This is a genomic window from Paenibacillus sp. T2-29 (genome assembly GCF_052921365.1).
In genome coordinates this window covers 57672-115342 of sequence record NZ_JBREVE010000011.1, presented here as the reverse complement: position 1 = coordinate 115342, position 57671 = coordinate 57672, and the positions used below count along the sequence as shown (strand labels likewise).

Below are 57671 nucleotides of genomic sequence, written 5' to 3'. Positions count from 1 at the left end.
GTGGCGAAGCTACGGTTTCCGTTGATGGTGTCCATGTCGAACTGGCAGCCAATATTGGTACGCCTAACGATGTAGCTGGTGTTCTGGACAACGGTGGAGAAGGCGTTGGCTTGTACCGTACGGAATTCTTGTACATGGGACGCGACAAGCTCCCATCCGAAGATGTACAGTACACAGCTTACAAAACGGTTCTGGAAAGAATGGAAGGCAAACCGGTTGTAGTCCGTACTTTGGACATCGGTGGAGATAAAGAACTTCCTTATCTCGATCTGCCGAAAGAAATGAATCCGTTCCTCGGATTCCGTGCTATTCGTCTGTGTCTGGATCGCCAGGATATCTTCCGCACTCAATTGCGTGCTTTGTTGCGTGCAAGTGTACACGGTAACCTGCGCATTATGTTCCCAATGATTGCTACGCTGAACGAATTCCGTGAAGCTAAAGCTGTTTTGTTGGAGGAAAAAGAAAAGTTGGTAGCCGAGGGTGTATCCGTATCTGAAGAAATTCAGCTGGGCATCATGGTAGAAATTCCTTCCACAGCGGTATTGGCTGACCAATTCGCAAAAGAAGTGGATTTCTTTAGTATCGGTACTAACGATCTGATTCAATACACCATGGCAGCAGATCGTATGAACGAACGAGTTTCTTACCTGTATCAACCATATAACCCATCTATTTTGCGTCTGGTGAAAATGGTTATTGATGCTGCTCACCGTGAAGGACGTTGGGTTGGTATGTGTGGTGAAATGGCAGGAGACACCACAGCAATTCCGTTGCTGCTGGGTCTGGGACTTGATGAGTTCAGCATGAGCGCAACTTCCATTCTGCCAGCACGTAGTCAAATCTCTAAGTTGTCCCGTGCGGACATGGAGAAATTGGCTGCAAAAGCTCTGGATATGCAAACAGCTGAGCAGGTTGTTGAATTGGTTCAAAGCATCGAAGCATAAGGAAGGGTATCACATTTTTCAAAGGTTATATCTTTTTCCAACAAAAATTGCTGTATACATACAGCAGCCGGTATCTCAACAGATACCGGCTTTTTTGTATGCTTTGGATTGTTGGGTTGAATTTATTCTTAACTACATGCGCAATTCAGCACAGGTTTACGAGCTGCAGTGGTTTCATCCAGGCGCGTGACTGGAGTGGTATAGGGGGCATTGAGCACCAGCTCAGGGTTCTCCTCGGCTTCGCGCGCAATATGAATCATAGTGTCGACAAAAGCATCAAGCGTCTCTTTACTTTCTGTTTCCGTCGGCTCGATCATGATGCATTCCTCTACATTCAGCGGAAAATAAATGGTAGGTGGATGGTAACCGAAATCAAGCAACCGTTTGGCTACATCAAGCGTGCGCACTCCAAACTTCTTCAAGCCTCGTCCCGACATGACAAATTCGTGTTTACAATGTCCAGGATAAGGCAGGTCAAAATGCGGAGCCAGCCGATGCATCATGTAGTTGGCATTGAGTACAGCACATTCGGACACTCGCTTCAAGCCATCAGGACCGTAGCTGCGGATATAGGCATAGGCACGAACGAGAATGCCGAAGTTGCCATAAAAGGCTTTGACCCGCCCAATAGAATCTCCCTGCTCCCGATCCCAGCGGTACATACCCTGCGGATCACGTACGACAAGCGGCTTGGGCAGAAAGGAAATCAGTCGCTGCTTTACGCCGACAGGTCCAGCGCCCGGGCCCCCTCCACCGTGCGGAGTACTCATCGTTTTGTGCAAATTGAGATGCACCACATCAAAGCCCATATCCCCAGGGCGGGTAATCCCCATGATAGCATTGGAATTTGCGCCGTCATAGTAGAGCAGGCCACCTGCGTCATGTACAATCGCAGCAATATCAGTGATTTGCTTCTCGAACAGACCGAGCGTGTTCGGATTGGTCAGCATGAGCGCAGCGGTGTCGTTGCCTACGGCTTGACGGAGCGCATCCAGATCCACCAGCCCCTCAGGGGTGGAGGGAAGGGTGACTGTTTCGAAACCCGCGACGGTTGCACTGGCGGGGTTCGTTCCATGCGAGGAATCCGGCACGAGCACCTTGGTACGTCGCTCGCCACGTGCTTCGTGGTACGAGCGGATCATCATCAGCCCGGTCCATTCGCCATGGGCGCCAGCAGCGGGCTGAAGCGTAACGGCATCCATGCCGGTCAACGCAGCCAGATCATTTTGGAGCGTATGCAGCAGTTCCATAGCCCCCTGGATGCTATCCTCCGGCTGATATGGGTGAATTTTAGCAAAGCCTGCGTAACGGGCAACATCCTCATTCACCTTCGGATTGTATTTCATCGTACACGAGCCAAGCGGATAAAATCCGTTGTCGACGCCGAAATTGCGCTGGGACAGGGCGGTATAATGGCGAATAACATCTACTTCGTATACCTCGGGTAATGCCGCAGGTTCGCTGCGCAGCGCATAATCCGGCAAAAGCTCTGCCACCGGGCGACGGGGAACGTCGCAATCGGGAAGGGAATAAGCGATGCGACCCGGACGGCTCAATTCAAAAATGAGCGTTTGATCGTGTTCCTTTAACAGTTCTTGTTTCTGATCCTGTCCGGTGTGTGTCATAGCAATCCCCCCAAGGTGTGTACAAATTGGTCAATCTCTTCTTTGGTTCTTTGCTCCGTCACGGCAATCAGCATGTGACCAGCAAGTTCCTCATAGTCCCGGCCCAAATCGTAGCCAGCGATAAATCCGGCAGCTAGCAGCTCGGCCTGGAGTTTGCTCATATCTGTACCCTCAGGCAGTTTAAGGGCAAACTCATTAAAGGTTGGTGCGTTAAACGAGGTAGATACGCCCTTCAAGCTCATCAATTGCTCTAACGCATAACGGCTTTTATGCAAATTTAGCTCGGCTACTTCCTTGATCCCCTGTCTACCCATGACAGACAAATATACAGATGCAGATAAAGCGAGCAACGCTTGATTGGAGCAAATGTTAGACGTGGCCTTTTCGCGGCGGATATGCTGTTCCCGCGCTTGCAAGGTCAGTACGAAGCCGCGTTTGCCGTTACGGTCTGTAGTTTGGCCTACGATACGTCCAGGGATACGGCGCATATGCGCCTGGGAAACGGCAAAGTAACCGCAGGTCGGACCACCGAGGGAGGATGAGATCCCAAGTGGCTGCGCGTCTCCTACAACAATATCCGCGCCTTGCTTACCAGGGGTCTCTAGCAAGCCTAGTGCCAGTGGATTGGCACTAACAACCATAAGCCCTTGATGCGCATGGATGAGGTCAGCCATCGGCTTCAGATTTTCCACGGCTCCGAAAAAGTTGGGATTTTGGATCAAAACAGCCGCCGTCTGTTCCGATACGGCCGTGGCTAGCGCATCGACATCCGTTACGCCATCCGAACAGCCGATTTCCACAATGTCCAAATCCAATCCGCGTGCATAGGCTGCCAATACCTGACGTGCCTCTGGATGGACAGACCTTGATACGATAAGCTGTTTACGACGCGTGGCGGAAGCGGCCAATGAGCCCGCTTCCGCCAGAGCTGTAGCCCCATCGTACATGCTGGCATTAGCTACCGCCATACCTGTCAATTCGCAAATATACGACTGGAATTCAAAAATGGCTTGCAGCTCGCCCTGGCTTACTTCCGGCTGATAGGGGGTGTAGGCTGTGTAAAATTCGGAACGTGAGGTGATGTGTTGGATAACGGATGGAATATGATGATCATAAATACCTGCACCAAGAAAGCTAGCATGGGTATCTGTATTGGCGTTTCGTCCGGCCAGCTCGGTCATGTGGCGGGTTAAGGCTCTTTCGTCGAGCCGAGAGGAAAGAGGGAGTTCCCCTTGGTATCGAATAGCCTCTGGAATGTCACTGAATAAATCATCAATGGATGATACGCCCACCACACGCAGCATTTCAGTTTGGTCTTGTTCGGTCATGGGGAGATAGCGATGTTGCTTCATAGGTTCTGGCTCCTTTCGAAAAGCAAAATTTAGATAGTAAATTAGCTAATACATAGTCGTAATTGGAAAATCCAGAATTTTACATCTGACATGATCGCTTTTTTAGAATGAAGAGGATTAAGATCAGCGTAGCCGTTTATAAAAGGGGGCTGGGACCACTTCCGCACGCAGGCGTTTACCACGAATTTCGACCTCCAGCGGTGTCGATAGGGTGCTAAAACGACTGTCCACCAGGGCCAGCCCCAGATTACGCTTCAAGGTGGGCGATTGAGTACCCGTTGTGACCTCACCGATGTGTTGACCTTCAGCGAACACTGGATAATGAGCGCGCGGGATACCGCGGTCAATCATTTCCAGCCCGATTAACTTGCGAGGAATTCCTTGTTCTTTTTGACGTTGCAGTGCTTCCCTGCCGATAAAATCTCCTTTATTCAGCTTGACGAAGAAACCTAACCCAGCCTCAAGCGGTGAAATTGTGGCAGATAACTCCTGTCCGTACAACGGTAGCCGTGCCTCGAAGCGCAGCGTATCGCGAGCACCAAGTCCAGCGGGAATCAGTCCATACGATCCACCGCAACGAAGCAAACCATCCCACACGGCGGGTGCTTCCTCAGCAGGGATATAAAATTCAAAACCGTCTTCGCCGGTATATCCAGTTCGCGAGACAAGTGCTTTTGCTCCGAACAATTGCACGTTCTCATGGAATCGGAAAGATACCAGATTCGTAATATCTGTATCTGTCACGGCTGCGGCAATACGTGCTGCTTCCGGTCCTTGTAATGCCAGCAATGCTATCGCATCAGACACATTCTCCAGATGAACCGATGCTGGTACGTGGCGTATGAGCCAATCCCAATCTTTGTCGATGTTGGAGGCATTCACAACGAGCATGTAGCGCTCTGGTCCTTTGCAATATACAAGCAAGTCATCCACTACGCCTCCATCGGGGTAACACAGGAGTGAATATTGTGCTTGGCCCGGTTCCAACTGGCTGACATCATTCGTAGTTACCTGTTGCAAAAAAGCCTCAGCTTCTTTGCCTTCAACCAAGAACTCGCCCATATGCGATACATCGAATAAACCTGCACGTTGTCGGACGGCCTCATGCTCCTTTTGAATGCCGCTAAACTGAACGGGGAGTTCCCACCCGCCAAAGTCAATACAACGAACCCCGGGCTGCATCCCGTAGGACGAATATAGTGGTGTTCTTCGCAAATTAGACATTTTTTCACTCCTATCCAGTGTAATCGGCTAAACAAAAAAGACAGGCTAAAAGAAACGTATAGACGGCAGTCCATACTCTTCTTTCAGCTCTGTCCTTGATACCAGAAAGTTACCCCGGTGTGAACCAGGTTTCCCCTTGGGTGATCCGCTCTTTTCACGGATGCTCTCCAGAGATGCGTCCGGCAGAGGTCCTTTTGCCTGAGAGATTCACCTGCAATGCAAGTTTACTCCTTCGGCGCTACCTTTTGGATCAACGGTATGTTACCCGGTTTTGCAGATAACAACTTGATCCGATTCGCGTGCCCAACTGTCTCACAAACGACAACAGCGATGCGAATATTTTTGGTAGTCTCTCCCTCCGCGTTCATCCGCGTTTGCAGTTGTCGAGGTATTTTCAAAAGCAATTACTATAACCCATTAATACGCAAATTCATTCAAAATGTCAATAAAAATGTCATATGAAACAATATGAAAAACATTTAATGTATAAATAAGGATATGTAAGCGTTTGTTACAAGTTATTATTTTTGATAGACTATGCTATATAGGTTGGTATGAAGTATTTTTGTTAGTATTATTGACATGGATGTTCTTGTTGTCATAATCTTAACTTGTCTAATACAGGTGATCAAAAGCATTTTATTCATGTGGAAGTGAGGCGAAGCAGGATGAGTGAAGTGAAACAGCAACTTTGGTATACAGACGAACATGAGTGGGTTCAGCGCACAGTGGATGGGACGTTGCGGATCGGCATTACAGACTTTGCACAGCATCAATTGGGTGATATTGTTTTTGTGGAATTACCTGGGGCGGGAACAACGATTGGACAGGGGACGGAGATTGGTACAATTGAATCGGTGAAGACCGTATCCGATCTTTTTGCTCCGGTGACGGGAACCGTTTTGAAAGTAAATGAAGCTCTGGAAAGTACACCTGAGCTGGTGAATGAATCACCCTATGAAGAGGGTTGGATGATCGAAGTAGAGATGAGCAATGGTGTCGAGGAAGCTCTGGGCAAGTTGCTGTCTGCGGAGCAGTACGAGCAGTTGATTTCGGATGAGCAATAATGAGCAATACAGCATGAAATAATAGCGCTTTATTCTGATTTTTTATATGGATATTGAATTAAATAAGAGCATCGTTAGTCCGCTCAGTTTTTGTATAAAATAGTCGCTATGACCTGACATAGCGGCTATTTTTTGTTGTCTTTTAGAAGACGTATTTACGTTGTTTGCTCAGACTTAGAAGAGAGCATCACTATAAAATTGTGTAGATTTACAACAGTGTTTTTTCGACTAATTTCTATTGTTATCGGCCATATTAAGAAGAATTATGCAGGTATAATGCCTTGTCGTTACTTTAAATTTAAATGTTGTCATCAACGTTCATGACGAAAGTACGTTTTCATTTCGTTGATGAAGATAGCGCTGTCATTTAGTATGAATTTTAAGAAAAGGTAGTGATGCTATTTACTCACAAGGAGGATATGAATATGAGCACAGTGGACACAAAGTCCAGTTCAAACGGTGGCGCTCGTGTCGCCGTACAGCGTTTTGGCCGCTTTCTCAGCGGTATGGTTATGCCCAATATGGGAGCCTTTATCGCATGGGGATTAATTACGGCCCTTTTTATTCCGACCGGGTGGTTCCCGAATGAGGGTTTTGCACAACTGGTTGATCCGATGAAAAATTATTTGCTGCCACTGCTGATCGGTTACACGGGAGGCACGATGATTCACGGACAGCGTGGAGGTGTGATCGGTGCCATTATGACGATGGGGGTCATTGTGGGGGCCGATATCCCGATGTTCCTGGGCGCGATGGTAGCTGGTCCGCTGGCTGCATGGATATTGAAGAAGTTCGATAAGGCCATTGAGGGCAAAGTCAAATCAGGTTTTGAAATGCTGGTCAATAATTTCTCGGCTGGGATTATCGGTGCCATTCTAGCATTACTAGCGCATGTGGCGATCGGCCCGGTCGTGCAAACCATCAGTCAAGTGTTGTCGACAGGGGTACAGTTCCTCGTGAACGCAGGGCTACTGCCGCTTGTCAATCTCATTATTGAGCCCGGAAAAGTATTATTTCTCAACAACGCACTGAATCATGGAGTATTGAGTCCGATTGCGCTGGAGGAAGCTGCAAGAACAGGAAAATCCGTTTTGTTCATGCTTGAATCCAATCCTGGCCCGGGACTCGGTATTTTGCTGGCCTATTGCCTGTTCGGTAAAGGCTCTGCGAAGTCGTCTGCTCCTGGTGCAGTCATTATTCATTTTTTCGGCGGGATTCATGAAATTTATTTCCCTTATATTTTGATGAAGCCGATTCTGATTCTCGCTGCTATAGCAGGGGGCGTTGTTGGAACCTTCTGTTTTATGTTGACAGATGCCGGACTGGTTGCTGCTCCTTCACCAGGCAGTATCATTGCTTACTTCCTGATGACACCCAAAGGCGGATATTTGCCGATGCTGAGCGGTGTGATCGCAGCTGCGGTCGTATCCTTTGCGGTTGCCGCAGTATTACTCAAAACTGGTAAGCAAAAGGAAGAGGGGCTGGAGGAAGCTGCATCCCGCCTGAAAGATATGAAAAATCAAAGCAAGGGTGCAAGCGCTAACGCCACTGTAATGGAAGATAACCGCGCATCCGATCGTGCTGCCGAGATTGCCGCGGATCGAACGCTTAAGGATAAATCCGAGGTGAATAAAATTGTCTTTTCCTGTGATGCAGGTATGGGTTCAAGCGCCATGGGAGCCTCAATTTTGCGCAAAAAAATGAAACAGGCGGGCTTGGGCGTTACGGTAACGAATACGGCAATCAGTGAAATTCCACAGGATGCGGATATTGTCATTACACAAAAAACGTTGACAGACCGGGCTAAAACGGTAGCCCCAAATGCTGAGCACATTTCCATTGACAATTTCCTGAAGAGCCCTGAATACGAAGCGCTGGTTGAACGGCTGAAATCCGAATCTTAATCCCCATAAAGTCAGGCCGGCTGTATACAGTTTGTATTTCCTGCTGGAAGGGATGAGAGCTTGGGAAGGAACGGTATGCGCTTATGAATATTACGAAACGACAATCTGACATCGTAGAGTATCTTTTGGAGCAGCCCCAAGAGGTTACGGCCGGGGAAATTGCTGAGAAGATCAATGTCAGCACAAGGACGGTTCATCGGGAACTTGGCGCAGTTGAGTGTTGGTTGGCGGCTCATGAGGTAAAGCTGGAGAAAAAATCAGGGATCGGTATCTATGTGGATGCCGGCCCGACTCAGCTTGCAAGTCTGCGGGAGCAATTACTGCATACGAAGTCAGACGAATACTCGGCTGAGGAGAGAAAAATTGTAGTTCTGTGCATGCTGCTGGATACACAGGAGCCGATCAAGCTGCTGGCGCTAGCATCGGATTTGAGAGTCACAGTAACTACGGTCAGTCATGATCTGGACGAATTACAAGGCTGGATCGCAGATCGAGGGCTCGTGCTTGTGCGCAGACGGGGATACGGTGTCGAGATTACAGGCCGGGAGATAGACAAAAGACGGGCGATTTCTGAACTTGCTCTCGAATATTTGGATGAATCGGATCTGTTTTCCGGCCGAGAGGAGCTTCGTCCCGTAACACATGTCACAGAAAAATTGCTGGAGATGATTAGCAGAGAGAATCTGCTAACCGTGGAGAATGCCCTCTGGCAGCCTCATGATCAATGGCTGAAAAACATGGTGGAAAGCAAATATATGGAACTGCTGATTCAAATTTGCGTTTCTCTGGCACGTCTGCGCCTTGGGTACGTTGTGGATCATCGTCTCTCGTATTCGAAAACAGATTCAGAGGAGAATATCATGCTGCGCACAGCTATGGTGGAGCGTATATGCGCAGAGTTGTCAGCGGCGCTGGATATTGAATTTCCAGAACCGGAACGATGTTATTTCGGGTTGCTGTTCCGTGATGCTGAGGATCATTCCACCCGCTTGCTGCCACTGGATGATCTTGTACTGCTGGAGTCGGTTCATGAGTTGATTCGTCGTGTAGAGGCAGAGACAGGCACACCATTAGCAGAGGATCGTGTCCTGCGTGAAGGGCTGATTGCCCATATGGCTCCAGTATTCAAACGTTTGAGGGAAGGGAGAGCGATCCGCAACCCTCTCCTTCAGCAAATTCGCAAGGATTACGGCAGCTTGTTCGACTCGGTCAAAAAGGCTGCGGCGGATATGACGGAAATGGAAGTACCAGATGAAGAGATCGGATTTCTGGTCATGCATTTTGGCGCTTCGTTGGAGCGGCTGCGACAATTGCAGCGGGAGGTTCGAGCAATCGTAGTCTGCACGAGCGGAATTGGGTCTTCCAGACTTCTGGCAACAAGACTGGCCAAGGAGCTGCCACAGATCAAAATCGTGGATAGGTCCTCATGGTACGAGGCAACGCGGATTCCCAAGGAGGATTATGATCTGATCATTTCGACAGTGGAGCTACCGCTTGAGCCTGATCGGTATCTCAAAATCAGCCCGCTGCTGACGCAAGAGGAGAGTGACCGCCTGCGTCATTTCATCCAGCATATTACACTCAATCAACTCAGTGATCATCGTCAGGAACAGGCTGTTCTGCCCGGCCAGGGCATGGAGTGGCTTACAGGACTACGGAAAAGTCTTGAGGAGATTGTGCACATTGTACAGCAATTTCAAGTGTATCCACTGGAAAATCGAGGGATGGATATGCCAGCTACCATAGAGGCTATATGCATGTTGGAGGCAGGGCGGGGAAATGTCACAGAGCCTTCTGTTGTTGCTGAACAGCTTATGGAAAGAGAGCGCCAAGGTAGTCAGGTGATTGCTGATACCTCCGTTGCTTTAATTCATACACGCAGTCCCTATATTCGCCAGCCTTCGCTGGCCTTGTATAGGCTGGCTGAGCCGCTGTTGGCGGATGTAGACGAACAAGTGGAATGCGTTCTGCTGATGTTGGGACCTCGTGAGTTACCGAAAGAAAGTTTGGAGGTATTGAGCGAGATTAGTGCATTACTGCTGCAGGAAGACATGATTACACTACTGGAACACGGTAGTAGAGATCAGATTGCCAATTATATATCGACTGAGCTGGCTGAATTTTTTCACAGTAAATTAGGGACAGGGAGGAACCTACCGTGAGTATTATGACGATAGACAAAATAAAAATGAACGCAACCGCCAAAGACAAATATGAGGCGATTCGTATGGCAGGACAAATCCTGCTGGATGCAGGACATATTACAACTGAGTACATTGACAAGATGCTTGAACGCGAGGAGATTGTATCCACCTATATCGGGAACGGGCTGGCTATTCCACATGGTACCAAGGAATCTAAGACACTTGTTCAATCCACTGGCATCTCCATCGTTCAGTTCCCGCAAGGCGTAGATTTCGGGGAAGAAAAAGCATACATGGTGATCGGCATTGCAGCCCAAGGCGGCGATCATATGGAGATTTTGACAAGTATCGCTGTGGTATGTGCGGAGGAAGAAAACATGGACAAACTTCGCAACGCGGTGATCCCACAGGAAATTATAGATCTGTTCGAAAGTGAGCTGGAGCTATGAGAGCCGTCCACTTTGGAGCAGGAAATATCGGTCGCGGCTTTATTGGGCTGATTCTGTCGCGTGCAGGCTATGAGGTTGTTTTTTCAGATGTCAACGAGACACTTGTATCTGAGTTACGACGCCGCAAGCAATATACTGTTGAGTTGGCGAATGATACGAAGGATACGGAGACGGTAACGAATGTAACCGCGATTGACGGCAGAGATGCATCCGCTGTAGCGGATGCAGTAAACCATGCTGATCTGGTAACGACCGCAGTCGGGGTTAGCATCCTCAGGCATATTGCAGCAGGTATTGCCGAGGGGATAGCACGGCGGGTAGAGCGTGGAGCAGGCCCGCTGCATGTGATTGCTTGCGAAAATGCAATTGGAGGCAGCGCCCAACTGAAAGAGCATGTTTTTGCGCTACTGGATGAGGCGACTCGTGCCAAGGCAGAGGCTTCGGTATATTTCCCTAATGCTGCTGTAGACCGGATTGTGCCGATCCAGCATCATGAGGATCCATTGCATGTGCAGGTAGAGCCTTTTTACGAGTGGGTGGTGGATCGCTCGCAGATGGCAGCTGACCATGAAGAAATCGAAGGCATTCTTTACGTGCAGGATCTGGAGCCTTACATTGAACGCAAGTTGTTTACGGTGAATACGGGGCATTGCGTGGCGGCCTATATTGGTTATACCGCAGGTTATGCCACGATCCAGGAGGCCATGAAGGATACCAAGGTGGTAGATTCAATCCAAGGGGCGCTGGAGGAAACAGGAGCGGTGCTTGTAAAGCGATTCGGCTTGAATCAAGGGGAGCATAAGAAGTACATCTCTAAGATTCTGGATCGCTTCCGCAATCCTCATCTGACAGACGAGGTTACTCGGGTCGGACGTTCACCGCTTCGCAAGCTGTCTCCCAATGACCGTCTTGTACGTCCCGCGCTGCAAGCACAGGAGTATGGTATCCGGACCGATCATCTGGCGTTAGGAATGGCTGCTGCCTGCAAATTTGATATTACGGAAGACCCCGAAGCAGTTGAGCTTCAGCAGGTGATTCGCAGCCAAGGGGTGAGTGTAGCGCTGACACGTTATACGTCCATACCTGCAGATGACCCGTTACATCGGCAGGTATTGGAGCAATATGATATTATAAGTTCGTAAAACAACGTAATAACACGCACTTATTTCAATCATCCTCTTGAAGACCAAACATCTACATGAGCACAAAAATGTTCTGTGGAGTTGAGCTTCAAGAGGATTTTTATATGCGTGATTTACATCACATAACAACCTGATTAAATTATATATATTGATAATGATTATCATTATCCATAAAATATCATTAACAATATATATATTAGGGGGATTATAGTGAAACCGATTTATATTACCTTAGGGTTTTTATTTTTGGCACTTGGAGTTATTGGCGTAGTGGTGCCGTTGCTGCCGACTACACCGTTTCTGCTGCTGGCAACCTTTTTCTTTATGCGGGGGTCTGAAAGGATTCATCGGTGGTTTTCAAATACGTCTCTGTATCAAAAATATCTGGAAAGTTTTGTTCAAACCAGGTCGTTGAAGCTGTCCACAAAAATTACGTCATTGGGCTTAGCGTCAGCTATGCTGATTACAGGATTTATCTTCACACCCATTATGTGGGGGAAGTTACTCATCGTTTTGGTCATCCTGTTCAAATATTATTACTTTATATTCCGAGTCGGAACTGTGAGAGAAGCTGAGGCGGAAACTCTGACTTCAACTGAAGCCGTTCCTACTCCAAAAAAAAGATCTAAAATGGTCGACAGTCGTCTGTTAGGCCTGGTGGAGCATTCTCGAAAATATATCATCTTGGGTGTGCTTGTACAGTGGATCGGTCTTTTAGGGAGTATAGCCGCTGTTTTGTCTATGACCTTTGGGATACAGCAAGCATGGGAGGGACAAGTGACTCGCAAGCTGATTCTATTCATGACGGTCATTGTTATGGCTGCCATTGCAGTTCGCTTTCTGAGTAATTATGCAGCCAGTATGTTGTCCTATCGGGCTTCAATCAATGCTAAAAAAACGCTGCGCTCACAGATTTACGGCAAGCTGCTAAAGCTGGGGCCCTCTTATACAGATCATACTTCCACTTCGGGGGTTATTCAGGTTGCTGTAGAAGGGGTGGAGCAGCTTGAGACCTATTTTGGAAGATATATGCCTCAGCTATTCTATAGTCTGCTTGCGCCCGTAACGTTGTTCATTACCCTCTCTTTTGTCAGCTTCAAAGCGGCTATTATTCTATTAATCTGTGTTCCCTTAATTCCAGTGTCCATTATTGTCATTATGAGGATGGCTAAAAAGCTGTTTCGGAAATATTGGGGCAGCTATGTCAATTTGGGTCACAGCTTTTTGGAAAATGTACAAGGTCTGACCACGCTCAAAATTTACGGGACAGACCAGGATAAACATCAGGAGATGAACACAGCGGCTGAGGATTTTCGCAAAATGACGATGAAAGTCCTGACTATGCAGTTAAACTCCGTGGCTGTCATGGATCTTATCGCATTTGGTGGTGCCGCCGCAGGTGTGCTGGTCGCGGTAAGCGAATATTCCTCAGGTCATATTGGCTTGGCGGGAGCGCTCATCATTGTTTTGCTGTCGGCAGAGTTTTTCATTCCGCTGCGTCTGCTCGGTTCCTACTTTCATATCGCCATGAACGGAATGGCAGCAAGTGACAAAATATTCCAAATGTTGAGTACAGAGGATTTTATACAAGGACAACAAAGCATAGAAGCCACAGACATTCAACTGGAACGGGTAAATTTTGCTTACGATGAAAGAGATACCTTACGAAATATATCCATGAATATCCCTCAAGGGAGCTTTGTTTCCATTGTTGGAGAATCAGGTTCAGGTAAAAGTACGGTAGCCGGATTGATCGTTGGACATCATGAGGGCTATCAAGGAAGCCTGAAGATCGGAGGAACCGAACTGACCTCCATTACGGAAGAAAGCCGCATGCGTCATATGACCTGGATCGGTTTTAACAGCTACATTTTTAAAGGCACTGTAGAAGCGAATTTGAGAATGGGGAATGAGCACGCGGATGAGCAACAAATGCTGGAAGCGTTGCGGCAAGTGAAGCTGTATGATTTTATTCTCTCCGAAGGGGGACTGGAAGCAGAGATAGAGGAGCAGGGAGCGAATCTGTCAGGAGGACAGCGCCAACGGCTAGCACTGGCCAGAGCGTTGCTGCACGATAGTCATGTGTATATTTTTGATGAGGCTACCTCTAACATTGACGTTGAGAGTGAGGAAGGCATCATGGAAGTCATACATGCACTGGCAGGTCAAAAAACAGTGATTCTCATCTCTCACAGACTGGAAAACGTGATCCAATCTGACTGCATTTATGTGCTGCAAAATGGCTTAGTGGCAGAATCCGGAACGCATCAGGAGCTGTTGAGCCAGCAGGGACATTATGCGGAGATGTATCTCAGTCAGCATAGGATGGAACAGTTTGTGAAAGGAGGTGCTGTATATGCGTAGACACGGTTTACGGATTATGGGTCAATTGTTGGTCTTGGCAGGGCCTCTTTTACCTGTGCTGCTCATAACGATTGTTACAGGAGTGCTTGGTTTTGTATGTGCTATTGGCATTATTGTGTATGGGGCCCTTGCCCTACTGACAGCAACGGGCATCACGACAGGCTACAGCATGACATTTTTGCTGACTGCCATCGTGCTATGTGCTGTATTACGCGGCGTATTTCGTTATGGCGAGCAAATGAGCGGTCATTATCTCGCCTTCAAGCTGCTGGCCGTGCTGCGTGACAAGATGCTTCTAGCCTTGCGCAGATTGGCTCCAGCCAAGCTTGAAGGCAAAGACAAAGGGAATCTGATTTCGCTGATTACAAGTGATATTGAGCTATTGGAAGTATTTTATGCGCATACGATATCGCCTGTTATGATCGGCATTATTACTTCACTGATTATGGTGTTTTTTATAGGCTCTTATGAGCCTTTACTAGGCGGGATCGCTGCGCTTGCTTACATAACCGTCGGTTTATTCATTCCTCTGCTTACGTCACGTATGGGCAAGCGCCAAGGGATGGAATACCGGAGCAGCTTCGGCCAGCTGAGTAGTTATTTTTTGGACAGCTTACGCGGGATGAAGGAAATTGTTCAATATGGGCAAGGGGAACAGCGATTAAATGAAATTAACCGTCGTACGGATCAGTTGGATGCCAAGCAGAAGGACTTGAAGCATCACGAAGGCATCACAAGAGCGGTCACAGATGCGGCTGTAGTCGGATTTTCATTCTTGATGCTACTAGCTGGATTGTATGGCATGTCTAAGGGGCAGATGGATTTTACAAGTATGCTGATTTCAGTCATTGCCCTGTTTAGTTCATTTGGTCCGGTGGTCGCGCTGAGCAATTTGTCCAACAATTTGCTTCAAACGCTGGCAAGCGGGGAACGAGTGCTGAGTCTGCTGGAGGAGACCCCGGAGGTAGAAGAAAATATGGATGGAATGACTGTTGGCTTTACTGGAGCGCAGATAGATAAGGTGACTTTTGCATACGATGGTCAAACGGTGCTGAAGGACGTAAGTCTCACGATACCGCCCAAGCGAATTATAGGTATTCAGGGTAAAAGCGGCTCCGGCAAGTCAACGTTGTTGAAGTTGCTGATGCGATTCAGGGACCCGCAACAAGGTGGAATTTTGCTATCTGAACACGATTTAAAGGACATTGAGACCCGACATTTGAGAAGCTTGCAAAGCTACGTCGATCAGCATACGTTCCTGTTTGATGATTCCATTGCAGCTAATATCAAAATTGGAAAGCCTGATGCTACACATCAACAGGTTGTAGAAGCAGCCCGTAAGGCATCAGTGCACGATTTTATTATGACATTGCCTCAAGGATATGACAGCCGAGTTGGAGAGTTGGGGGACAGGCTGTCTGGTGGAGAACGTCAGCGCTTGGGACTGGCCAGAGCCTTTGTTCATGATGCGCCCCTCTTACTGCTGGACGAACCAACTAGCAATTTGGACAGTTTGAACGAAGCGATTATTTTAAAATCGTTAAAAGAACAGCAGCAAGATAAAACAATTATCCTTGTATCGCATCGAAGCTCTACCATGCGAATGGCTGACGAAATTTTTCAAATGGATAACCGCCGACTCTCCTGAAAATGGTACATGGTTTAGCATGCTTTTTTCAGTCTAGTCTATAAGTGATAAAAGCTAGAAAATAAATGTGATGCTTTGGAGGCGAAAGCTGTAGCCTGTTCATCGTTTTGTCATAAAATGGAGTGTGCGTGTTGAAATGAGAGTGTCATCCTTATTTAATTCATCCAGCTTTTCAAGCTTGTCTTATTTTGATAGCCTATGAGGTGAGGATTTTGCAAATCCTGAGGTATATTGACAAGTCATAAACATCATAAATGATGGATGAACAGAGGCTATAAGCCGATGTATAAAAATGGGTGGTGAACAGGAATGTCTGATTTCAATCAGCTCAAGGGACTTGAGCACACAGCATATCCCATATATGAAGGCTATGATTTGGGTCTTACTTATACGCCTGCGGGCAGCAAATTTAAGGTATGGGCACCGACTGCACAGCAGGTTCATATAGCGTTGTATAGCGACGCAGGGGTGTACGATCAGGAAGGAATCGTTCAGGAGCACGGTGGTGGTCAGGAATTTCTAATGAGCCGTGATGATCAAGGTGTATGGTCTATCGAACTGGAAGGCGACTGGAACAGATATTATTACATGTACAGGCTGGAGTGGGTGGACCACACCATTCATTATGCTGCCGATCCATATGCCAGAGCGGTATCAGCCAATGGGCAACGTACGGCTATCATTGATTTGGATCGAACCAACCCGGATGGATGGGAACAGGATGAGGGGCCTGTACTTGAGCGTGCGACAGATGCCATTATCTATGAGCTTCATGTGCGTGATTTTTCGATGGACCCCCATTTTAATACGGGTATAAAAGATTTATCTGCCGCTCAGGGGCGGTTTGCAGCCTTTACGCATACGGGATTAACGGATTCCGAGGGTAACCGTATCGGACTGGATCATTTGCTGGAGCTGGGCATTACACATGTTCATTTGCTTCCCGTGGCTGACTTTCATACGGTGAATGACTTTTCGGAATTAGGAACTGAATATAACTGGGGCTATGATCCGCAGCACTATAATGTGCCGGAGGGGTCCTACTCTTCCAATCCAGCTGATCCGGAGGCTCGTATACGCGAGTTGAAATTGCTGGTACAGTCTCTGCATGCGGCCGGCATCGGTGTCATTATGGACGTCGTGTACAATCATACGTATTCGGTGGAAAAGGGTCCGTTTGAGCCAGTTGTACCAGGATATTATTATCGTACAGATGAGCAAGGGAAGCTCACCAATGGATCAGGTGTAGGTAATGAGATGGCAACCGAACGTCCGATGGTGCGCAAGTATATCAAGGATTCACTGCGCTATTGGGCAGAGGAATATCACATAGATGGCTTCCGGTTTGATTTGATGGCGTTGATTGATACACCGACTGTAGAGCAGCTTACCCGAGAACTTCGCTCTGAGATACGTCCCGATCTGCTGATCTATGGTGAGCCTTGGACAGGAGGAGAGTCCCCTCAGCCTTTGCTTACATTAAAAGGAACGCAGCGGGATAAGGGTTTTGCCGTTTTTAACGACAATTACCGTTCTGCCATTAAGGGAGATAGCGACGGTACAGGAAGCGGGTTTGCTACGGGGGCGGAAAATCAGGAGGAACGGGTACTTCAAGGTGCTTTTGGAGCTATTTATGATTTCACAGCTCAGCCATCAGAGACCGTCAATTATGTAACGGCCCACGATAATCTCAATTTGTGGGATAAAATTTTGACGGTGAGACATTTGCGGGAGCATTGTCGTTTTCCGCAATGGGAGCAGGGGAACCCCAAAGATGGAAGGACAGCCGAACAAGCCGTAGCCGAAGCAGACCCGTATCAGGAGATGGATGAAAGTAACCTACTTGAAAACGAAACTGTACGTAAGTCCCTGCTGGCTAACGGTATGGTTCTGACATCGCAAGGCATTCCTTTTATCCATGCAGGGGATGAGCTGCTGCGTTCCAAATATGGAGACCATAACAGCTACCGAAGCTCTGATGTGGTGAACGCCATCCGTTGGAATAACAAGGCGAGGTTTCGACCTGTGTTTGATTACTACCAGGGCTTAATTGCTTTGCGACGCAGTCACCCGGCATTCCGTATGGATCAGCGTGAGCTGGTGGAGCAGCATATGGAAGTCCTGCAAAGCAATGGGCATGTGGTCGCTTTTGCTTTGAGGCATCATGCTAACGGCGATGCCTGGAATCATATTGTAGTGATTTATAACGGTTCGGATACAGAGCAGACCATATCATTGCCTGCGGAATCGGACCGTTGGCATGTGGTCGTGGATGCACACGGGGCCGGGAATGAGATACGGTATGAAGTGGTAGGTCATCGTGTGACGGTATCGCGCTGGTCGATGATGGTGTTGTATGATCAGGATGGACCTCCCAAAGCCTCCTTTTTGACAGAGCATGATCATCAAGCTAACGAGCAAGTGGATAACAAAACGAAAGGCTTGGATGAGGGGACAAATCAAGAGATTGCAGGTACAGCAATGACAGATGCCCAGCTAGGAAACGATAGAGAGGTTATTCCATTCCGCACAATTGAATTGATCTACGAGCGTGCAGACCGGCAATACTCTGGCTGGAATGTGTGGGTATGGGGCACTGGGTACCGTGACGGACATGTTGAATTTCAAGATTTAGATGACGGCCGGGCAATAGCCCGCATTCGGGTGGCTCCTGATGTACAGCGAATTGGCTACATTGTCCGCCTGAATCACTGGGATGCCAAGGATGTGGAGGCAGATCGTTATATTGTTGTAGATCTGACCCGGTCTGTGATGCAGGTATTGATTCATAGTGGCAGAGAGGAATATTTATTACTGGTTAACGATAACCGAGCGGGATAGACTTGTATGCCTGGTTGCCATATATACACGAGAAAATAGCATTTTTCGATCATTTCGAGAAATGCTATTTTTTTATGCAAGTGTGCGTCACTTTCAGAAAAAAGGGGTAAAATAGAATTATGGACTTGTTTAGTTTTGCCAGCTTGCTGGCTCATATTCTGTAGTACGACTGGTAAACAAGCAAGATTCTTGGAGGAAAATCATTTGTAAGGTAACCTGAAGGAGGTTGTATATCATGAGTTCTAATGGAGGAAGTATTCAACTAACCGCCCAGCCGAGAACAGAGAAGAAGGGTTCGGCCATTCGTGGATTAAGGTTAAAAGGACGGATTCCAGCTGTGGTTTACGGCTCTGAAATCGAGGGAACCCCTGTACATGTCGATGCCAAGGAATTTAATAAAGTAGTCAGAACCGGACGTTCAGAGGTTTTTAACCTCACAGTAGAAGGCGGAGAAACGATCCCAGTAATTATTAAAGATTATCAACAGCGTGACAACCAATGGTTACATGCCGATTTCTTAAAAATTTCCAAAAACAAACCGCTTCGCGTGCGTGTTTCTATTGATTATCAGGGAACCCCTGTAGGTACAAAAACAGGCGGTATCCTGCAAATTCAAGAAACAGAAGTCGAAGTTGAAGGTTTGCCTTCTGACTTGCCGTCCACAATTGAAGTGGATGTATCCGCACTGGATATTGGCGACAAGTTGAGCGCAAGCGACTTAAAGCTTCCTAAAGGTGTGACGCTGCATGTCTCTGAAGAGGAGCTGCTGGCATCCGTGATCGTGCCGCGTGCAGTCGAGGTAGAGAATGCTGCTGTGGAAGGTGATGCAGCGGCAACTGAAGGCGCTGAAGAGGCTTCCGAAAACAAGGAATCTTAATGAGGTCAGCAGGCATATTGAACGTTGGCTGATTAAAGAAGATGAAAAACCGTGAGCTAAAAACCGTTCCCTGTTAGGGGGCGGTTTTTCTCTTTAAAGCACGACCATCATTCAATACGCGTTCTGATATGACGATATATATAGTATGGCATTTACATTTTTATTTTATAAATACCTAATATATATCTAAGGAGCGCGTACGCAATCATGGACAGAACGAATGAATTGTTGTGGCAAAGAAACAAATTGGTGATCATTATTTTTTGGATTATGACTTTGAGCAGCATCATCCCGGCAGTATCTAATCCCTCGATGTGGGTATCTAGTGGTGTAGGATTTGTAGTCGCGGCAGTTTTGACAATTCTGAATATGAAAAAGAAAGGAATCCGTCTTATTCCTTGGATTATTACATTTTATAGTGCATTAATATGTATATTTGTGAACTTGTCTAGCGTGGATGTAGTAATTTCGATCTTTATCTGCTCGTTGTTGTTGCTCTACCCATCTTACCGATATTTTCTGGTAACCATGACCTTAAATCTGTGTAATATTTTTGTACAAATTACGATCGGTACGCCCGCAACTCCCCAGGCTACCGGTTCTTTGCGTTATGTGCATGAGTTTATCATTGTTTTACTGATTGGTTTGCTACTGTTAGTGGTATCGGTGTTAAATCAAAAGCAGTTTCAGAAAACGGAAGAGCAAAATAAAGATATGGAGGCAACAAGGCAACGGATTGAATTCTTGTTTGAGCAAGTTAGACAAGCTGTAGCTGGATTGCATAGCTTTACAGAACGATTCAGGAATCAAGTGGATGCTACAGGCAACGTGACGAATGAAGTTGCTATCGGGTTTCAGGAGGTCGCTAAAGGCGTAGAAATGCAAGCTTCGAATATCACTGAGGTAACCGATAACTTGGCTCAGTCTGATCAGCACGTGCGCGAGGTTGCCGATCATTCCCGAGAACTGAAGCAGCTCTCCGAAGATACGAAAAATGCCGGGGGTAGAGGGAGCAGTCAACTACTTGCACTAACATCTCAAATTAAGGATTTGGGTCGGGTGATGAGTCGTACCAAAGAAGAATTAGATGAGTTTAAAGTGCAGAGTGACAATATGTCTTCCATGCTTAAAGATATTACTCAAATCTCAAAGCAAACCAATTTGCTGTCCTTGAATGCATCCATTGAGGCTGCCAGAGCGGGAGAGCATGGAAAAGGATTTGCGATTGTGGCTGGAGAAGTGCGTAATTTGGCTGAAATGGTTGGAAACACCTCAGTGGCGATGGAAGGTATTTTGGAGCAGCTGAGAACTCAGATGGATTCTGTTGTAAGTCAATTTGACATGGGACAGGAAAGATTACAGCAAAGTATGGAGTCGGCACATTCGACCGAAATTGTACTGGAGGATATCCTGCAAAATGCCAATAAAGTATTGGTGCAGGCCGTGGAGGTAGAGTCCAGTACGAATAGTATGCAGCAATTTTCGTCTCAGGTCGTTCAAGAGATGATGGAATTTTCCAGTGTGACAGAACAAGCAAGTGCAGCGTCAGAGCAAATTTTGGCTGGAGTAGAGGAGCAGCAAAATATAACCTCCAATATGGTGGCGGGATTTAGTGAGCTGGAGGCATTGATTATTCAGTTGAAAGAGCTGGTGCATGATCAGAATGAGGGCGGCAGTTCTAGCAAAATCAGCAAAAGTAAATAACCGAAAAGCTTCATCAGCGGACTAGAGATCCGGGGCTTATCGCTAACAAGCGGTATCTCCGGTTTTTTACTGTGTTTAAGAAGAAGGGAAATGAGGTGGGAAGTTTTAGAAGCTATAATTAGATGGAAGTTGATGGTATAATTTGTGGCAGTTTAAATGCTTTGTAACAAGGGGGAGTGGCTATGATGATGGGAAAGCAAGCACCTAAATTAAAAGCTGGAGACGAGATACGCATTCTTTCGCCATCCAGAAGCTTGTCTATTGTTTCTGAGGAAAATCGCCTGATTGCCCAGCATAGGCTGGAGGCGCTTGGGTTTAAAGTGAGCTTTTCACAGCATGTGCTGGAAAACGATGATTTTGTATCTTCTTCGATAGAGTCTAGAGTAGCTGACTTGCACGAAGCTTTTATCGATCCGAAGGTAAAGGGCATCCTGACCTCAATTGGGGGCTATAATGCCAATCAGCTCCTTGCCCATCTGGATTATGATCTTATTAGCGCTCATCCTAAACGATTATGTGGTTATTCGGATATAACGGCGTTAAGCCATGCGATTTATGCCAGGACAGGGCTTATCACGTATGCAGGGCCTCATTTTTCGAGCTTCGCCATGTTACGAGGAAATGATTACACAACGACTTATTTCCAAAGGATAATGTTGGGAGAGGGTAGTATTCAAATCCAAGATTCATCGGAGTGGAGTGACGACGCTTGGTATCTGGATCAGGATCAGAGAAGCTTCCATCGCAATGCGGGTATGTATGTGATCCATGAAGGAGAAGCAGAGGGTACGATTGTGGGCGGAAACTTGTGTACTCTAAATTTGTTACAGGGAACCCCGTACATGCCAAGTCTAAAAGGAACCATAGTGTTTGTTGAGGATGATTACGAAAGCTCTCCCGCTACATTTGACCGGGATTTGCAATCATTGTTGCACCAGCCCGGATTTGATCAGGTTAAAGGAATCATCATAGGACGATTTCAGAAGGCATCGCATATGACAGAAGAATTGCTGCGGCAAATCATTCGCTCGAAAAGAGAATTGGCCTCTATACCGGTGATTGCAGATGCCGATTTTGGCCACACCACGCCGCAGTTTACATATCCGATTGGCGGAAAGGCGCTTATTCGTGCCCGTAATGGCAGGGTGAGGATTGAAATATGTGAATAATGATAGAGTGATAGAATTTATCGAACTGGGGGAGAAATTCCTATGGAGCTTAAATATTTGTTAATCGGCGTGTTAAGCCTATTGGGTAGTGGAGTGATATATACGATGGAGCGCTTTATATCCGTCATTCAATGGGCTGCGAATTCCGTCCCTGTTAAATTGAATAGTTCAGGTATATCTAATTCAGAACCTGATATGCCGAGTTTTATTGACAATATATTTGTTATTATTTTATTCGTATGTGGCTTGATGATACTCGGGTATGGTGTGTACGAACGACGTACACGATAACACAACCTATGTAGGCATATCCGTTTTTATTTGGGAGGAACGCATGTGAACGCCTTGTTGGAAATGCTGATGCAGCTATTTGAGCGCGCGGCATTGTTGCTGATTTGTTTGTTTTTTATTACACGTATCCCCCGGTTTAAGGAAACCTTGCAGAAGAACAGTCATTCTCCGGCAGAGCTGACGTTACTAACATTGATTTTCTGTATGTTTGCACTGTTTGGTACCTACACCGGGATTGAAGTTGAAGGCTCGCTGGTTAACGTTCGGATTATCGCAATTATGGCGGGCGGAATTTTATTTGGACCTTGGGTTGGGATCATTACAGGTATTGTATCTGGGATTCATCGTTATCTGATTGATATCGGGGGAATCACCTCGATTCCGTGTCTGATTACAAGTATTCTGGCAGGTGTGGTGTCAGGATATATCGGTCGCCGGGTCAATCGTTCCAAGAGATGGCTGGTCGGTATCGCCGCAGGTATGGTCTGTGAAGCGTTGACGATGCTGCTCATTCTGGTGATGGCCCAACCTCATGGTCTTGGTGTGGACATCGTTTCCAAGATCGGTCTACCGATGATTATCGGGGAAGTCAGTATCGGTTTAATCGTTCTATTAATCCAGAGTGTGGAGGGGGAAAAGGAGAATATCGCGGCCAGACAGGCCAAGCTGGCATTGGATATTGCCAACAAAACGTTGCCTTATTTTCGTTCCATTAATGCGGAATCCTTGCATACGATTTGCTCAATTATAAAAGAAGACATCAAGGCAGATGCGGTGGCGATTACGGATACCCGAGATGTGCTGGCTTACGTCGGTTTTGGCGAAGAACGCTATCATATCGGGGATGAAATCATTAGCGATGTGACTAAATCGACGATCCGTAGCGGTAAAATCACGATCCGCAACCATATCGCTGACGACAAAACGCCCCAAATCCAGTCTCTGCTCATTATCCCGTTAGAGGAGCGGGGAGAAGTAACCGGAACCCTAAAGATTTACTACCGAAAAGCTTATAAAATCACGTATCCGTTGCAGACGATGGCGATTGGCTTGTCTCAGATCATTTCCACGTTAATGGAAGTGTCGCGTGTGGAGCAAATTAAGGAAGCGGCGAATAAGGCCGAGTTAAAGGCACTCCAGACGAAGATCAACCCTCATTTTCTGTTCAACGCGTTGAATGCCATTGCCTCGACGACGCGCACCAAACCGGATAAGGCGCGAGAGCTGATCATCAATTTGTCAGGCTATCTGCGTTATAATTTGGAGCTGAATGATGATTTGATCGAAATTCACAAGGAGCTTCAGCAGGTGTCGGATTACGTAGAAATTGAAAAAGCTCGCTTCGGCAATCGGCTTCAGGTGGAGTATGTAATGGATGAGGTGTCCGTGCGTATTCCGAGCCTAATTATCCAGCCCCTAGTTGAGAATGCGATTAATCATGGAATCCTCAAGAAAAAGGGACCAGGTACAGTAACCATTTCTGTAAAAGACCGTGGCGAAAAGGTGCGTATTTCTGTAGCTGATACCGGGGTGGGTATACGGGACGATGTAGTGGATAACCTATATCATGATCAAGTTCCGGCTAAACAGATCGGCTTGTACAATGTGCACAGAAGACTCAAGCTTATGTACGGTGAAGGAGTTATTACTCTTAAACATGATCCGGGCACCGAAGTATATTTTGACATACCAAAGGAGAAGTCATGAAGGCCATAATTGTAGAAGACGAACTTCCAGCGCGTGAAGAGCTGGAGTATCTTATTCAGACTCATAGCAGCATTGAGGTGACCGATAGTTTCGAGGATGGGCTGGATGTGTTCCGGTTTCTGCAAGATCAGGAGACGGATGCGATCTTTCTGGACATTAACATTCCTTCATTGGACGGGATGCTATTGGCACAGAACATTAGCAAATTTGCTAAAAAGCCCTATATTATTTTTACGACCGCCTATAAAGAACATGCGGCGCAGGCTTTTGAACTAGAGGCGTTCGACTACATTCTCAAGCCATATGATGAAAAACGGATCGCATCCATGCTGCATAAGCTCGAAAATGCTTATGAGCAGCGAAACGCTCAGATACAGGAACCTGTCCAGGCTGGGCAACCCCGAGCTGCTGAAACCAGTACCGTTGCTGCTCCGGGGCGTATTAATCTGCTGAAAAATGACAAAATTATCGTAACGGATGCAAACGATATTTACTATGCGTGTGCGCAGGAAAAGGTAACTCGTGTCTTTACAAGGCACGAAGAATATACGATGCCGATGAGCATTTCGGAATTTCATGCCCGCCTGCCGCAGCAGGACTTCTTTCGCTGTCACCGATCGTATACGGTTAATCTGTCGCAAATCCGTGAAATTGTACCTTGGTTCAATCATACGTATCTCCTGCGCTTGCGTGGACTAGAAGCAGAAATTCCGGTGAGTCGCAGTAAGGCCAAGGAATTCCGGCAAATTATGCGACTTTAAAGGCATTTCATTCCGCTATATGTGCATTTCATTCCTCAAACGATTTCTGGCTGACATGCAGGGTTATAATAACCGTGTAGACAGGATCCTTACAGACTTGCTCTTTCACAGACGCAAAGCGTACTGGATTCACGGTTATCATCATAACAAATGGATGCTGTAGAGCCGGAATGAAAAGAGGAGATCAATATGAAATCAAACAGCGGAAATCGCCTGCTGGTCGTACTTGGAACGATTATTGTCCAGATGGGCTTAGGTACCATTTACACATGGAGTTTATTTAATCAACCATTGGTGGACCGCTTTGGCTGGAACCTCAGTTCGGTCGCTATTACATTTTCAATTACCAGTTTTGCACTGGCGTTTGCTACGTTATTTGCAGGCAAGCTACAGGATAAATGGGGACTACGTCGTCTGATTTTGTGTGCAGGTGTCGTGTTAGGGGCAGGGCTCATGCTCAGTTCACAGGTAACTTCGTTATCCTTACTGTACATTTTGGCGGGTATTATCGTAGGTTTTGCGGATGGAACGGCATATATTACATCACTGTCGAATCTGATTAAATGGTTTCCTGAGAAAAAAGGACTTATTTCCGGTATTTCAGTTGGGGCCTACGGAACAGGCAGTCTGATATTCAAGTATATTAATGGTTCGCTGATTCAGTCTGTTGGCGTATCGCAAGCGTTTCTGTATTGGGGAATGATCGTGCTGATCATGATCGTCGGGGGTTCTTTCCTGGTGAAAGAAGCAGTAGTCATGAATAAGCCTTCGGTACAAAATGGGGCTGTACAGCGGGACTACACCGTTAAAGAAATGCTGCGCACCAAGCAGGCATACCTACTGTTCGTCATGTTCTTTACCGCTTGTATGAGTGGTCTCTACTTGATCGGAGTGGTCAAAGATATCGGCGTACGGATGGCTGGTTTGGATGTAGCAACAGCCGCTAATGCGGTCGCTATGGTCGCTATTTTTAACACGGCGGGTCGGATTATATTAGGTGCGCTATCCGATAAGGTGGGTCGTCTGAAAGTGGTAGCAGGTGCACTTTTAACAACAGCAATTGCAGTTACAGTACTGAGTGTGATACCCCTGAATTTTGGTTTGTTCTTTGCCTGTGTAGCAGGGATTGCTTTTTGCTTCGGCGGCAATATTACAGTCTTTCCTGCCATCGTAGCTGATTTCTTTGGTCTGAAGAACCAAAGCAAAAACTATGGTATTGTGTATCAGGGCTTTGGCCTTGGTGCGCTGGCGGGGTCATTTATCGCTGCCTTGCTCGGCGGATTTATCCCAACATTTACCACAATTGCTGTGCTATGCGTCGTATCGTTCCTGATTGCCCTCACCATTCGCACCCCAGAACAAGGTAAAGGCAAACTGCGCAGTGAACGGAAGAAAAATGCCAACGGTGTACGCAGCATGAAGCCAGGTACAAAATTAGGTTAAACGATTTGAGAAAATAGGACCAGATGAATGCCAAAAGACCTGTCATCATTCTCTAAGGGAGATTATGGCAGGTTATTTGTTTTTCCAATAACCTATTTTACGCTATAATAAAAAGATGTGTAATAAGCCGATATATACAAAAGACATAAGCTAAGAACCTGACAGGAGGACGAGTCATGATCGTGGATACAAGCGGGAATCTGCTTGCCCGCAATACGAAGCTGCGAAATACATATCAAATTCGAAGCGCCTTGTCCCGCAGTGAGCTGGCCATCGTGTATACGGCAAGGCTGTTGGATAACCGAGAAAAGGTCATTGTGAAGGAATTTTTTCCGAATGCACTGGCTTTACGGGGGACAGATCGAAAAACGGTCACTTGTAGCGCTACGATGCAATACAAATACGTGGAATTTATGCATTATTTTTTGCGTGAAGGGCAAATGTTAAAGGAGTTAAGTCATCCGGGAATTGTCGGTTATATAGATCATTTTGAGGAAAATGGAACTGCTTATCTGGTCATGGAATACTGTGCAGGCAAAACGCTGGATCGAATGATGCAAGAAGAGGCTGTGCCAACGTCTGATCCTGCTTTTCTGTACCAAACGTTGCTGCCTTTAATTGATGCCTTGGAGTATATTCACAACAAAGGAATTATTCATCGGGACATTAAGCCAGGCAATATTATGATTGGGGAACATGGCAACATCAAGCTGATTGATTTTGGCTCTGCTGTGCATTTTGAAGGCAAGGAGCATCCGATCTTCACCACGGCAGGCTATTCTCCGCTGGAATTTTACTCTAACCGTTCGCGGCAGGGGCCTGTGTCGGATATTTATAGCTTGGCCGCCACGCTGTATTATTGCCAAAAAGGATCACCTCCACCGGATGTGCCAGGCAGATTATTTGCAGATCGGACCGAACGGATTCGGATCGAAAATGCAGGGATTTCACTACTGCCGTATGTTATTAGGCGCGGTCTGGAAGTACAGGCTACCAAGCGTTGCCGCTCACTTCGATGGTTTAAAGCCGCCCTACGTGCGGAATATTGGATAAAAAAAGGGAAGCGCCCTACTCTTACGGTTCGTTAACCGTAAGAGACGGCGCTTCTCTTTTTTTATTCCGACGATGTTATCCTGTCGGAGCTTGGATATGGTCGGTGTAGACTGAAGTATTCGGCTTAATCGCTTTATAGCGCAGCTCAATTTCAGTGACACCATCCTCAAATGTGATATACAGTTTGTCACCATACGCCATGACCGCTTTTTTGTTGCGGGTCAATCTGACTTTTCCATGCTGCAGGGCGCAGCGTGTATCATGTTTCACGATCAGAGTCCCTTTTTTACCTGCGGAAAATAGGATTCGTTCCGCTTCTGGTAACGGTTCGTGAACGTCAAGCGTACGGAATAACTCCTGCAAGCTGACCTTATGGCCCGGAAAGGAGGTAAGCGGCCAAGATTTTACCGGAATCTCCTGCCCACTCGCTGTAGCGAGAAAATATCCTTCGATTCTTCCAGCAAACTGAGGCTTCGGTCGCAAGAACCAATACAGAAGAGCAGCTATCACAATACTGATGGCTACCGTCCATTTAATGGCTGTATACCGGGATTGGACTGAAACGGTCAGTGTAGCGCTGCTGGATGCACCTTCTGGGTCGGTAGCGGTAATCTTTAGCTTCGTGTCACCTGTGTGAAGCTCGGATAGCAGCAGATCATTACCGTTAATCTCGGCATTAATCGTATCGTCAGAAGCTCCTGAATCCAGCTTATAGTTCAGCTTGTCATGATTGGGATCAACAATAAAGTCTGATAAACTTCGACGGGAATCACCGTCTTCTTTAACCAGGCGAATCGTCAGGTCTTTTAAAGCTTGTGGTGCTGCATTGGTGGCGTGAACCTTATGTACAGTTCCCTTACGGTACCACTGCGGACTATCCAGATATAGCTGCCATGTATAATCACCCGTTTGGGGGAACGCATATTCGGTATAAAAGGCTCCTGACTTATAGGTCATAGGCACCTTTTTAGCTGTACCGCCCTTTACAGGGGTAACTATAATATGGGCTTGGAGAGATGTGTATACAGCTTCATCTGTAAGCTTTTGGCCATCCGGTAACACGAGCTGAGCTTGAAACGGTGTCGCTTGACCCTTCAGCAATTGCATAGGCTTGTCGCCATGAGTTGCTGTTGTTTGCGTTCCCCCTATAGTAGCTTCAGCTTCCAGTCGATAGCTGCCAAGTAGATTGATTTTAACCAAATCTCCGCGTATGCCTCGTAATTTCAACTTCACTTTACCTGCTTGGGGATGCTCAATTTTCAAGATCGCATATCGGCTTGACTTGTATCTGCGGACATTTTCTGAATTGGAGTATAGCTGGGTTTCCAGCAGGGGATGCTCCGACAAAAGCACCAGATTGGCTTCCTCCATACTAGAGTCCGGTAGGGTCACAGTTAATTCTTGCATCTCGCCAGTGGTTGTAATTGCAGCAACTGGAACGAGCTTGGAACGAATTTGACTGGCAAAAATACGGTTCAGAATTTCGGGCAGATCCTCAGCACTACTGGTAATAAAAGAAGCTCCTCCCGTTTGAGAAGCGATCCGTTCGAGTTCTTGCCGGTTTACCGTGCCATCATGATTCAGACCAATCGTATACACCGGGTATCCCTTGGTCTGTGCAGATTTGATGACAGAGGATACATCGTTGTTCGAGTCACCCTTGGACCGAGAGCCAGAAGAGGCACCAAAATCAGTCTCTCCATCTGACAATAAAATCATAAAAGGCTGACGCCCTTGGGATGCTCCTGCGGCTAGCAGTTCTGAGCCTTTACGCAGTCCAAGTCCCAAATCTGTATAGCCAGAACGGTTCAACATTCTGATTTCCTGCTGGATTTGCGATTTTTGCGCTGCCACGCCAATCGAAGTCAGTGGTTTTGAGGCGACAACGTGATGGTTGTAGGCGACGAAACCCACACGTGTACGGTCTGCATCACTCAAGTCCATAAACATACTGATGACTTCGGCGGCAATACCCTCGGGATCCGTGTCTCTCATGGAATAGCTGGTATCCAGTACAAAAACAGCATCGTAACCCTCGATCGAAGCAGTCCCCAAAGATGCTGCATTAGCCTGATTTACAGTGCAAATGACCCCGTTTAAGCCCGTTTGAAAAAATAGTACAAAAGTCATGAAAGTGATAATTCCTAGTTTCCTTATTCTGAACATAAGCTCCTCCATCGGCGAGACCAATGTGGGCGTACCAACTCTCCTAATCCTTGGGATATAAGGGATAAAGGATCAAAACAGCTGAAAAACCTCACATTAGCCATGAATTTGATACTTTTACGCTTCTCAGAAATATCCAATGAACTTCTATCGGTCATTGGATTCCATTTGTGAATATTTCCCTGAAGAAACAGGTCTAACATATCATAAAAATTACATACTTACGCATAAAATGAGTCAAAATACCCTGTTTCAATCTGAGACTACAGAAATTGACAAAACTGAAGGGTGCTTTGTATGATAGCTTTCGTATCAACGGCAAAAATTGGGATTGAAGTTAGGAATACGAAATCATAAATTTGAAATTTCTGTGTTATATGACTTTTGATTTTGAATTTTCTCTCATTTGAATGCCTTGCCGTTAAAAGCCGAATAGCGCTTCGGACCGATTTTCGAGGTTATATGCCTGTACCGTAAATGTGGTATATGCTCAATCCTTTGACGAATTTAAATGTTAAGTAGGGGGGAGGAGGCAAATGAACTAAAAATGAATATTCGTCCGTTTCAATTGGACATCCCGTGTCCGTATATGGAGCAATGGACCTATAACTCATACTTTATTCATTTGCCGACAACGATGGAAATCATTTATCAAACCAACCGGACAATGCTTTTTGAAGAGATTAACCCGGAAAAGCTGGATCTGATCACCATTGTAGGTGATGTGAAGGGTATCGACAGCTTGAGCGATGAGAAGATCAAGGAAATTAATCAGCACCTTCTGGTGCGTAGCTTTGACGAATTTTTGGATAAGTTTTCACCGACCGTATATTCATTTTTTAACGCGGCCAATCAAAAGGTCGTCTACACCCTTAAAAAGCCTGAGGGAATTGATGAGGATAGCATTTCTGAAATTCGTATCAATCAAAGTAATGATTTTCTGAAAATGTTGTTTACGCTCATTGATACTAAGCGCAGTCAAGGAATCACCAATGTAGATTTCAAATTTGAAAATCTGCTGGATATGATTTCACCGAAAAAGGTTATGGACGATATTCGTCAAGTCCGCAAAGAAATTCACTATATGTACGGTGAATACGACAAGCTGGATGATGGCGATCCGAAGAAACTCGACATGGGTGACAAGCTGAATGCCATGTTCGAGGAAGCGAGCCAGAACTATAACAACGTTATGGCTATGCTGCCGCTGGCAATTGAGGACATCAAAACCCGTCTTCTACTCGGTGGCGCCCAAGAGGAAAACGCCGGTGAGTTGATCCAGGTGGGTATGCTCTCCATTGGGGAAAGCGGCGAACTGAAAATTATTGAAGCGCCGAAGAGCGAAAGTACTGAGCTGATGCTGTTGGATGAGAACAGCACTGGTGATCTCTCCCAAGTATTCGAAGAAGATTATAACTCTATCACAGATACGCCTTCTGACTATGTGAAGGACTTGGTGGTTCGCACGTTTGTGCCACTTCCAGCTGTTCAGACCAAGGTTGACACAGCGGTTGAAGTTCAGAACTACAATACGTATCTGGAGTTCTATAAAAATGCCAAGGATGATTTCGTAAAGGCGGTTAAGCCGCTGGTAGAAAAAATCCTCGGTGTCAAAATGTTCTTCGACCAATATGCGACGAAGAGCAAAGGAATGCTGCCGACAATGCTGGTGGCGAATAACAAGCTGGACATGCTGGTGAAAAGCAGCAATATTCCACGTCTGGAAACGTACCTGAATACCGTAAATGCCAAAAATGAATTCAGCGACACCATCTGGTTCGGGATCGTTCCATCTATTGAGCTGGAAGCAGCCGGTAAGGTGAAGGTGTCTCGTGAACGCTTTAAGGGCAACGAGAAGGTCGTAAAACAGGGCGGAAATTCAATGGAATCGCTCTCGATGCTGCTGCAAGTCGTGAAGGATTACAAAATTCAAATGTTCTTTAACTTTGAATCCGGTGAAGAGACGACCTTCAACAGTATGGCGACAGCAGGCATCGACAAGTATGTCGATAAATGCGCCAGTCTTGTGCGCAGAGAATATAGCGAATTTGCAATTCCTTGTGTACCGAACTTTACCATTATTCCGAAGGATAAATCGGGTGTCATTATTGATAGCAAAATGCTACAGACCGAAGACGGTGTGCAACTTTCCAAGGAAAAAGAAGATATTCTCAAGCTGTGGATCGAGGGCGTATATGTAGGCGCTGCCTATGTGGCTGCTGGCTTGGTCGCTTCTTATCAATGTCCTGAATACCTGCGTGAGACGTTCAAAACGGTCAATAAAAACTTCCCTGGTGTACGCTTCGACATTGAAGCTGGGGACAACAGTCTGCGCACGGTGACGACGATGGCCAAGGAAATCACTGGGTTCACCAACACGATCAAGGATGCCATCAACCGTAAAAACTTTGGCTTTGTATTCTCGTCCGAGAATGCTCAGATTCAGGATAAGGATATCCGCCGGATTACTGTCTACAAGGCAAGAAGCATGGCGATGTCCGAGGACGGCTTTGACTCCATCTACAAAACGCTGGTCAGCACGTACATTGAACGTATTTTGCGCTACCAAACAGGAGACTTCAAGCACGAAAATATCGTCCGCTTCTTTAGTAACAATCCGAGCAGTCAGAAGAGCAAGTGGCTGAGCAGCAGAGGATCTGTGAACTCGATCATTCAGGACGGAGACGATATGAGTTTCATTATTGATGAGAAAAGCAATATGTGCCATATCGATCTGGTCTTCAATGGTAATGTGAAGAACCTGGAAGTCATGATCACTAAGGGAACCAGCTCGGTCAAATCATGATCCGAGCACTACGAAAGATGTTAGAGGCGTTTCTATCCAGAACCGCCTTTATACATAAATCGCGGAGAAGCACTGCTTCTTCCGCCATCATTTTACCTAATATCAAGGAGGCAACACACATGGGATTCAGATTGAAAGTAGAAGGACAAGAAACAATTGAGCTGGGCTTGGATAACATCCAAACGGTTATTTATGACACCGATACACCGGACGATTCCAATGCACGCTCCACTGACGTAGGCTCCACGCTGCGCATCAGCGGTAAAATCATCACAGCAGTAGACGGTGACAGCGCGGATGACACGTTGAAACTGGCTTTGTGGTCTCTGGTTCCTGCTGAAAAAGCAGACAGCTACCGTAAAGTAACACTGGAAGTTATTGCAGCTGATCAAGTTGTGCGTAAAATCTACTTCCCGAATGCTTTCGTTGTAGACTACAACGAGCACTTCGGCGACACAGAAGGTGTAGGTGCATTTACACTCTACATCAAACAAAAGAAAGACAAAACCGAGCTGGCTACCATCGACGGCGGATATCCAGTTTAAGCTTAACGTCTTAACGTTAAGCGCAGCTTAAACACACACTCACCCGGCGCATACGTGAAGGGTGGATAAATATTAAGAGGCCTACGGGTCTCTTAATATTTATTTTTTTCGGAGAGGGGAACACCAGACAATGACCAACTACTATGAGCTGCTCGGTGTCGGCCGGGATGCTTCGGAGGCAGAGATTAAGCAAGCTTACCGTAAACTGGCCAAAAAGTATCATCCTGATACCAACCAGGGAAGCGAGGAAGCAACGCGCAAGTTCAAGCTGATTCACGAGGCTTACAATACCTTGCGTGACGAAGCATTGCGGCAGGCATACGATGCTGAGCTCATCCGAAAAGCAACGGGAACTAGCGGAGAACAGCAAGAAAAAGCAAGAGGGGCAGCAGCACCTTCAGGGGGTACACGTAGGGCAGCCAAAGGATTCAATCCGGCTGACATAGGCACTGATTTTGAGCAATTTTTCGGCTTTCATCCGAAAACGAAGGAAGGCTCACCAGGGAAAAAAACGAAAAAATCCGGTGATCCGACGGATACCTCAGCCATGTTCAACCAATTTTTTGGTATTCGTAAAAAGTGATGATTTCAGGATAGAAACGGGGGAAGCAAGCAGTGAAAACGGCGCAGAGCAGATGGGTTTTCATCATAGATGTTGCCATGTTCGGGCTGATGCTGGCGATCGCCTTTTATGTGTTTAACCGTACAGGCTACAGCGGTTTGAAGACTGTGGTCGCGATAGGTATTGGGATTAGCGTGCTTGTATACATACTGCGCAATCTGGTTTCCGTGGTCCCTGTGCCAAGGCCAAAGGCAGAGCGTAAACGGATTGCCAAGCTGGTGTTAATTGATGAAGAAGGTGAATCCATTAAAGAATGGTATATCGAAGGCGAAACATCATTGTTAATCGGCAAAACAACGTCACGCTCTGAGGCGGATATTGATTTGGCAGGTACAGATTATGCTTCCTTGGTAAGTGTAGAGCATGCGGTACTCAACCGGGTAAACAGTGACTGGTTTGTGGAGGATGTGGATTCCGGCAATGGGACCGGGCTACGGTCTGCGAACGAAAGTGTAACCAAGAAGCTGGAAAGTGGCGAGCCTTACCGAATTTACTCAGGTGATTTATTATATATTGCCAATACCAGGCTGCTCGTTAAATAGAAGAAGTTGCACAATCCTTAGATTGCTGTAAAGACAATCAAGACATTGGGGGAAGGAACCGACTATGAGTTTGACAAGATGCCCGAACGGACACATGTTCAGTACACGAAAGCACGGAAATACGTGTCCTTATTGTAATACAGTAGTAAATATAGCCGCACCTAAGAACGCCGAACCAGCAGCGAAAACAAACGTTGCAGGAGACGATGACAAAACCATGCCGTATTTAGGCGAAACCGTGGGGATTCACCCAGTAACCGGATGGCTGGTATGTATCGAAGGAGCACAGGTGGGTCAGGACTATCGCATTATGGCGGAGAAAAACTTTATCGGGCGCGCAGAGGAAATGCATGTCCGTATAATCGGAGACAACACGATTTCCCGCAGAAATCATGCGGTCATTGTGTATGATCCGAAGAAACGCAACTTTTACTTGCTGCCAGGCGATTCGTCAGGCTTGGCGTATCACAATAACGAGGCGGTATATTCACCAGTGGAGCTGGCTGCTTATGACGTGATTCAGCTCGGGCGCAGCAAATTTATCTTTATTCCGCTGTGCGGCGCTCATTTCGAGTGGGATAACGAAAATTAGAACGGAAGTGGGCAATGGTGCAGGGAGGTAACGATATGCAGCCTTATTTTGTTGTATGTGGAGCTGCGGTGCTATTCGCTGTTCTTCTCATCATCCGTATACGACTGACGCGAAGTACCGGCAGCCGTACCGTGAGTGGAATTGAGATTGGAAATGGTCAAACGATCGGGAGCCGGAGTGAGCAGGATGATTATTTCTCCAGTATGACCACCCCTGTCGGTACGCTGGCGGTTGTTGCAGACGGGATCAGTGGGCTGGCCAATGGACGCATGTCCAGTACCTTGGCTGTGACGACTTTTACGAAGGCATTTGCCAAGTTAGAAGATGTAACGAATTTGAACGGATATTTTGCAGAGGCCGCAACCCAAAGCAATCGCGGTATTTTACAAAATTTGAATGGGCAGGGCGGGGGAACGACGCTCGCGGCGGTCATTGTGTGTGGCTATCAGCTGTATTACGGAGCGGTGGGCGACAGCTTGATTACAATTTACCGCAATGGTCACTTTCAGACAGTCAATTCCAAGCATACTGCGGAAACACTGCTGGAGGAACGAGTGCTTGCTGGACAAATGACCTCGGAGGAAGCTAAAACGAGTCCTGTACGCAATCAACTGGTCAACTACTTGGGCTATGAAGGCTTTGAGAGCATGGAACTGGGGGGTGCACCGATTCGACTGTATTCGGGTGATTATGTGCTGCTATGCAGTGATGGCATTCAGGAGGCGCTGACGGAGATTGAGCAGGAAGAGATCATGCGCAAGGGCGGAACTCCGCAGGAAATGGCGGATGCCATGATCGACACCATCAACGATAAAGGGTTTAAAAGTCAGGATAATGCGACAGTGCTTATTTTGGCGATAGGATGAAACAAGAAAGACGGGGGTAGCGATGCGCAAGGACAACAGCGATTTTAGTACCGCCTTTGTGTCGGAAGCGGGCTCTTACATAGACAACCGGGACTATTTTGCATTCATGGAGACGGACGACATGGCCTGTTATGTTCTCGCAGATGGTCTGGATTCAGATCAGGAGCTGCGCAGCGCAGAAATGGTTGTCAAAACGGTGCTGGAAAACTTCATGGAGAAACCTTCCATGTCCAAGCGGCGCTTGATGAGAGATCTGCGTGAAGCGCAGGAATGGCTGCAATTTGAAAGCCGTCGTGTCCGGCTCAAGGCCAGTCTACTGATGGTAGTGACCAACTATAACAAAATGGTGTACGTTTCGTGCGGTAATGTGCGACTATATCATTTTCGCAATGGAAGGCTTAATTTTCGCAGTAAGGATCACAGCCTGGCTCAGTCATTGGCGGATGATGGACGTATTCCAGACGAAGCGACCAGTACACACGAGGAACGGGGCAATCTGCTGGAATACCTCGGGAATCCGAATGGGGTTCATGCCCATTTCGCCAAAAAGACACAGCTTGCAGATGGAGATGTCATGCTGCTCGCTACATCTGGGATGTGGGAGGATGTTGAACTGGCGGAAATGCTGGGTGCGCTGGAGGAAGCGAAGGACCCGGGTATGCTGACGGATACGTTGGAAGAGGTTCTGCTGAGCAAACAGCGCCGGACGGTTAATAATTACACGGCTGCCGCCATTTATGTAAACAAAGTTTTTCAGGAAAAACCTAAAAACCGTCGTAAGCTGATCAAACGGATCTTGATTGCGTTGCTCGCCTTTGTAATCGTGGGCGGGGGAGCGTGGATTACGCTGGCGCGTATGGCTGCGAACAAAGCGGCTGCGCTGGAAACGATGATCGAATCGGCTCAGGCCGCGGATGATTATGCAAGAGCTGGCGATTATGCAAAAGCGCTCAAATCCTACAGTGAAGCGAAAAACGCGGCAGTTAAGATTAATGATAAAATTCACAAGCGGTTGTACACGGCAGAGCAGAAAGTATCTCAATTGATGGTCGACGGAGACAGTTATGTGGAAAAGGCCGATTTTATCAAAGCTGAAGCCAGCTACGATAAAGCACGGAAAAGCGCCGGGCTATATCCGCCATTTAATGTGAAGGATATTGAAAAAAAAATCGACCAACTGGACAGCTATGCTGAGACGGCGGGCTGGATGAAGGACGGAGATTTAAAATTCCAGGGTGGCGATTATAACAATGCACTTAAGCTGTATAAGAAAGCCAATAAGGCTGCTATGGAATCCGGTTATACGTCCGCGCAAAAAGAGTTGGAGAAGAAAATTACTGAGACCAATGATAAATTGACATCCATCCAGCAGCAGCTCAAGGAGATTCAAGCTGGCAAACTTCAGGCCAAAGGGGATCGGCTGATGAAAGATCTCGATTATGAAGGAGCCATTGATGCTTATAGCGGGGCACAAGAGATTTATCAGGAGATCGATAAGCTCGAAAGTGTTCTGGCGCTGGAGCGGAGCATAGCCAAGGCGGAGGAAAAGCAGAGCGCGGAGCAGCAGCAAAATGGTCAGCTTCCTGCTGGATTGGGATTGTCTGACGGAGCGATGAACGACACAGATACCGGGGACGCAGCGAGTGAAGCTTCATCTTCTGCTGGGGCAACCTCTGCCACAGCATCGCAAACGAAGGTTGCGCCGACGGCTTCAGCAGGTACTACGCCCGCGAAGAATGAGGCCTCTCCGGCTGCAAAGAGCAGTGGTACGGGGGATGGCAATGCCGCTTCGGCCAAGGCGGACACCAGCAAAGAGCAAGGAACTGCTGATTCTGCTTCTAAAGCAGCCGGGGCGTCTAATTCAGAGAGCTTAGATCAGGCTGCTGCGAACGGGAAATAAGTTTTTAATGTTCATTGAATGCTGGAGTCGGAAAGGAGTGAGGCGTCGTGAAAGAGCTGGTACAGGATCGTTTGAGCAAGATGGACGATTTAGAGCAGAGACGTTTACTGAAAAATATGATGGCCGGGGTATTTATGAACCTCGTCGAATATCAGGAAGAAATGACCCGCCAGCTAGAACGGCGGGTATTTGAGGAAATTGAGAATACGGAAGAAAAGTTTGATGTGTATGTGTCATTGACATCGCGTGAGGACTATGACCCGATTCATGAATTTTTATATCCTGTGTTGCCCTCCGATGCAGAAGAAAAACAGGTAGACATCAGCCGTGTGGCAGAGGTGGTGGGCGAAGGCGGGGAGATGCCGTTGTTTACGCTTTTTCTCGAAATGGAGACCGAACGAATCTCGGCACTGGTACGCAGCAAGCGAATTTTCTCAGGAATGCTGGTCACGGAAACCGGAAACTATCCGATACGTTTTCGCTTGGAGCATAACCGTTCTTATATTTTGGAGATTGAGCAGTTGTATCATACGTTTATGCAAAATGGTATGCCGTGGAAAACGATTAATCACCCGTACGCTTATAAATTTGTGGACTGTGTATTGATTGGTGGAGACGGCGAGCCGGCCGCTCATGAAGAAATCCATGAAATCACGATTTCGTTGGAGGAATTCGACATTTTTAAGAAAGCCGATGTTTTTCCGCTATGGAACATTGAAAGACTGGCTCTAAAGAACAGCGGTTTTCCTATACCAGCTATGGATCGTGTGAACTATGAGCATGTGCTGCCTTTGCGTAAAACAGGACCAGAGCATGGTTACCTGATTGACGGGACTGAAAGCGATATCCGCTATATCAAGCGGACAGAGGAGGAACTGACGATTGTCACACCACGTGATAAATCTGGCGAATGGAATGTGTTGAAGGTTACGAAACCAGCTACAACCAAGCTTAGTCGTCAGACCTATCCGGTATTGTCCAATCGGCGGCAAGACAGCTTTTTGGGTCGCTATGCAGGGAAACAGGCCGTGATTGTCCGGGCTAAAGCAGAGATCACGCGCATCGTCAATTCGTTTGAAGCGGCACAGGGGCTGGAGCTAGAGCGTGTGGACATCTGGGGAGGTGCAGGGAGAAATGATATAAGCAACCTTGTAACCAAAACTCAGACGTATCTGTTAAATCCGTTTGTCAGCGATAATGTACGAACAGAGGATGGCAAGCAGATCATGCGTTTGGGGTTCAGACGTGGTTCCGAGGATGTTTTGCCAACTGCACCTGCTTACATTTTATCCGATTTAATGAGCTTTCTGGTGTCGGAAGTGCAGATGTATTTTCCAGAGTACAAGTGTGAAGGAGAATGGGTGTGAATTATGTTTGGGATCTGCTCATGCGCGCAAGGAAACAGGGGCTGGATGTAGATAAAATCCGTTTTGTACCCGCTGTCAGCTACTCTCCGTATATGGAGCTTAGCTTGGCTGAGCTGAATACTTCCCATTTGGAGCAGGTAGTGGAGATTAATCCGTACTACCGCTTTTATTCTATTTTTCGGGATCTGTTTCCACCGGATGCAGCAGAGGATCTAGAGCTGAGAGAGTCGCTATTTGATATTATGATGCATTTTCTGGCGGAGATCGATTTGTATCAAGGAATGAATCGGCGAGAGTATCATATCCGGTTTGTTCAGCGTGATATTGCGGATGGCATTTTTGGCCCGAAGGTAAAGGAAGCTTTTGGACAATTAAACCGTGAGGAACAGGACGCAATTGCTGAAGGCCTGCTGCGCCTGTATGAGACGGGGGAAGCCGTACATCTGCTAAAACAAACGATGCGTCGCGTCTTTCATCGCTCGATCATTTACACCAACTGTGAGGAAAAAGACGAACTGCTCATATATATTGGTCAGGAGGAGACGATGCTCTCACGAATCAAAGTCGATTTGATTCTCGATTTATTTCTTCCAGCACGGTTTACGACGGAATTGTATTGGACCAGTCATTTCGGCATTTTGGAGGAAGAACCTACAATGAAAATTGACGCTATCGCCCTCTATTAAAGCTAAATGGCTAAGAAAGGACATGTGAACGATGAACGGACCCTATACATACAGGTTGCTAGAACCGCTCACCGATCGAAAAAACGCTCGTTTCACGACCAAATACACGCGGGCGGAATTGGAGCAAATGACGACCTTTCAGTTGCGTGGCATATGTGATAAGGAGCGACTGGTCGAGGGCTTTGCGAATCGTCTGGCACGTGAAGAATTAATTCGCGTAATTTTGCGATTTCGAAGCGCGGAGGAGCATCTACTCATCACCAGACCCAATCCTGGCGGCTTTGAACGTATGCAATCGGCATTACAGCGCAACTGGAATGACCGCCGACAGGAGAACGGTGGTATCCGGGTTCCCGCCAAAATCACGCTGTATCAGGGTGTGCGCACAGGTCGCATGGACAACTATCGGATCGAATCCGATTTGCCTTGGCTGAGCTCATCTAATGTGCTGCTGGTGAATGCGACAGGAGAATTGTGTGGTGTTTTAAATTTGGTGAAGGACGAGGGACGAACAGGCGTATATTATCTTTCTCGTCACCGCGATGCTGAACTGCGAGAGACATCCAATCATAGCTATAGCTTGCTGTTTTTGCGAAGACAGGAATCAGAATATTTTTATAACCTCTACTATGGAGACAAGCCGATGCTACCGCTGAAACTTCAAGGTCACCGAATCCCGGTGGCAGAGCTGATCATTCGGGGCACGGAAACAACCGATGCGGTACTGGCGATTGACTTTGGCACCTCGAACACCACAGCAGGTGCTTATTTGGATAGTTCCTACGTTACGGCCCCTGATACAGGTATGAGCAGCACGGTAAGGCTGGATGCCATCAATTATGTATCATTCCCTGGCCCAGAAGGTACGGAAGGCGACTGGATCGAAGTGTTGCCGACCGCCATTCGCGTCGCGGACTGCTCTAATCCTGAGCATATCGTTTATGCATTTGGGGAGGAGGCACTACGTGGAAGTGATGTGGCAGGCAGCCGTGCCACGGTATTACGGGGGATTAAACGTTGGGTCAATGACTATAAGCGAATCGAAGAATTAATGGATTCTGAGGGGAATACAGCAACCGCTTCCCGCAGCGATATTTTAGCGGCTTTTATCCGTTATGTGATTGCTACAGCCGAGCAACAATTTAAGTGTCGGTTTCGCAATTTACACTTTTCTGCTCCTGTCAAGCTGCAGCCCCAGTTTATTGAGATGTTTAGCGATATTTTGCCTGATTACCGGATTGAAGCAGAGGATGCGCTGGACGAAGGGCTGGCAGTGCTCTACAACACGTTGGCAGACCAGATGGAACGAGGAACTTTTGCAGACGGTGAGGAGTATCAGGCACTTGTCATTGATTGTGGTGGGGGCACGACAGATCTGTCTTCCTGCCGCTTTCGGATAGAAGATGGACGAATTGCTTACAAGCTGGATATTCACACAACGTATGAAAATGGGGATACCAACTTTGGCGGCAACAATCTGACTTACCGGATTATGCAGTTTATGAAAATTGTATTTGCAGGTTATTATGCTGCCGAGACGCGTTTGCCTGACACCGATATTGATGCTCTGATCGGCATTCCTTCGGGAGATTTGTACCGTCATGTGGATGAGTTTGGTGTAGATGCTGTATATGCAGGGCTGGAGGAACGCTATCGTGACGCAGAGGCGATCTTGCCTACCGCGTTCAAACGGTATGAGCATGCTACACGGGATGAATATCAACGGGTACTGAGTAATTTTCATCTGTTGTGGAGTGCGGCAGAAAATATGAAAAAGGAATTTTTCCTACGTACGGGGATCTTGCGCAGTCGCTTTGAATCCGAGCAGGTATTATCTGCTGAAAGCGACCTGAACATTGCCGTAATGGATCGTTGGCTGGTTTCGGTGATTGAGAACGGACGGTTCCGTGATGAATATGGTTTGCCTGATGTGGTGTTTAATATTCGTGAAGTACAGCAGCTACTTAAGGCAGATATCTACAATATTGTGCGCAAGTTTCTGGATGATTTTTATTTGGAGGGGCGCTTGCAGGATTATTCGATTATCAAACTGACCGGGCAGTCCTGCCGGATAGACGTGTTCCGCGAAGCGCTTAAGGAATTTGTGCCAGGGCGCAGTATTGAGTTCCGACAAAAGGCAGAAGATTTAAGCCGGGTACCTGAGTTGAAAATGGCCTGTCTGCGCGGGGCTATCCGTTACCTAAACGCTAAAAAAATGGGGACCATTGAGCCTGTCATTACCAATCATATTCCAGCTATTCCGTATACGGTCAGCGCATGGACGCATACGGGGCGTGAGAAGGAGCTGATTGCGAGTTTGGAAAGCAGCCGGGTACGCGGTTCGATTTCCCGGCCGTCTCAAGCGGTCGAAGTGGAATTCTTCCTGACGGCCAACGGGGGTAAGCTGCGTCAGCGCCATGTGTACCGCAGTCGGCCAGATGCTTTTGAACCCATGCCGTATGAGGAAATCGCAGAGCTGTACGGTCGGGATATCCCGCAGGATGATACGGACTCCATCCGCAATGAGGAAACGAAATATTTTGTTTTTGTCGGGGATAGTCGTTGGGGCTTTTATGTAGTACCGATTACCCGCCGTGATGAATTGCTGTATCTGGGTCCCAAGCGCTTTTTTGCCTTCGAAAATGATCTCTCCGAGCTGGATTTCTTTGACGGCACGAAATAATAAATTAAGAATTATTCAAATGCAGAAATCAGAAAAGCACACAACACTTGGAGGGAATAACATGCTGTATGCAGGTTTTTGGAAACGAACTTTAGCCTATATCATTGACATCCTTATTTTAGGATTTGTATTTATGATAATCGGACTGGTCTGGATCATCATTCAGGCCATTGGAGATTGGGTGCCATCTCCGGCAGAAACCTCTATGCTGACAAACGGGCCGACTGCTATTTTTACCATGCAATTATTGGGACAAACTTTGATGAATTTGGGGGCTTCATGGCTGTATTTTGCGATCATGGAATCGTCCAAATGCAGAGCTACGGTGGGCAAACTGGCTCTTGGTATCGTTGTAGTAGATGAATTTAACCAAAAGCTGAGCTTTGGACGTGCGAGTGCCCGCTACTGGAGTAAAATTGTATCGAGTATCATTTTGTGGATCGGTTTTATCATGGCAGGCTTTACAGCTAGAAAACAGGCTCTTCACGATCTGATCGCCCGTACCTATGTTGTGGACAAGCGTGAGCTGAATTATATACTTCGCGAGCAGGCTGGGCGCGGAGCCGGGATGTAAAGGTAGGTAATAAATTCTGAGATCATAATGAACCTCAGTCTTCAATCAGGGGGAACACGATGGATTTACGCAGATGTATAGAAAAGAATTTTCGTCTATTTATTGGATTACTTGGAGTAAGTAAAGCTCCACCCACCACCGATGATGGAGTTACAGTCCCGCCGCCTGCGCCCGGTGTGAATCGGCTATCTGTTCCCCTAAATAAAGAAGAATAGAGAAAGGAGGGAACCCCATGTTAACGCATATCGTTCCAAAGTTTGAAAAAGGTCGTATTCTCAAAACCGAGATGCTGGAAAATCTGCGGGATTACCCCCGTAGCTTTCTGGATATCCGATATCAGGATTATTCGGATGGCATTATTACCGGAATGAACGTGACCGTTGGGGAACATGCGCTGACCGTAGGCAGAGGCATTGTAAAGCACAAGAATAGATTATACCTGCTAGAGCAGGAACAGGAAGTGCCGTATGCAGCCACGGGGCGGCTGTCGGTGTTGAAGCTGCTTTTTTTGGAACAAACAGATCGCCCGGATTTCACCATGCATCATGCAGATATTGTGCTGGAGGCCGAGGCTGAGATCGGATTGGATGAACTGGAGCTGGGCCGGTTCAAACTCAAAGATGGAGCCGTGCTTCGCTCCAATTATCAGGATTTTGCTGATATGGCTACTGAATTTAATACATGGAGTGATATCCATGTCCCGTTTGCGGGCTTGTATCAAAGCACATTGCGCCCGGAAACGATGCGCTACTTTGCATCCGAACTGCTCAAAAGCGGTACAAACGATCCGATGGATTGTATGTTTGCACTGATGTGTCTGAACCTGGAGGCTGTGGACAGAGAATCTATCCAGCATTATATTGCGAACCGAAGTGGTGCGGAATATAAGGAATTTTCACATGCTCAGCTCCATAGGCAGCTAGTGTTGATTTTGGAAGGAGCCGGACGGGGGAAGCGCACAGCAGGCCGCTGGCAGGGCGGCGGAGCCGGACGGATGATTGTGGATTAAAATAACTGATAGAGGAGTGGAGTGTGCATCCCCTCTATCTTTACTTCTATGTCCCGGCATTTGATAAATCAATCCGGTGTAAGCCTATACATTCTTTTAAATAAAAAAGATGACATATGTATAAAAAACAGGAATAAAGTCACTAAGACTATAGTCGCTTGTTTAGTGAAGTGTACATTTCTTATTCTGCTGAAATTCGACATTTTATATGCTAGATGAGACTTGAACGGATAAGTTGCAGCCATTACGCAATTGTGCTTGTCCATGATGAGTCTTTTCATATCGCTCCTCTATACCTTGTAAAACCAGTCCGATTAGAGTAGAAATTTGCATACATATGTATAAAAATGAGTATTAAGTCTTGGAAACGCCCTTTGCTACTGTGAATTGACAAAATATAAAGCAGTGGCTAATATGGTTGGGGACACGGGAGATATTGGAATTTATAAAGGAGTAATGAGTTTTGAATAAGAGACTAGATAACAAATGTAACAACAAAATGAGATGGAGCCAAACGATTTTGGGAGCGCTGTTGGCGCTTAGTCTGGTGTTACTCTGTGGAGGAAACGCGTGGGCTTCATCCAGTGAACAATTAAAATGGGTTGAAGGTGGCCGAAAGGTAGACCTAGGAAAGGTGGCTACGGTTGATTTAGACTCATCTCTTCTTTTTTTGGATGCGGCTAACACTGCAAAGGTAAGCGAGATGAATCACGAAAAGCCATCTGGCAAGGAAATTGGGAGTATATTTCCGAAGGATGAAAATCAAAATTGGGAAGTTGTTTTTGAATATTATGAACTTGGACATATCAAGGATGATGAAAAAGAAGATATCGATGCAGATGCCATTCTAGATAGTTATAAAGAAGGTACGGAAGAGAGTAACAAGGAAAAGGCGGAAAGTGATCGCCTGTATGTTACAGGCTGGGATGTGGAGCCTTTTTATAATGAAGCGACTCATAATCTAACTTGGTCTATGCTGGCGGAGGATGGGAACAAGGAAAAGCTGATTAATTATAATGTTCGCGTGCTCACTCGTCAGGGTTATATCTCTGCCATATTAGTGTCCGATCCTGCACATTTGGAGGCGGATAAGAAGTTTTTGAATGAGAAAATATTACCCAAGTTGACAGTCAAATCAGGTGAGCGATACGAGGATTTTAATGCTTCAACAGACAAAATTTCTGAGTATGGCCTGACTGGACTGATCTTGGGAGGAGCTGGCTTGGCAGTAGCTAAAAAGGTAGGCTTGTTGGCATTAATCATTGCTTTTTTTAAGGGCGCGGGAATTAAGGTGCTCGTCCTTATTGGTGCTGCTTGTGCAGGTGTGTTTGGTGTGATAGGCAAGTTTTTTGCCAAATTATTTCGCAAGAAAAAATCAGAATCCTTGCACAATGAAACGAATGCTCAGGATCAGTCAGAAACATTACGGTAGCTCTAAAGAAACACACCATAATAAAATTGCTGATAAAAAGGGGGATTTGTATGTCCGTTCATGATGATGAGAAAACGAAAATTTATAAATTGGATAATAAACGTTTTGCTATTCTTCATCCTCATGCCATTCTTACCGATTTGGCTCAGGCTCAGGCAGAAGCAATCAGTGTGCAGCTTTCCGAAGGAACTGTGACGATGGAAGAAATGGAGCATGATGATCATTGTATTCCATTACATGCAATAGAAAGCGTGCAAACAAATTTGACCAAATTTGATGATACATTGCTTCTTACCTATAAAAAAGCAGGTAGCTCCACACCTGAAAAAGTGAAAATGGAATTTGCCAGTGACGAAAAGGACGCGTTCGTACAGCATTTGTACAGCTATATGAAAGAGGATTACACTTATGAGCAATCTACGAATACAGCTTGGGCATCTATGAAACCGTCGATCGTCTTTTTTCTATACACATTATTGATCGGGGGCTTTCTCTCCTGGCTAGCGTATTATATGGAGACGGCTGATGAGTATTCGTTCAGGGTACCTGCCATCCTGTACCCGGTTGTAGAGCTGATTTCGTATACGGGATATATGCCGGTCGCTATCTTTATGGGGGTAATTGTATTGATTTCCTTAATGATGGTCGTCAAAAGAGCCATCAAGCCAAGCACTAAACTGATCATCGAGCGCAAGCCACTATCTCAGGCAGCCTGATCAGTACACACAGATATGTAGCTTAGATAAGAGCTTTGCCAAGACCAATTTAAACAGATGATTCTGGTAACAATATACCCATGAATCATCTGTTTTTTCGTTTATTTATCCCTTGTAATACTTTCGGTACACCGCAGGTGTTGTGCCTTCATATTTTTTGAATATTTTAATAAAATACCCCGGCTCATTGAAGCCAAGCTCGCTACTGATCTGGGATACCGGAATATCTGTGGCTTCGAGCAGCTGCTTCGCCCATTTCATCTTTAAGCGGGACAGATAGCTGGAAAAGTTCTCACCCGTTTCTTTCGCAAACAGCCGACTAAAATAACTCGGACTAATGTGACACAAGTCAGCCATGGCTTTTAGAGAGAAAGTTTCACCCTTGTGCTCATAAATATATTCAAAAGCGGGTTTGAGTACAGGATTTCCGCACGGAATATCCTCATCCCCTGAGGAGTTCAGATAGGCATCTGCTAAGATATTATTCATTTCTTTCTTAAGGCTTTCGATATGCTTCAGCGAGTAGCCAGGAAGGATCTCGGACAACTGCGGAGTGGATTCTATGGCCGAAGCCTTTTCGAACATTTCCGCGAGAAGATTTTTGTTCATCGCTTCTTCAACAATATAATTACACAATAAGGATAACATGTTGGAGATCATCTGAATTTCCTGATAAGTCATCGTCGGCAGATCGGCATAGTAGTCCTTAAGTTCCTCCCATTTGGAACTGTACAGCTTTTCATTTTTTGACGTGAGGATCTGTTCCAGCTGTAAAGCGCTCGAAGGATCAGCTAGGCGAACCTGGCCTGCCATGACGGCGCCGATGTACTTATCGTCGATAATGATCGGTACCGCGATGTCAACGATGTCATAATGACAGAGATAAATGTAAGGTTTGTTGGAACGTACGGCCTCAAGTCCACCACGAGAGTCACATTTTTGGCAGTAGGGAAGGAGATTCTCATCTTGGCGAACCTTCTTGCAGAACGATTGACATTGGCTGTGGCTAGTTACGGGATTCCCTCTATAATCGACGGTGAGAATGGCTAATTTGGTAACGGATGCTAATGAATCCTGCAACTGCTCCCACTTTTCCAAATCAAAGATTTTCTGGATGCTCAAATGTTCACGTATCAAGATTCTCATCCCTTAATGGTAAATTATCCTGTAAGCAACAACAAAAAAGTACAATTCACATGCTTCAGTGCAAAAAAATACAATTGCAAATTATAATATATTCCTTGATTCCTCCAATGTAAAGTTCACATGGTTCGTTTATAGTTTAAATCAGAACGAAACCAACACAATAAAGGGAGGAATTATAGATGAGAAAAGCTTTTATCAGCCCAAGCAAATATGTACAAGGTGAAAACGAATTGTTAAATTTGGGTTACTATGTGAGCACCTTCGGCAAATCTGCCTTACTGATCGCGCATCCAGCCGATGTGGAGCGGGTGAAAGATAAGCTTGATTCCACTACGGAAAAGTATAACGTAACCTTTGTTGAAAGCGGTTTTATGGGTGAGTGCTCCAGACAGGAAGTGTCTAGACTTCAGGAAATCGCCACTGCGAATGGATGTGATTGCATCGTTGGTCTCGGCGGCGGCAAAGCGATTGATGCGGCGAAATGTGTGGCTCAAGGGGAAGCGCTTATCATCTGTCCGACGATTGCTGCGACGGAAATGCGCCGACAAGTCACTCGGCCGTTCTTTATACTCCAGAAGGCGCCTTCGACGATTACGCCTATTTTAAACAAAGCCCGAGTGTCGTATTAGTCGACACCACTGTAATTGCCAATGCACCAACCCGATTCCTCGTATCAGGTATGGGTGATGCACTGTCGACATACTTTGAAGCCCGTGCGACCTCCCGCTCTTACTCCAGGGTCAACGCTGGACTGCCTAATGGAGTACGCGAGGGACAGTGTGCGCCAGCCGTAGGTACGAATGCGGCGTTGGCACTTGCAACGCTATGCTATGAAATGCTCCTAAAAGACGGTGCCAAAGCCAAAGCGGCATGCGATGAAAATCAAGTTACACAAGCACTCGAAAATATCGTTGAAACTAATATTTTACTCTCAGGTCTTGGCTTCGAAAGCGGCGGACTTGCTGCGGCCCATGCGATTCATGATGGACTCACCATTTTGGAAGGTACGCACCACTATTACCATGGAGAGAAAGTCGCATTTGGTACGATCGCACAGCTGGTGCTCGAAAATGCACCGACGGAAGAATTACATCAGGTACTGGATTTCTGTTTAACTATCGGTTTGCCGGTCTGTTTGGCCGATATCGGCGTCGATCATATCAGCCAGGAAGAACTCATAGAAGTGGCTGCTAAAGCCTGCATTCAAGAGGAATCAATTCATGCCATGCCGTTTCCGATCACGGTGGAGCAGGTTGCAGCGGCAATTGCCGCGGCCGACCGGATCGGCAGCCAGTACAAAGCGGAGGTAAAATAGCATGAAAAAGGTCATCAACCGTACGGAAAACTTGGTTCTTGAGATGTGTAGCGGTCTTGCACTCGCGCATCCCGAGTTGGAATTTCTACCCAAATATAAAGTGCTCAAGAAAAAGGAACTGAACACGGAGAAAGTAACGCTCATCAGCGGCGGAGGCAGTGGGCACGAGCCTGCTCACGCCGGCTTTGTCGGCAAAGGGATGCTCGATGCGGCGGTCTGCGGTGATGTCTTTGCCTCTCCTTCACAAATTCAAGTGTATCAGGCCATCCGAGCGACAGCTGGGAAAAAGGGTACACTGCTGATTATCAAAAACTACAGCGGCGATATCATGAACTTTAGAAACGGTGCCCATTTGGCTGCTGAAGATGGTCTGGAAGTGGACTATGTAAAGGTCGAAGACGACATCGCTGTTGAAGACAGTCTATATACGGTCGGACGACGCGGTGTAGCGGGCACGGTACTTGTGCATAAGATCGCGGGTGCAGCTGCAGAAGAGGGCCGTAGTCTGGCGGAAGTCAAAGCAGTGGCGGAGAAAGCCGCTGCGAATGTACGCAGTATCGGATTCGCATTGACGTCGTGCACCGTGCCGGCGAAGGGCTCGCCAACGTTTGAGCTCGGGCCTGATGAAATTGAATACGGCGTGGGCATTCACGGCGAGCCTGGAATCAGACGCGAGAAGCTGACAGATGCGGATACGTTGGCACGCAGAATGGTAACCGACCTCCTTCGAGACATGCAGATCGAAAACGGATTCAGCGGAGAAATTGCACTGCTGATCAATGGTTTTGGCGGTACGCCTCTGCAAGAACTGTATCTTTTCAATTATGCGGTCACTCGCGAACTAGCAGCGAAGGGAATCAAGATCAATCGAGCTTTCGTCAACAATTATATGACAAGTATCGATATGGCGGGCATCTCAGTTTCGATCATGAAGCTGGACGGCGAGTTGAAAACGCTACTTTCCCATGAAAGCAACGCGCCGGCGTTCAAAGTGTCTGGACCTGTTGATCATGTTGAATTCACGGAGCTTTCAACTGTAGCAGACGAAAATCGGCAAGTATCTTTTGAGGTGGAAACCGCTCCTGCCTTTGCAATTATTGAGGATAGCAAGATTACGTTGAACAATCTGATCTACCTGGTTGACAAAATGAGTGAGGTTATCATCAAGAATGAGGTGCCTTTCTGCGAGCTTGATTCTCATGCCGGCGATGGTGACTTTGGCATGAGTGTTGCTAAGGGATTTCGTCAGCTGAAACGGGAATGGAGCGACATCCTAAACCAAGATTCTTTGACGATGGGAACCTTTCTACATTCATGCTCGCTCGTCATCATGGAATACTGCGGCGGTGCTTCGGGCCCGATCTGGGGCTCGGCATTTCGCGCAGCAGCACGCTCTGCGGGCGAAAGAAACGAGCTCACCGTTACCGAATTCGCAGATCTGATGCAGGCTACGGTGCAAGGCATACAGTCGACAGGCGAACGTTCTTTCGGCAGAGGAGCCGTCGTTGGTGATAAAACGCTTATTGATGCATTAGTGCCATGTGCGGATAGCTGGGTAGAGAGCGCGAAATCAAATGTTGATGTGAAGGCAGCCTTTGTACGAGGTGCTCAGGCCGCTGTACTAGGGGCCAAAAAGACAGAAAACATTGTGGCGCGTATGGGACGTGCCGGAGCGGTCGGAGAGAGAAGCCTTGGTTATCCAGATGCGGGGGCTTATGCGCTTGGAGTAATTTTTACAGAGCTTGCTGAATGTTTGAATTGATTCGCTAATTCTTAAAAATTCAAGGTTTGTTCATTGCAATTGGGATGCATTAGGTTTATAATTTCAGACGGATTCAAAAGGCTTATCCCTGGATCCGTGGGAGTTCATCCCATCTGAGCAAGCATACTGCATGCTCAAATAAGAATTAAGCGAGGGATTTACAATGAAAACCTGCTGCACCATCCAAGTTGACGAAGACAGTTTAGTTATTGATTTGCCAGAAGAAGGAACCACGCTAGAGTCCCTGCTCGGTGATATTGAGAGTTGTGGAGGCAGTGAAGAACCTTGGCTACAACTTATAGACAAGGTAATGGGTAACTCATCTGAGACTGTACTGACAGATCAAGCGACGGATGGCGGCGATATGAACGAAGATCAGGCAACCCAAGAACCTCAAGCTGCCGCTAAGGGGTAATAGGGACATCATACATTAAGACGAATTGTTAATATTATCTGATCACATATAAGATCATGATAAGACTGCTGTACCGAGCCTAGGCATCGGGAAGCAGTCTTTTTTTAGGTTAAACTTAATAAGTAAATGAGACTTTTGTCCCTTCAGTGCTCTATAGTAGCAACTAATGGGTACATATCCCAAAACCGTGACTTCTTGTTCATTTTCTGGGATAAAGTCGAAACGTAACATGAAACTAACTATAATAGTAGTAGCATCCATATACAGGTAAGTGACATCGAATGTTGGACCTGATCCTTTTATTGTATAAAAGAGGGGGCGAAAAAGCGGAGAACAACGTACTGATAAGTCTTATCTACTTTATTAAAAGGAAGGAATGTGTAAATGATGAATGGGCAATGGGTCCTGCCAAGGATCGTAAAAAGAGTAGCAGTAATGTTAACAGCAGTGTTGCTATTGACGTTAACGAATGGGTTCAACTGGAATGCGCCGACAGCAGAGGCGGCCGGGACGACCCCTGTGGAACGTTACGGACAACTTTCAGTAAAGAACGGTAAACTGGTGGATAAAAATGGACAACCTATACAGCTCAAGGGCATTAGTTCTCATGGCGTTCAGTGGTTTGGGGATCTGGTGAATCAGGACACTATGAAATGGTTACGGGACGATTGGGGCATTTCCGTGTTTCGAGTTGCCTTGTACACTGAAGAAAATGGTTATATTGCCAACCCTTCATTGAAAAATAAAGTGAAGGAAGCAATTGAGGCAGCACAGAAACTGGGCCTGTACGTCATTATTGACTGGCACATTCTCTCAGATGGCGATCCGAACATTCATAAAAATGAAGCCAAAGCTTTCTTTAATGAATTTTCCACGAAGTACGGTCATTTGCCTAACGTAATCTATGAACTTGCTAATGAGCCGAATGGGAATGTAAACTGGAACAATCAAATCCGACCTTATGCATCTGAGGTATCTCAGGTTATTCGAGCTAAAGACCCGGATAATATTATTATTGTAGGAACAGGTACTTGGAGTCAGGATGTACATGATGCAGCAGACCATCCGCTTCCAGATAAAAATACAATGTATACCGTGCATTTCTATGCGGGTACGCATGGACAATCTTTACGTGATCGGATTGATTATGCCCTGAACAAAGGTGTAGGCATTTTTGCTACCGAGTGGGGTACAAGTGACGCTTCGGGTAACGGTGGTCCGTTCCTGAATGAATCCAAAGTATGGACTGATTTTATGGCCAGTCGCAAAATCAGTTGGGCCAATTGGTCGCTTTCCGACAAAAATGAGACCTCTGCTGCCCTGTTGCCTGGTGCTGACCGCAAGGGTGGATGGCCTGATTCACAATTAACGGCTTCCGGCAAATTTGTAAAACAGGCGATTCTGGAAGGCTCCAGCAATCATGGTGGAGGAAGCAACGGCGGGAATAGCGGCGGAGATGGCAACAATGGTAGTAATAACAATGGTGGAAACAACGGTGGCGATCACAGTGGAAGTACACCAGGCGGTAATAATGAAGGGATTGTGCTTCAATATCGCACTGATGACACGAACGCCAAGGATAATGCAATCCGGCCTCAATTTAATATCAAAAATACCGGAAAAACAGCTGTGAAGTTGAGTGACCTGAAAATTCGCTACTATTACACAGATGAGAGCAAACAAGCTCAGCAGTTTTTTGTAGACTGGGCCAGAATTGGTAATGAAAAGGTAAAAGCAACTTTTGTAACTTTGCCAAATCCGAAGTCCAAGGCAGATAAATATGTAGAAATTTCTTTCACAGATGGAGCAGGAACGATCCAGCCCGGCGGCGAAACTGGAGAGATTCAATCTCGTATTCATGCGGCGAATTGGAGTAACTTTGATGAGACTAACGATTACTCCTATGGAGCTGCCCAGACAAAATTCGCAGACTGGGACCAAGGCACCGTATATCAGCAAGGTAAGCTGGTATGGGGCATAGAGCCCTAGAATTTAACCATGACAAACTTAGTTGGGAACGAGTAAAAAGATGGGACTTTTGGTTGCACTCTTTTGAAGATATGAAGTATAGCGTATGAGCCTTTGGTATATGGATGATGGAACTTTAGAAGTAAACAACTCATACTTTCGTTCCGTTGGATATACTACCAAAGTACCATGCAACATTCAACTTTTGTGGTGTCTACACTACTTCTATAGTACAGATGGGTTGGTTCTAATGAACCGATCCTCTACAACAAACCCCCGCTGTTGCCATTATAGGCAGGCGGGGGTTTTAATGTTTTTGAAAATTAGCCTCAGTTCAACCGTCTGTTTATACTAAATTAAAAGCTTTGGCCAGCAGTCGGTAGGACTGAACACGTTTATCAAAGTCATGAATGGATGAAACGACCAGTAACTCATCGGTGCGATACTGCTCAGCCAGTCTCAGCAGCTGTTCCTTGCACTGTTCAGGAGTGCCAACAACACGCCATGCTGCGGACTGACGCAGCCGCTCACGATCAAATTCTGTATAGGGATAGGACATGGCTGTTTTCACCGATGGAAGAGAATTCATTTCTTTACCCTGCATGAGTAAAAGGAAATACAAACTAGCACTGGACGCCAGCTGCTCAGCTTCCTCTTCAGTTTCAGCGCAGGCTACCGTAACTGCCGCCATAGAGCGGGGCTTATCTCCTAAAATCGAAGGCATGAATTGCTCGTGGTAACGCGCGGTAGCTTCTACGCCGCCCGGAGTACCGAAAAATTGGGCAAAGGCATAGGAGGCACCCATCATCGCGGCCAATCTGGCGCTCTCCCCACTGGAGCCAAGCAACCATAATTCAGGAACGGTCGATATCATCGGGGAGGCGTGAAGACCAGCAAACCGATGATTGTCAGGCACCGAATCATGGAAGTAGTCGATTAAATCTAGAATCTGCTGTGGATATTGTTCGACAGCTTGGTATTTCCCTTCCTGCAAAGCGCGAGTAGCCAGCGGCAAGCCGCCTGGAGCACGCCCAATCCCCAAGTCAATGCGTCCTGGGTGGAGCGCCTCCAGCAGACGGAAGTTTTCAGCTACTTTATATGCGCTGTAGTGTGGTAGCATAATACCGCCTGAACCCACACGAATACGCGATGTATGAGCGGCCAAATGGGCAATCAATACCTCGGGACTGGAGTGTGCTAGTGTTTTGGATGCATGATGCTCGGATACCCAATAGCGGCTGTACCCCAGTTGATCAGCTTCACGCGCTAAATCTGTTGTATTAGACAATGCATCTTGAGCGGAACCGCCTTCAGGAATATGAGATTGGTCCAGTATACCCAGTTTAAGCATTTATAATCACCTCTTACACAACTGTATCAAACACAACTCATTTGGTCAAAATTCAAAAATGGATAGGTTGGAGTTTGTGGATCTTTTCGTTATAATAAAAGATGCATAAGGGATGAGAGAACATTCCTGCTCATGGAGAGGGGATTGAATTTGTGTTAAGAACACCTTTGGGGCGTGTCCGGCTCATGCTCTGGATTCAAGCTATAGCGTATTTGGCGATACTATTCACCCACCAGCCGCTGCAAGCTGCGGGCATGACCCAAGCGGTTATGGTGATTGGTAACATATACCGGGTGAGCTTTCTGTTGCTCCTCGTTGCTCTGATCTATGGAAAAACCGCATTGCATTGGTCTATACGGCGGCCTCTTTTCATTATGTTTGCATCCTTCATTCCGTTTGGCCTGATGATTATGGATTTTTTTTGGGTGCGAAAATGGACAGGGGATTCGGCAGCAGAACAGCGAACTGCATCGTAAACTTTGCAGAGATGCTTTGCTGTGAAGTGTCGAGGAGCTTGTCAGAGTAAGCAGGACTGGCTCCGATGCAGTTGAAAGAACATTACGCAGATAGATGCGTGGTGTTCTTTTTTTATGCACCGGAACCGGAGGAAACTGTTAACTCAATCTAATGCTAAGATTTGAACTAAAAATTCAGCCGTCTTGCGTCTATGGAAACCTTCTACCCAATGTCCGGTGAACGGATAAACTTCAATTGTTTTTGGTGATTCAATGCGGTTATAAGCAGCAAAAATCGTCTCTGGCATGCACACCGTATCCTTCAACCCTACAGATAACATGACCGGGATACGAATGCGATGAGCTAAATTCATCACGTCAAAATAACTCAATGTATGTAGTACCTGCTCCAAATGCTCGGGGAAGCGGTTTGCGAATTCGGCAGCTTCTGTCAGTGAACTGGTAGAATTCATCATGCCAAAATCCATATGACACATATTAGGAATATCCGCTACTATAGTAGCAGCTTTATCGCTGAGCGCACCCACCATTAATGCAAGTCCACCACCCTGGCTGGCGCCACTTATTGCGATTTTATCTGCATCGACATCGGACTGCTCCGCCGCCCAATCTACGGCTCTAAGGGCATCGGTTGTAATCGTTTTGTAGTAGCAGGTATCCTTGTCCAATATTCCTTTCGTAACCCAGCCTTTAACGGTTCCGTGTGGATCATTCCGACGATCTCCCGTTTCTCCTCCCTGACCACGAACATCTACCGCCAATACAGCAAAACCAAGCATTAGCCAAGATGAATAATCTTCAGGATAGCCCTTTCCGCCGGTGTAGCCATGAAACAGAACGATGCATGGAAGTTTTTGATCTCCAGCATATCGGGGGCGTACATACCAGGCATGCAGAGGCGTATCATCGACCCCCTCAAAAGTGACCCGATAGGCCCTCATATGAGGATACGGGGTTTCTACGGGCGTTTTGAATGCATGTACAGGTTTGGCGTGAACTTCTCTCAGTGTTTTGTCCCAAAATAAATCCATATCTTTGGGGGTGGTAAGATCGGGACCGTACTGCTTCAATTCGGCAATTCTTTTTTCAATAACATTCATAATCAAAAATTCTCCTTCATATCGAATGAGTTCGCCTTAAGTTTTACTTGGTAAAGTGGACTTCTCCAGCTCTCTCAGCAGCTCAAATGCTCTTTCATTAGTGTCTCCGCATGTATCCTTATCCGCATGAAAGCCACTGCATACGGCAGGACGCTCGGGTTTTCCAAATAATTGGCAACGGTAATCAGGCGTGAGCTGAGGGCATGGAACACCAGCAGGTTTTCCGTCTGGCATGCCGGGAATAGGGGAAGAAATCGTAATGGCAATGCAACATGCAGCACATCCTACTCGACACTCCAGTGGGGGTCACTCCTTAATAATTTGTTATTTTTGTAACTTATGCATGAAGTGACTTCAGTGAAGCCATAATGTGAGGATGGCACAAAAAAAGCAGGAATACAAGGATAAACGAATAGGAGACACACTTTTCACACAAAGAGCATAAATAATCTGGGAGGCACGTAGGATGATATCAAGCCCCCAAATCAGCGTTCCATTGCGTGGTAATATTAACCAATTGGTCTCTGTGTGTTCAAAAGGAGTTCGAGTGGTTAATAATAGAACACAACGATAAAAACTTAAACGAGGTGACGCAAAATGAGTTGGTTATGGGCATTGATTGTTGGCGGTATTATTGGTTGGTTTGCAGGAATTATCGCAGGTCGTGATGTTCCGGGTGGCGTGATTGGTAACATCATCGCTGGTTTTATCGGTGGATGGTTGGGTAGCTTGATTCTGGGAGACTGGGGTCCTGAAATCGGATCGTTCTACATCGTTCCTGCATTAATTGGTGCGATTGTGCTAGTCGTGATTGTGAGCTTGATCTTCCGTTCCGTTGGACGGAGCAGAGGTTAACTTTATGAATTATTGAATAGACTCGTCCCTATGGGACGCGAGTCAAAATGGAAAAAAGCTGCTTCCGCAAGGTTCACAAATGAACCTGTGGGAGCAGCTTTTTTTGGAGAAAAGGTTACATATTCCCCTATTGAAACCGTCTGATATGAGGAACAATTAGCACGCCCAGCACGATACACATGCCGATGGTTGCAAACATACCAATGGTGAGGATGCCACCAAGCTTGTCCGCCACGGCACCTACGGCCAGATAGCCGACAGGAAGCAGTGCAAAGGAAAACATCAAATCCAGACTGGCTACACGTCCAAAGGATTCAGCGGGGACTAATTCCTGCAGGCTTGTCTCCCAGATAATTGCAAAAATCATAATGCCAAATCCTTCGAGCATCATGCTCATAATCAATCCTGGCATCCAGGTGACTATAGACAACAGCAGTAAGGCGAGACCGCTGACAAAAGCTCCTAAGTAAGCGAGCAGACCGCGGTGTTTCCAATGCTTGCGTGATCCATACACAAAGGCTCCCAGCATGGCACCAATGCCACTACTTGCCATTGCAATGCCGTATACGACTGGATTATAGCCATGATGAACCTTGAACAGCCACGGGATGAGCACAGCGATAATACCTGAATAACAGATATTAATGAAAGAAAAGGCGAGAATCGTAATCCATAGCCAAGGATGACTTCTGAGAATAGCAAAGCCTGCTATAAAATCCTTGAGAAAATGTTGTCCACCCTGATCTTCCTGTTCTGAATCGGCCTGACGTTTACCGATGATGGAGGCCAAATGAGCACTTAGCATCCAAAAACAGGCAAAGGATACCAGATAAGCGATAGAATCCAGTCCAAAGCCGACACCCGGGGAGGAAAAGGATACAATAAAGCCTCCTAGCGGAGGACCGAGTAGACGAACGGCTTGTATACTGATTTGACTTAGTGCATTGGCAGCATTGCGGATGTCCGGTGTGAACACTTGTGCACGTAAGGCCGAATAAGCCGGATTAAAGATACCATCCATCAATCCGTACAACGCAAGGCCAACGAATAGGAACGGCAACTTCATCC

The 57671-nt window shown here is 46.6% G+C and carries 45 protein-coding genes, 1 pseudogene and 2 riboswitches (2 of these 48 cut by a window edge); of the genes and pseudogenes, 37 read left to right on the top strand and 9 right to left on the bottom strand.

Annotation, left to right across the window (positions count from 1 at the left end):
• On the top strand, window positions 1–944 hold the 3' portion of the coding sequence (gene ptsP, locus ACU1JV_RS23620) for a phosphoenolpyruvate--protein phosphotransferase (protein ID WP_413986847.1). Its footprint begins 769 nt before the window's first position; the window shows 944 of its 1713 coding nt (coding positions 770–1713); its start codon lies off the left edge, out of view; its stop codon occupies window positions 942–944.
• Between the two features lie 128 nt (window positions 945–1072).
• On the opposite strand, the gene gcvPB is transcribed toward ptsP, so the two are convergent.
• The 3 genes from gcvPB to gcvT all read right to left on the bottom strand — a co-directional run bounded on the left by gcvPB (window position 1073) and on the right by gcvT (window position 5145).
• Entirely contained in the window at window positions 1073–2569 is a 1497-nt protein-coding gene (gene gcvPB / locus ACU1JV_RS23615; protein WP_413986846.1) for an aminomethyl-transferring glycine dehydrogenase subunit GcvPB, read from the bottom strand.
• Complete coding sequence (gene gcvPA, locus ACU1JV_RS23610) at window positions 2566–3921, bottom strand: aminomethyl-transferring glycine dehydrogenase subunit GcvPA (RefSeq protein ID WP_413986845.1); 1356 nt, start codon at window positions 3919–3921, stop codon at window positions 2566–2568. The genes gcvPB and gcvPA overlap by 4 nt, the downstream gene beginning before the upstream one ends.
• A 123-nt stretch (window positions 3922–4044) precedes the next feature.
• Entirely contained in the window at window positions 4045–5145 is a 1101-nt protein-coding gene (gene gcvT / locus ACU1JV_RS23605) for a glycine cleavage system aminomethyltransferase GcvT (RefSeq protein WP_413986844.1), read from the bottom strand.
• 79 nt (window positions 5146–5224) lie between these two features.
• Window positions 5225–5321, bottom strand: a riboswitch (glycine riboswitch).
• Window positions 5322–5421, bottom strand: a riboswitch (glycine riboswitch). It lies immediately after the preceding riboswitch.
• 392 nt (window positions 5422–5813) lie between these two features.
• Between gcvT and gcvH the strand changes: the two genes are divergently transcribed.
• The 16 genes from gcvH (at window position 5814) to ACU1JV_RS23525 (ending at window position 27744) form a co-directional block, all read left to right on the top strand.
• On the top strand, window positions 5814–6212 hold the full coding sequence (gene gcvH, locus ACU1JV_RS23600; RefSeq protein WP_058710424.1) for a glycine cleavage system protein GcvH: 399 nt from the start codon (window positions 5814–5816) through the stop codon (window positions 6210–6212).
• A gap of 425 nt (window positions 6213–6637) precedes the next feature.
• Window positions 6638–8116: a PTS mannitol transporter subunit IICB gene (locus tag ACU1JV_RS23595; RefSeq protein ID WP_413986843.1), complete on the top strand. Its 1479-nt coding sequence runs from the start codon at window positions 6638–6640 to the stop codon at window positions 8114–8116.
• An 83-nt stretch (window positions 8117–8199) separates the two neighbouring features.
• Entirely contained in the window at window positions 8200–10278 is a 2079-nt protein-coding gene (locus tag ACU1JV_RS23590) for a BglG family transcription antiterminator (RefSeq protein WP_413986842.1), read from the top strand.
• The gene (locus ACU1JV_RS23585) at window positions 10275–10709 is read left to right on the top strand and encodes a PTS sugar transporter subunit IIA (protein ID WP_013372570.1); all 435 of its coding nucleotides are present in this window, start codon (window positions 10275–10277) and stop codon (window positions 10707–10709) included. Before ACU1JV_RS23590 ends, ACU1JV_RS23585 begins: the two co-directional genes overlap by 4 nt.
• Window positions 10706–11851, top strand: coding sequence for a mannitol-1-phosphate 5-dehydrogenase (locus ACU1JV_RS23580; protein WP_137079079.1), 1146 nt, complete (start codon window positions 10706–10708; stop codon window positions 11849–11851). The genes ACU1JV_RS23585 and ACU1JV_RS23580 overlap by 4 nt, the downstream gene beginning before the upstream one ends.
• Before the next feature lie 210 nt (window positions 11852–12061).
• A complete protein-coding gene (locus ACU1JV_RS23575) occupies window positions 12062–14215 on the top strand; it encodes a DUF454 family protein (RefSeq protein WP_413986841.1) in 2154 nt (717 codons plus the stop codon).
• Window positions 14208–15863 carry an amino acid ABC transporter ATP-binding/permease protein gene (locus tag ACU1JV_RS23570; RefSeq protein ID WP_413986840.1) on the top strand — a complete coding sequence of 552 codons (1656 nt, stop codon included), beginning with the start codon at window positions 14208–14210 and terminating at the stop codon, window positions 15861–15863. The genes ACU1JV_RS23575 and ACU1JV_RS23570 overlap by 8 nt, the downstream gene beginning before the upstream one ends.
• A 309-nt stretch (window positions 15864–16172) precedes the next feature.
• Window positions 16173–18704, top strand: a complete 2532-nt coding sequence (pulA, locus tag ACU1JV_RS23565) for a type I pullulanase (RefSeq protein WP_413986839.1) — start codon at window positions 16173–16175, stop codon at window positions 18702–18704.
• A 235-nt stretch (window positions 18705–18939) separates the two neighbouring features.
• The gene (locus ACU1JV_RS23560) at window positions 18940–19581 is read left to right on the top strand and encodes a 50S ribosomal protein L25 (RefSeq protein WP_337682574.1); all 642 of its coding nucleotides are present in this window, start codon (window positions 18940–18942) and stop codon (window positions 19579–19581) included.
• A 207-nt stretch (window positions 19582–19788) separates the two neighbouring features.
• Window positions 19789–21285, top strand: coding sequence for a methyl-accepting chemotaxis protein (locus ACU1JV_RS23555; protein WP_413986838.1), 1497 nt, complete (start codon window positions 19789–19791; stop codon window positions 21283–21285).
• A gap of 182 nt (window positions 21286–21467) precedes the next feature.
• The gene (locus ACU1JV_RS23550) at window positions 21468–22454 is read left to right on the top strand and encodes a S66 family peptidase (RefSeq protein ID WP_413986837.1); all 987 of its coding nucleotides are present in this window, start codon (window positions 21468–21470) and stop codon (window positions 22452–22454) included.
• Window positions 22455–22496: 42 nt separating this feature from the next.
• Entirely contained in the window at window positions 22497–22745 is a 249-nt protein-coding gene (locus ACU1JV_RS23545) for a hypothetical protein (protein ID WP_013372561.1), read from the top strand.
• A gap of 45 nt (window positions 22746–22790) precedes the next feature.
• Complete coding sequence (locus tag ACU1JV_RS23540; protein WP_185156539.1) at window positions 22791–24452, top strand: sensor histidine kinase; 1662 nt, start codon at window positions 22791–22793, stop codon at window positions 24450–24452.
• Window positions 24449–25213, top strand: a complete 765-nt coding sequence (locus ACU1JV_RS23535) for a LytR/AlgR family response regulator transcription factor (RefSeq protein WP_013372559.1) — start codon at window positions 24449–24451, stop codon at window positions 25211–25213. The genes ACU1JV_RS23540 and ACU1JV_RS23535 overlap by 4 nt, the downstream gene beginning before the upstream one ends.
• Before the next feature lie 189 nt (window positions 25214–25402).
• Entirely contained in the window at window positions 25403–26656 is a 1254-nt protein-coding gene (locus ACU1JV_RS23530; RefSeq protein ID WP_165083113.1) for an L-lactate MFS transporter, read from the top strand.
• A 176-nt stretch (window positions 26657–26832) separates the two neighbouring features.
• Complete coding sequence (locus ACU1JV_RS23525) at window positions 26833–27744, top strand: serine/threonine protein kinase (protein ID WP_013372556.1); 912 nt, start codon at window positions 26833–26835, stop codon at window positions 27742–27744.
• Between the two features lie 40 nt (window positions 27745–27784).
• Here ACU1JV_RS23525 and ACU1JV_RS23520 read toward each other — a convergent pair whose 3' ends face one another.
• Window positions 27785–29875, bottom strand: coding sequence for a vWA domain-containing protein (locus tag ACU1JV_RS23520; RefSeq protein WP_446724685.1), 2091 nt, complete (start codon window positions 29873–29875; stop codon window positions 27785–27787).
• Window positions 29876–30512: 637 nt separating this feature from the next.
• On the opposite strand from ACU1JV_RS23520, the gene ACU1JV_RS23515 reads away from it, so the two are divergent.
• The 14 genes from ACU1JV_RS23515 to ACU1JV_RS23450 all read left to right on the top strand — a co-directional run bounded on the left by ACU1JV_RS23515 (window position 30513) and on the right by ACU1JV_RS23450 (window position 46215).
• Window positions 30513–32681, top strand: coding sequence for a hypothetical protein (locus tag ACU1JV_RS23515; RefSeq protein ID WP_025365581.1), 2169 nt, complete (start codon window positions 30513–30515; stop codon window positions 32679–32681).
• A 119-nt stretch (window positions 32682–32800) separates the two neighbouring features.
• Complete coding sequence (locus ACU1JV_RS23510) at window positions 32801–33226, top strand: hypothetical protein (RefSeq protein ID WP_007431573.1); 426 nt, start codon at window positions 32801–32803, stop codon at window positions 33224–33226.
• 130 nt (window positions 33227–33356) lie between these two features.
• Window positions 33357–33809 carry a J domain-containing protein gene (locus ACU1JV_RS23505; RefSeq protein ID WP_040103095.1) on the top strand — a complete coding sequence of 151 codons (453 nt, stop codon included), beginning with the start codon at window positions 33357–33359 and terminating at the stop codon, window positions 33807–33809.
• 32 nt (window positions 33810–33841) lie between these two features.
• Window positions 33842–34390, top strand: a complete 549-nt coding sequence (locus tag ACU1JV_RS23500; RefSeq protein WP_040103096.1) for an FHA domain-containing protein — start codon at window positions 33842–33844, stop codon at window positions 34388–34390.
• Between the two features lie 64 nt (window positions 34391–34454).
• Window positions 34455–34982 (top strand): FHA domain-containing protein, encoded by a 528-nt coding sequence (locus ACU1JV_RS23495; RefSeq protein WP_040103097.1) that lies wholly within the window; start codon window positions 34455–34457, stop codon window positions 34980–34982.
• Window positions 34983–35017: 35 nt separating this feature from the next.
• Window positions 35018–35848: a PP2C family protein-serine/threonine phosphatase gene (locus ACU1JV_RS23490; RefSeq protein WP_413986835.1), complete on the top strand. Its 831-nt coding sequence runs from the start codon at window positions 35018–35020 to the stop codon at window positions 35846–35848.
• A 22-nt stretch (window positions 35849–35870) separates the two neighbouring features.
• Window positions 35871–37748 (top strand): PP2C family protein-serine/threonine phosphatase, encoded by a 1878-nt coding sequence (locus tag ACU1JV_RS23485; protein WP_413986834.1) that lies wholly within the window; start codon window positions 35871–35873, stop codon window positions 37746–37748.
• 47 nt (window positions 37749–37795) lie between these two features.
• Complete coding sequence (locus ACU1JV_RS23480) at window positions 37796–39115, top strand: hypothetical protein (protein WP_013372548.1); 1320 nt, start codon at window positions 37796–37798, stop codon at window positions 39113–39115.
• The gene (locus ACU1JV_RS23475; protein ID WP_013372547.1) at window positions 39112–39801 is read left to right on the top strand and encodes a hypothetical protein; all 690 of its coding nucleotides are present in this window, start codon (window positions 39112–39114) and stop codon (window positions 39799–39801) included. Before ACU1JV_RS23480 ends, ACU1JV_RS23475 begins: the two co-directional genes overlap by 4 nt.
• 31 nt (window positions 39802–39832) lie before the next feature.
• Complete coding sequence (locus ACU1JV_RS23470; RefSeq protein WP_413986833.1) at window positions 39833–42484, top strand: molecular chaperone; 2652 nt, start codon at window positions 39833–39835, stop codon at window positions 42482–42484.
• 61 nt (window positions 42485–42545) lie between these two features.
• Window positions 42546–43058, top strand: a complete 513-nt coding sequence (locus ACU1JV_RS23465) for an RDD family protein (protein ID WP_013372545.1) — start codon at window positions 42546–42548, stop codon at window positions 43056–43058.
• Window positions 43059–43290: 232 nt separating this feature from the next.
• Complete coding sequence (locus ACU1JV_RS23460; RefSeq protein WP_013372543.1) at window positions 43291–44067, top strand: hypothetical protein; 777 nt, start codon at window positions 43291–43293, stop codon at window positions 44065–44067.
• A gap of 499 nt (window positions 44068–44566) precedes the next feature.
• Entirely contained in the window at window positions 44567–45499 is a 933-nt protein-coding gene (locus ACU1JV_RS23455) for a DUF2167 domain-containing protein (RefSeq protein WP_337682881.1), read from the top strand.
• 50 nt (window positions 45500–45549) lie between these two features.
• Complete coding sequence (locus ACU1JV_RS23450; RefSeq protein ID WP_413986832.1) at window positions 45550–46215, top strand: hypothetical protein; 666 nt, start codon at window positions 45550–45552, stop codon at window positions 46213–46215.
• Window positions 46216–46320: 105 nt separating this feature from the next.
• On the opposite strand, the gene ACU1JV_RS23445 is transcribed toward ACU1JV_RS23450, so the two are convergent.
• Entirely contained in the window at window positions 46321–47352 is a 1032-nt protein-coding gene (locus tag ACU1JV_RS23445; protein WP_025676099.1) for a PocR ligand-binding domain-containing protein, read from the bottom strand.
• Window positions 47353–47540: 188 nt separating this feature from the next.
• Here ACU1JV_RS23445 and ACU1JV_RS23440 point away from each other — a divergent pair.
• The 4 genes and pseudogenes from ACU1JV_RS23440 (at window position 47541) to ACU1JV_RS23425 (ending at window position 52842) form a co-directional block, all read left to right on the top strand.
• Window positions 47541–48676 (top strand): annotated as a pseudogene (locus tag ACU1JV_RS23440) (glycerol dehydrogenase).
• Window position 48677: 1 nt separating this feature from the next.
• Window positions 48678–50438 carry a dihydroxyacetone kinase subunit DhaK gene (gene dhaK / locus ACU1JV_RS23435; RefSeq protein ID WP_413986831.1) on the top strand — a complete coding sequence of 587 codons (1761 nt, stop codon included), beginning with the start codon at window positions 48678–48680 and terminating at the stop codon, window positions 50436–50438.
• A gap of 163 nt (window positions 50439–50601) precedes the next feature.
• Window positions 50602–50853: a hypothetical protein gene (locus ACU1JV_RS23430; RefSeq protein ID WP_013372537.1), complete on the top strand. Its 252-nt coding sequence runs from the start codon at window positions 50602–50604 to the stop codon at window positions 50851–50853.
• 384 nt (window positions 50854–51237) lie between these two features.
• Entirely contained in the window at window positions 51238–52842 is a 1605-nt protein-coding gene (locus ACU1JV_RS23425) for a cellulase family glycosylhydrolase (protein WP_413986830.1), read from the top strand.
• Window positions 52843–53167: 325 nt separating this feature from the next.
• Here the strand turns inward: ACU1JV_RS23425 and ACU1JV_RS23420 are convergent, their stop codons facing one another.
• On the bottom strand, window positions 53168–54172 hold the full coding sequence (locus ACU1JV_RS23420) for an LLM class flavin-dependent oxidoreductase (protein WP_013372535.1): 1005 nt from the start codon (window positions 54170–54172) through the stop codon (window positions 53168–53170).
• A 152-nt stretch (window positions 54173–54324) separates the two neighbouring features.
• Between ACU1JV_RS23420 and ACU1JV_RS23415 the strand changes: the two genes are divergently transcribed.
• Window positions 54325–54648 (top strand): DUF3817 domain-containing protein, encoded by a 324-nt coding sequence (locus ACU1JV_RS23415; RefSeq protein WP_413986829.1) that lies wholly within the window; start codon window positions 54325–54327, stop codon window positions 54646–54648.
• A 143-nt stretch (window positions 54649–54791) separates the two neighbouring features.
• On the opposite strand, the gene ACU1JV_RS23410 is transcribed toward ACU1JV_RS23415, so the two are convergent.
• A complete protein-coding gene (locus ACU1JV_RS23410) occupies window positions 54792–55748 on the bottom strand; it encodes an acetylxylan esterase (RefSeq protein WP_413986828.1) in 957 nt (318 codons plus the stop codon).
• Window positions 55749–55784: 36 nt separating this feature from the next.
• Entirely contained in the window at window positions 55785–56048 is a 264-nt protein-coding gene (locus ACU1JV_RS23405; RefSeq protein WP_209446902.1) for a YkgJ family cysteine cluster protein, read from the bottom strand.
• Between the two features lie 297 nt (window positions 56049–56345).
• On the opposite strand from ACU1JV_RS23405, the gene ACU1JV_RS23400 reads away from it, so the two are divergent.
• A complete protein-coding gene (locus ACU1JV_RS23400) occupies window positions 56346–56603 on the top strand; it encodes a GlsB/YeaQ/YmgE family stress response membrane protein (protein ID WP_413986827.1) in 258 nt (85 codons plus the stop codon).
• Between the two features lie 127 nt (window positions 56604–56730).
• Here ACU1JV_RS23400 and ACU1JV_RS23395 read toward each other — a convergent pair whose 3' ends face one another.
• Window positions 56731–57671: the 3' portion of an MFS transporter gene (locus ACU1JV_RS23395; protein ID WP_013372529.1), read on the bottom strand. Its footprint extends 352 nt past the window's final position; only the last 941 of its 1293 coding nucleotides appear in the window; its start codon lies off the right edge, out of view; the stop codon is at window positions 56731–56733.

What these genes read in the sequence shown, in the direction of transcription:
- gcvPB (WP_413986846.1), bottom strand. Translation starts at nt 2,569, where the DNA reads ATGACACACACCGGACAGGATCAGAAACAAGAACTGTTAAAGGAACAC.
- gcvPA (WP_413986845.1), bottom strand. Translation starts at nt 3,921, where the DNA reads ATGAAGCAACATCGCTATCTCCCCATGACCGAACAAGACCAAACTGAA.
- gcvT (WP_413986844.1), bottom strand. Translation starts at nt 5,145, where the DNA reads ATGTCTAATTTGCGAAGAACACCACTATATTCGTCCTACGGGATGCAG.
- gcvH (WP_058710424.1), top strand. Translation starts at nt 5,814, where the DNA reads ATGAGTGAAGTGAAACAGCAACTTTGGTATACAGACGAACATGAGTGG.
- ACU1JV_RS23595 (WP_413986843.1), top strand. Translation starts at nt 6,638, where the DNA reads ATGAGCACAGTGGACACAAAGTCCAGTTCAAACGGTGGCGCTCGTGTC.
- ACU1JV_RS23590 (WP_413986842.1), top strand. Translation starts at nt 8,200, where the DNA reads ATGAATATTACGAAACGACAATCTGACATCGTAGAGTATCTTTTGGAG.
- ACU1JV_RS23580 (WP_137079079.1), top strand. Translation starts at nt 10,706, where the DNA reads ATGAGAGCCGTCCACTTTGGAGCAGGAAATATCGGTCGCGGCTTTATT.
- ACU1JV_RS23570 (WP_413986840.1), top strand. Translation starts at nt 14,208, where the DNA reads ATGCGTAGACACGGTTTACGGATTATGGGTCAATTGTTGGTCTTGGCA.
- pulA (WP_413986839.1), top strand. Translation starts at nt 16,173, where the DNA reads ATGTCTGATTTCAATCAGCTCAAGGGACTTGAGCACACAGCATATCCC.
- ACU1JV_RS23560 (WP_337682574.1), top strand. Translation starts at nt 18,940, where the DNA reads ATGAGTTCTAATGGAGGAAGTATTCAACTAACCGCCCAGCCGAGAACA.
- ACU1JV_RS23555 (WP_413986838.1), top strand. Translation starts at nt 19,789, where the DNA reads ATGGACAGAACGAATGAATTGTTGTGGCAAAGAAACAAATTGGTGATC.
- ACU1JV_RS23550 (WP_413986837.1), top strand. Translation starts at nt 21,468, where the DNA reads ATGATGATGGGAAAGCAAGCACCTAAATTAAAAGCTGGAGACGAGATA.
- ACU1JV_RS23545 (WP_013372561.1), top strand. Translation starts at nt 22,497, where the DNA reads ATGGAGCTTAAATATTTGTTAATCGGCGTGTTAAGCCTATTGGGTAGT.
- ACU1JV_RS23535 (WP_013372559.1), top strand. Translation starts at nt 24,449, where the DNA reads ATGAAGGCCATAATTGTAGAAGACGAACTTCCAGCGCGTGAAGAGCTG.
- ACU1JV_RS23530 (WP_165083113.1), top strand. Translation starts at nt 25,403, where the DNA reads ATGAAATCAAACAGCGGAAATCGCCTGCTGGTCGTACTTGGAACGATT.
- ACU1JV_RS23525 (WP_013372556.1), top strand. Translation starts at nt 26,833, where the DNA reads ATGATCGTGGATACAAGCGGGAATCTGCTTGCCCGCAATACGAAGCTG.
- ACU1JV_RS23520 (WP_446724685.1), bottom strand. Translation starts at nt 29,875, where the DNA reads ATGTTCAGAATAAGGAAACTAGGAATTATCACTTTCATGACTTTTGTA.
- ACU1JV_RS23515 (WP_025365581.1), top strand. Translation starts at nt 30,513, where the DNA reads ATGGAAATCATTTATCAAACCAACCGGACAATGCTTTTTGAAGAGATT.
- ACU1JV_RS23510 (WP_007431573.1), top strand. Translation starts at nt 32,801, where the DNA reads ATGGGATTCAGATTGAAAGTAGAAGGACAAGAAACAATTGAGCTGGGC.
- ACU1JV_RS23505 (WP_040103095.1), top strand. Translation starts at nt 33,357, where the DNA reads ATGACCAACTACTATGAGCTGCTCGGTGTCGGCCGGGATGCTTCGGAG.
- ACU1JV_RS23495 (WP_040103097.1), top strand. Translation starts at nt 34,455, where the DNA reads ATGAGTTTGACAAGATGCCCGAACGGACACATGTTCAGTACACGAAAG.
- ACU1JV_RS23490 (WP_413986835.1), top strand. Translation starts at nt 35,018, where the DNA reads ATGCAGCCTTATTTTGTTGTATGTGGAGCTGCGGTGCTATTCGCTGTT.
- ACU1JV_RS23485 (WP_413986834.1), top strand. Translation starts at nt 35,871, where the DNA reads ATGCGCAAGGACAACAGCGATTTTAGTACCGCCTTTGTGTCGGAAGCG.
- ACU1JV_RS23470 (WP_413986833.1), top strand. Translation starts at nt 39,833, where the DNA reads ATGAACGGACCCTATACATACAGGTTGCTAGAACCGCTCACCGATCGA.
- ACU1JV_RS23465 (WP_013372545.1), top strand. Translation starts at nt 42,546, where the DNA reads ATGCTGTATGCAGGTTTTTGGAAACGAACTTTAGCCTATATCATTGAC.
- ACU1JV_RS23460 (WP_013372543.1), top strand. Translation starts at nt 43,291, where the DNA reads ATGTTAACGCATATCGTTCCAAAGTTTGAAAAAGGTCGTATTCTCAAA.
- ACU1JV_RS23455 (WP_337682881.1), top strand. Translation starts at nt 44,567, where the DNA reads ATGAGATGGAGCCAAACGATTTTGGGAGCGCTGTTGGCGCTTAGTCTG.
- ACU1JV_RS23450 (WP_413986832.1), top strand. Translation starts at nt 45,550, where the DNA reads ATGTCCGTTCATGATGATGAGAAAACGAAAATTTATAAATTGGATAAT.
- dhaK (WP_413986831.1), top strand. Translation starts at nt 48,678, where the DNA reads ATGAAAAAGGTCATCAACCGTACGGAAAACTTGGTTCTTGAGATGTGT.
- ACU1JV_RS23430 (WP_013372537.1), top strand. Translation starts at nt 50,602, where the DNA reads ATGAAAACCTGCTGCACCATCCAAGTTGACGAAGACAGTTTAGTTATT.
- ACU1JV_RS23425 (WP_413986830.1), top strand. Translation starts at nt 51,238, where the DNA reads ATGATGAATGGGCAATGGGTCCTGCCAAGGATCGTAAAAAGAGTAGCA.
- ACU1JV_RS23420 (WP_013372535.1), bottom strand. Translation starts at nt 54,172, where the DNA reads ATGCTTAAACTGGGTATACTGGACCAATCTCATATTCCTGAAGGCGGT.
- ACU1JV_RS23410 (WP_413986828.1), bottom strand. Translation starts at nt 55,748, where the DNA reads ATGAATGTTATTGAAAAAAGAATTGCCGAATTGAAGCAGTACGGTCCC.
- ACU1JV_RS23400 (WP_413986827.1), top strand. Translation starts at nt 56,346, where the DNA reads ATGAGTTGGTTATGGGCATTGATTGTTGGCGGTATTATTGGTTGGTTT.